At 59.7% G+C, this 56022-nt stretch carries 54 protein-coding genes, 2 tRNA genes and 1 pseudogene (1 of these 57 only partly in view); 23 read left to right on the top strand and 34 right to left on the bottom strand.

Translation table 11 applies throughout. The features are described from left to right. The 4 genes from acpA to H8F23_RS26975 form a co-directional block, all read right to left on the bottom strand. Nucleotides 1–685, bottom strand: the 5' end (the start) of a protein-coding gene (gene acpA, locus H8F23_RS26990; protein ID WP_194936392.1) for an acid phosphatase. It extends 1010 nt beyond the left edge of the window; only the first 685 of its 1695 coding nucleotides appear in the window; the start codon lies at nt 683–685; the stop codon falls past the left edge of the window. Between the two features lie 98 nt (nt 686–783). Beyond that, nucleotides 784–2511: a J domain-containing protein gene (locus H8F23_RS26985; protein ID WP_194936391.1), complete on the bottom strand. Its 1728-nt coding sequence runs from the start codon at nt 2509–2511 to the stop codon at nt 784–786. Between the two features lie 11 nt (nt 2512–2522). Beyond that, on the bottom strand, nt 2523–4220 hold the full coding sequence (locus H8F23_RS26980; RefSeq protein ID WP_194936390.1) for a molecular chaperone HscC: 1698 nt from the start codon (nt 4218–4220) through the stop codon (nt 2523–2525). A gap of 187 nt (nt 4221–4407) precedes the next feature. Then, nucleotides 4408–5826, bottom strand: a complete 1419-nt coding sequence (locus tag H8F23_RS26975; RefSeq protein WP_194936389.1) for a short-chain fatty acid transporter — start codon at nt 5824–5826, stop codon at nt 4408–4410. A 331-nt stretch (nt 5827–6157) separates the two neighbouring features. On the opposite strand from H8F23_RS26975, the gene H8F23_RS26970 reads away from it, so the two are divergent. From H8F23_RS26970 to H8F23_RS26960, 4 genes and pseudogenes are all read left to right on the top strand, one after another. Beyond that, entirely contained in the window at nt 6158–7471 is a 1314-nt protein-coding gene (locus H8F23_RS26970) for an MFS transporter (RefSeq protein WP_194936388.1), read from the top strand. Between the two features lie 69 nt (nt 7472–7540). After that, nucleotides 7541–8365, top strand: a pseudogene (locus H8F23_RS29425) (PAS domain-containing protein); the annotation flags it as partial. After that, the gene (locus tag H8F23_RS29420; RefSeq protein ID WP_371748318.1) at nt 8345–8905 is read left to right on the top strand and encodes a methyl-accepting chemotaxis protein; all 561 of its coding nucleotides are present in this window, start codon (nt 8345–8347) and stop codon (nt 8903–8905) included. The pseudogene H8F23_RS29425 and the gene H8F23_RS29420, both read left to right, overlap by 21 nt. 178 nt (nt 8906–9083) lie before the next feature. Continuing rightward, nucleotides 9084–9683 (top strand): flavin reductase family protein, encoded by a 600-nt coding sequence (locus H8F23_RS26960; RefSeq protein WP_194936386.1) that lies wholly within the window; start codon nt 9084–9086, stop codon nt 9681–9683. A 79-nt stretch (nt 9684–9762) separates the two neighbouring features. Here H8F23_RS26960 and ggt read toward each other — a convergent pair whose 3' ends face one another. Continuing rightward, nucleotides 9763–11595 carry a gamma-glutamyltransferase gene (gene ggt, locus H8F23_RS26955; protein ID WP_194936385.1) on the bottom strand — a complete coding sequence of 611 codons (1833 nt, stop codon included), beginning with the start codon at nt 11593–11595 and terminating at the stop codon, nt 9763–9765. Between the two features lie 260 nt (nt 11596–11855). Between ggt and H8F23_RS26950 the strand changes: the two genes are divergently transcribed. Further along, on the top strand, nt 11856–12956 hold the full coding sequence (locus H8F23_RS26950; RefSeq protein ID WP_194936384.1) for a DUF2817 domain-containing protein: 1101 nt from the start codon (nt 11856–11858) through the stop codon (nt 12954–12956). Between the two features lie 95 nt (nt 12957–13051). Here the strand turns inward: H8F23_RS26950 and H8F23_RS26945 are convergent. Together H8F23_RS26945 and H8F23_RS26940 are read right to left on the bottom strand one after the other, a co-directional pair. Next, nucleotides 13052–13128: transfer RNA gene (locus H8F23_RS26945), tRNA-Met, on the bottom strand. A gap of 115 nt (nt 13129–13243) precedes the next feature. Then, complete coding sequence (locus tag H8F23_RS26940) at nt 13244–15301, bottom strand: methyl-accepting chemotaxis protein (RefSeq protein ID WP_194936383.1); 2058 nt, start codon at nt 15299–15301, stop codon at nt 13244–13246. A 443-nt stretch (nt 15302–15744) separates the two neighbouring features. Between H8F23_RS26940 and H8F23_RS26935 the strand changes: the two genes are divergently transcribed. Continuing rightward, nucleotides 15745–16962, top strand: a complete 1218-nt coding sequence (locus H8F23_RS26935) for an MFS transporter (protein WP_095050601.1) — start codon at nt 15745–15747, stop codon at nt 16960–16962. A 185-nt stretch (nt 16963–17147) separates the two neighbouring features. Here the strand turns inward: H8F23_RS26935 and ychF are convergent, their stop codons facing one another. The 8 genes from ychF to H8F23_RS26895 form a co-directional block, all read right to left on the bottom strand. Further along, nucleotides 17148–18248, bottom strand: coding sequence for a redox-regulated ATPase YchF (gene ychF, locus H8F23_RS26930; protein WP_007912904.1), 1101 nt, complete (start codon nt 18246–18248; stop codon nt 17148–17150). A 22-nt stretch (nt 18249–18270) separates the two neighbouring features. Continuing rightward, nucleotides 18271–18855: an aminoacyl-tRNA hydrolase gene (gene pth, locus H8F23_RS26925; protein ID WP_008079560.1), complete on the bottom strand. Its 585-nt coding sequence runs from the start codon at nt 18853–18855 to the stop codon at nt 18271–18273. A 171-nt stretch (nt 18856–19026) separates the two neighbouring features. Continuing rightward, on the bottom strand, nt 19027–19629 hold the full coding sequence (locus H8F23_RS26920) for a 50S ribosomal protein L25/general stress protein Ctc (protein ID WP_093441442.1): 603 nt from the start codon (nt 19627–19629) through the stop codon (nt 19027–19029). Between the two features lie 141 nt (nt 19630–19770). Continuing rightward, nucleotides 19771–20712, bottom strand: a complete 942-nt coding sequence (locus H8F23_RS26915) for a ribose-phosphate pyrophosphokinase (RefSeq protein ID WP_003171603.1) — start codon at nt 20710–20712, stop codon at nt 19771–19773. A gap of 45 nt (nt 20713–20757) precedes the next feature. Beyond that, nucleotides 20758–20832: transfer RNA gene (locus H8F23_RS26910), tRNA-Gln, on the bottom strand. 36 nt (nt 20833–20868) lie between these two features. Continuing rightward, nucleotides 20869–21720, bottom strand: a complete 852-nt coding sequence (gene ispE, locus H8F23_RS26905) for a 4-(cytidine 5'-diphospho)-2-C-methyl-D-erythritol kinase (protein WP_116255185.1) — start codon at nt 21718–21720, stop codon at nt 20869–20871. 3 nt (nt 21721–21723) lie between these two features. After that, the gene (gene lolB / locus H8F23_RS26900) at nt 21724–22341 is read right to left on the bottom strand and encodes a lipoprotein insertase outer membrane protein LolB (protein WP_016987219.1); all 618 of its coding nucleotides are present in this window, start codon (nt 22339–22341) and stop codon (nt 21724–21726) included. 3 nt (nt 22342–22344) lie between these two features. Beyond that, nucleotides 22345–24069: a tetratricopeptide repeat protein gene (locus H8F23_RS26895; RefSeq protein WP_093441433.1), complete on the bottom strand. Its 1725-nt coding sequence runs from the start codon at nt 24067–24069 to the stop codon at nt 22345–22347. Nucleotides 24070–24251: 182 nt separating this feature from the next. Here H8F23_RS26895 and hemA point away from each other — a divergent pair, with 182 nt between their 5' ends. The 6 genes from hemA to H8F23_RS26865 all read left to right on the top strand — a co-directional run bounded on the left by hemA (nt 24252) and on the right by H8F23_RS26865 (nt 29612). Beyond that, nucleotides 24252–25538: a glutamyl-tRNA reductase gene (gene hemA / locus H8F23_RS26890; RefSeq protein WP_007951716.1), complete on the top strand. Its 1287-nt coding sequence runs from the start codon at nt 24252–24254 to the stop codon at nt 25536–25538. Then, entirely contained in the window at nt 25535–26617 is a 1083-nt protein-coding gene (gene prfA, locus H8F23_RS26885; protein WP_095050606.1) for a peptide chain release factor 1, read from the top strand. Before hemA ends, prfA begins: the two co-directional genes overlap by 4 nt. Then, nucleotides 26618–27448 carry a peptide chain release factor N(5)-glutamine methyltransferase gene (gene prmC / locus H8F23_RS26880; protein ID WP_093441428.1) on the top strand — a complete coding sequence of 277 codons (831 nt, stop codon included), beginning with the start codon at nt 26618–26620 and terminating at the stop codon, nt 27446–27448. Continuing rightward, nucleotides 27442–28197, top strand: coding sequence for a molybdopterin-synthase adenylyltransferase MoeB (locus H8F23_RS26875; RefSeq protein WP_194936382.1), 756 nt, complete (start codon nt 27442–27444; stop codon nt 28195–28197). The genes prmC and H8F23_RS26875 overlap by 7 nt, the downstream gene beginning before the upstream one ends. Next, on the top strand, nt 28190–28981 hold the full coding sequence (gene murI / locus H8F23_RS26870; protein ID WP_194936381.1) for a glutamate racemase: 792 nt from the start codon (nt 28190–28192) through the stop codon (nt 28979–28981). Before H8F23_RS26875 ends, murI begins: the two co-directional genes overlap by 8 nt. A gap of 112 nt (nt 28982–29093) precedes the next feature. Beyond that, entirely contained in the window at nt 29094–29612 is a 519-nt protein-coding gene (locus H8F23_RS26865) for an acyloxyacyl hydrolase (RefSeq protein ID WP_093441419.1), read from the top strand. A gap of 92 nt (nt 29613–29704) precedes the next feature. Here H8F23_RS26865 and H8F23_RS26860 read toward each other — a convergent pair whose 3' ends face one another. The 12 genes from H8F23_RS26860 to H8F23_RS26805 form a co-directional block, all read right to left on the bottom strand. Further along, the gene (locus H8F23_RS26860) at nt 29705–30010 is read right to left on the bottom strand and encodes a YkgJ family cysteine cluster protein (protein WP_077574517.1); all 306 of its coding nucleotides are present in this window, start codon (nt 30008–30010) and stop codon (nt 29705–29707) included. 52 nt (nt 30011–30062) lie between these two features. Then, nucleotides 30063–30554 (bottom strand): DUF2878 domain-containing protein, encoded by a 492-nt coding sequence (locus H8F23_RS26855; protein WP_194936380.1) that lies wholly within the window; start codon nt 30552–30554, stop codon nt 30063–30065. Continuing rightward, the gene (locus H8F23_RS26850; RefSeq protein WP_194936379.1) at nt 30547–31812 is read right to left on the bottom strand and encodes an SAM-dependent methyltransferase; all 1266 of its coding nucleotides are present in this window, start codon (nt 31810–31812) and stop codon (nt 30547–30549) included. Before H8F23_RS26850 ends, H8F23_RS26855 begins: the two co-directional genes overlap by 8 nt. Beyond that, nucleotides 31799–32614, bottom strand: coding sequence for a DUF1365 domain-containing protein (locus H8F23_RS26845; protein ID WP_194936378.1), 816 nt, complete (start codon nt 32612–32614; stop codon nt 31799–31801). Before H8F23_RS26845 ends, H8F23_RS26850 begins: the two co-directional genes overlap by 14 nt. Continuing rightward, the gene (locus H8F23_RS26840; protein ID WP_194936377.1) at nt 32611–33858 is read right to left on the bottom strand and encodes an NAD(P)/FAD-dependent oxidoreductase; all 1248 of its coding nucleotides are present in this window, start codon (nt 33856–33858) and stop codon (nt 32611–32613) included. Before H8F23_RS26840 ends, H8F23_RS26845 begins: the two co-directional genes overlap by 4 nt. Then, a complete protein-coding gene (locus H8F23_RS26835; RefSeq protein WP_194936376.1) occupies nt 33855–34637 on the bottom strand; it encodes an SDR family NAD(P)-dependent oxidoreductase in 783 nt (260 codons plus the stop codon). The genes H8F23_RS26840 and H8F23_RS26835 overlap by 4 nt, the downstream gene beginning before the upstream one ends. Continuing rightward, nucleotides 34634–35056, bottom strand: coding sequence for a nuclear transport factor 2 family protein (locus tag H8F23_RS26830; protein ID WP_093441392.1), 423 nt, complete (start codon nt 35054–35056; stop codon nt 34634–34636). Before H8F23_RS26830 ends, H8F23_RS26835 begins: the two co-directional genes overlap by 4 nt. Beyond that, a complete protein-coding gene (phrB, locus tag H8F23_RS26825; RefSeq protein WP_194936375.1) occupies nt 35049–36494 on the bottom strand; it encodes a deoxyribodipyrimidine photo-lyase in 1446 nt (481 codons plus the stop codon). Before phrB ends, H8F23_RS26830 begins: the two co-directional genes overlap by 8 nt. 20 nt (nt 36495–36514) lie before the next feature. Next, nucleotides 36515–37456 carry a MerR family transcriptional regulator gene (locus H8F23_RS26820; protein ID WP_093441383.1) on the bottom strand — a complete coding sequence of 314 codons (942 nt, stop codon included), beginning with the start codon at nt 37454–37456 and terminating at the stop codon, nt 36515–36517. Continuing rightward, nucleotides 37456–38418, bottom strand: coding sequence for a YbgA family protein (locus H8F23_RS26815; protein ID WP_093441378.1), 963 nt, complete (start codon nt 38416–38418; stop codon nt 37456–37458). Before H8F23_RS26815 ends, H8F23_RS26820 begins: the two co-directional genes overlap by 1 nt. 180 nt (nt 38419–38598) lie before the next feature. After that, nucleotides 38599–38817, bottom strand: a complete 219-nt coding sequence (locus H8F23_RS26810) for a TIGR02450 family Trp-rich protein (protein ID WP_194936374.1) — start codon at nt 38815–38817, stop codon at nt 38599–38601. Next, nucleotides 38814–39800 (bottom strand): NAD(P)/FAD-dependent oxidoreductase, encoded by a 987-nt coding sequence (locus H8F23_RS26805; RefSeq protein WP_099757164.1) that lies wholly within the window; start codon nt 39798–39800, stop codon nt 38814–38816. The genes H8F23_RS26810 and H8F23_RS26805 overlap by 4 nt, the downstream gene beginning before the upstream one ends. Before the next feature lie 197 nt (nt 39801–39997). Between H8F23_RS26805 and H8F23_RS26800 the strand changes: the two genes are divergently transcribed. Then, the gene (locus H8F23_RS26800; RefSeq protein WP_194936373.1) at nt 39998–40900 is read left to right on the top strand and encodes a TIGR01777 family oxidoreductase; all 903 of its coding nucleotides are present in this window, start codon (nt 39998–40000) and stop codon (nt 40898–40900) included. A gap of 13 nt (nt 40901–40913) precedes the next feature. Continuing rightward, a complete protein-coding gene (gene hemH / locus H8F23_RS26795; protein ID WP_194936372.1) occupies nt 40914–41939 on the top strand; it encodes a ferrochelatase in 1026 nt (341 codons plus the stop codon). 102 nt (nt 41940–42041) lie between these two features. Here hemH and H8F23_RS26790 read toward each other — a convergent pair whose 3' ends face one another. Both H8F23_RS26790 and upp read right to left on the bottom strand, forming a co-directional pair. After that, complete coding sequence (locus H8F23_RS26790) at nt 42042–43316, bottom strand: uracil-xanthine permease family protein (protein ID WP_077574503.1); 1275 nt, start codon at nt 43314–43316, stop codon at nt 42042–42044. A 2-nt stretch (nt 43317–43318) separates the two neighbouring features. Next, entirely contained in the window at nt 43319–43957 is a 639-nt protein-coding gene (gene upp, locus H8F23_RS26785; RefSeq protein ID WP_007912842.1) for a uracil phosphoribosyltransferase, read from the bottom strand. Between the two features lie 179 nt (nt 43958–44136). On the opposite strand from upp, the gene H8F23_RS26780 reads away from it, so the two are divergent. The 3 genes from H8F23_RS26780 to H8F23_RS26770 all read left to right on the top strand — a co-directional run bounded on the left by H8F23_RS26780 (nt 44137) and on the right by H8F23_RS26770 (nt 45705). After that, nucleotides 44137–44694: a hypoxanthine-guanine phosphoribosyltransferase gene (locus tag H8F23_RS26780; protein WP_008086142.1), complete on the top strand. Its 558-nt coding sequence runs from the start codon at nt 44137–44139 to the stop codon at nt 44692–44694. A gap of 180 nt (nt 44695–44874) precedes the next feature. Beyond that, complete coding sequence (locus tag H8F23_RS26775) at nt 44875–45354, top strand: hypothetical protein (RefSeq protein ID WP_194936371.1); 480 nt, start codon at nt 44875–44877, stop codon at nt 45352–45354. A 63-nt stretch (nt 45355–45417) separates the two neighbouring features. Beyond that, nucleotides 45418–45705 carry a PA4642 family protein gene (locus H8F23_RS26770; protein WP_150652030.1) on the top strand — a complete coding sequence of 96 codons (288 nt, stop codon included), beginning with the start codon at nt 45418–45420 and terminating at the stop codon, nt 45703–45705. A gap of 163 nt (nt 45706–45868) precedes the next feature. Here the strand turns inward: H8F23_RS26770 and mqo are convergent, their stop codons facing one another. Beyond that, nucleotides 45869–47377, bottom strand: coding sequence for a malate dehydrogenase (quinone) (mqo, locus tag H8F23_RS26765; RefSeq protein ID WP_194936370.1), 1509 nt, complete (start codon nt 47375–47377; stop codon nt 45869–45871). 710 nt (nt 47378–48087) lie between these two features. After that, complete coding sequence (locus H8F23_RS26760; RefSeq protein WP_007912834.1) at nt 48088–48321, bottom strand: hypothetical protein; 234 nt, start codon at nt 48319–48321, stop codon at nt 48088–48090. A gap of 204 nt (nt 48322–48525) precedes the next feature. On the opposite strand from H8F23_RS26760, the gene H8F23_RS26755 reads away from it, so the two are divergent. Continuing rightward, nucleotides 48526–49110 (top strand): YajG family lipoprotein, encoded by a 585-nt coding sequence (locus H8F23_RS26755; protein WP_007912832.1) that lies wholly within the window; start codon nt 48526–48528, stop codon nt 49108–49110. A 258-nt stretch (nt 49111–49368) separates the two neighbouring features. On the opposite strand, the gene H8F23_RS26750 is transcribed toward H8F23_RS26755, so the two are convergent. Further along, a complete protein-coding gene (locus H8F23_RS26750; protein ID WP_008083982.1) occupies nt 49369–49575 on the bottom strand; it encodes a hypothetical protein in 207 nt (68 codons plus the stop codon). Nucleotides 49576–49768: 193 nt separating this feature from the next. On the opposite strand from H8F23_RS26750, the gene H8F23_RS26745 reads away from it, so the two are divergent. Beyond that, nucleotides 49769–50047, top strand: a complete 279-nt coding sequence (locus tag H8F23_RS26745; RefSeq protein ID WP_093441332.1) for a hypothetical protein — start codon at nt 49769–49771, stop codon at nt 50045–50047. An 88-nt stretch (nt 50048–50135) separates the two neighbouring features. Here H8F23_RS26745 and H8F23_RS26740 read toward each other — a convergent pair whose 3' ends face one another. Then, a complete protein-coding gene (locus tag H8F23_RS26740; protein WP_171057286.1) occupies nt 50136–51299 on the bottom strand; it encodes a 1-acyl-sn-glycerol-3-phosphate acyltransferase in 1164 nt (387 codons plus the stop codon). A 142-nt stretch (nt 51300–51441) separates the two neighbouring features. Between H8F23_RS26740 and H8F23_RS26735 the strand changes: the two genes are divergently transcribed. Genes H8F23_RS26735 through H8F23_RS26725 form a run of 3 tightly spaced genes read left to right on the top strand, consistent with a single transcriptional unit; the run spans nt 51442 to nt 52554 of the window. Next, the gene (locus H8F23_RS26735) at nt 51442–51624 is read left to right on the top strand and encodes a CPXCG motif-containing cysteine-rich protein (RefSeq protein ID WP_194936369.1); all 183 of its coding nucleotides are present in this window, start codon (nt 51442–51444) and stop codon (nt 51622–51624) included. Nucleotides 51625–51633: 9 nt separating this feature from the next. Further along, nucleotides 51634–51894: a putative signal transducing protein gene (locus tag H8F23_RS26730; protein ID WP_007912819.1), complete on the top strand. Its 261-nt coding sequence runs from the start codon at nt 51634–51636 to the stop codon at nt 51892–51894. A 36-nt stretch (nt 51895–51930) separates the two neighbouring features. After that, complete coding sequence (locus H8F23_RS26725) at nt 51931–52554, top strand: SOS response-associated peptidase (protein ID WP_194936368.1); 624 nt, start codon at nt 51931–51933, stop codon at nt 52552–52554. Nucleotides 52555–52666: 112 nt separating this feature from the next. Here the strand turns inward: H8F23_RS26725 and H8F23_RS26720 are convergent, their stop codons facing one another. Then, nucleotides 52667–54808 (bottom strand): methyl-accepting chemotaxis protein, encoded by a 2142-nt coding sequence (locus tag H8F23_RS26720; protein WP_194936367.1) that lies wholly within the window; start codon nt 54806–54808, stop codon nt 52667–52669. A 262-nt stretch (nt 54809–55070) separates the two neighbouring features. Here H8F23_RS26720 and H8F23_RS26715 point away from each other — a divergent pair, with 262 nt between their 5' ends. Next, nucleotides 55071–55889: a M48 family metallopeptidase gene (locus tag H8F23_RS26715; protein WP_007912815.1), complete on the top strand. Its 819-nt coding sequence runs from the start codon at nt 55071–55073 to the stop codon at nt 55887–55889. The last annotated feature ends 133 nt before the right edge of the window (nt 55890–56022 follow it).

Below are 56022 nucleotides of genomic sequence, written 5' to 3'. Positions count from 1 at the left end.
CGCCCTGGAAGAAGTTGTCGCACAGCACGAATTCCTGCGCGACATCCCACAGGCGCAGGGAATAACGGCTCTGCGCGTAGTGGCCCATGGTCAAGCCGCCGGAGTCGGCCCAGGCGACGAAGCCATCGTTCTTGCCGCCATTGATCTGCATCTGGTTCTGATAGAACACGTGCCACAAGTCGCGGGTCACCAGACCGAACGGCAAGTCCTCGCCGTTCGGACCTTTGAGGGCGAACGGTGCGTTGGGCAGGTTTTCCTGAAACTGCGTGGCGCTGGGATAGGTCACGCCATCGAGGGTTTGCGGACCGATCTGCAGGACGCCGCCCCAGACGGGCGGCAGGGTTTGCAGCAGCGAGCCGTCGCGATCACGTTGTTGATAGTCGCCGGGTTTGAGCGCGGCCAGCGGCTTTTCGACACCGGGGAAATCACCGAACAGGTTGTTGAAGCTGCGGTTCTCGGCGTAGATCACCACCACGGTTTTCACTTGGTCGCGCAGGGCTTTGTCCAGCTCGGCGGGCGTCAGCGGGCGTTCGGTCGGTTTGCCCGGTTGATCGCTGGCGCTGCCACACCCGGCCAGCGTGGCACCGACACCGAGCACCGCGACACCGCCGAGGAAGCGGCGGCGACTGGTGTCGGAAGGTTGATTGGATTCAGGTGCGTCGGTGCCGTCTGTGTCGTCTTTCATCGTTCAGCCCGTTTTGCTTAATTGTTTCAGTATGTTTCGGGCGGACGCTAGCAAGGCAGTGTGACGGTTGGGTGACAGAGCGTTTTGTCGTTGCGCTCCTAGCCGGGCATGAGCTGGGTGAGCGAATAGCCGAGCCTGCTCGCCGCTGTTACGGCGGTCATGACCACCAGAAACAGCAATTGCAGCGGACTGAAGTGCGCCCAATGCAATGCGGTCAGCCAAGGGTGGCGGCTGCTCAGTTCCGGATCGAGCGAACCGATACGGCGTTTGTGCACCAGCCCGATCAGGAGCGTGCCGATATAAGTGAGCGCCCCCAGCGGCCCAAGCATCAGCGAAAACAGCAGCACCATCACCCCTTGCGGTACGCCGTGGCGTATCACCAGCCAGCGCGTGTCAGGGTTCCATTTGCGCGGAATCAGTCCCTCGGTGAGCCACAGATCCGGCACGATCACGTGGGCCGTGAGCACCACCCACCAACTCAATGCAAAGCGAAAAAACCATACCGGTACGCAGGCAAAGATCATCGGAATGAAGATGAGATTGGCGGCATCTCTTTTCTCAACGCCCAGATAGAACAGGCACAGCGCCAAGGCAATGGCCGCCCATACCCGCACCCAGGTCTCGGCGGCGATGGGCCGCGGAAAGAACCGCCGCCAGTAAAAAACGTCGGCATAGGGCAAACGTGCGAGCAGCTCCGGGAAGCGCCATTTGAGGTTTTCCGACAGGTCGTGGCAGGCCTGCCATTCGTTTTGACCAAAACCGTCGATGATCTTCTTTTGCTGCATGGGCTTGAGCGGATTGATCAACAGATGCGCGGCCTGAACGTCGGCCGCCCACGTCCGGTCGCTTTCAGCCTTGGCCCGCAGGTTGTCGTAGAAGCTTTCCTGATTGCAGCGTTCGATCAACGTTTCCCAGAGCCAGTCCGGCTGCGGGTGCAGGCCTTTGTTGTGATCCCAGCCGAACAATTGGCCGATGCGGTCGAACAGCGGCACGCTCCACTCGCTGTCATTGAGCAAGTGCAGGAGGGTTTGCTGCCATTGTTCGCGGCGATCGAATACCTGCAGCCACGGTTGGGCGCTGTAGCGTGTGAGCAAGTTGAGGAATTCGCGTTCGCTGTGGCTTTCGAGTAGCGCTTGCAGGGCGTTTTGATAATCGGCCATCAGGCTTTCGGCGAGCAGGTCGCGCTGGTGATCACTCATCAGCAATTCTTGCCAAGGGCCCAGCCATCCCAGTTGCTCGACGGCCCAGTGCAGCACCGGGCCACGCAGTTGTTGCTGTTCAACACATAGTTGCAGCAACAGCCTTTCGAACACTTTGGCGCAGCCTTGCTGTTGCGCCTGATCCCAACGCTCGTCGAGATTTTCGGGCGACAGCCCCTCAAGCAGTTGCCGTGCGGCCTGCGCTTCAAGCGCATACGCCTCTGTGTCCGGGGCCGGCGTCAGTGGCTCGACAGGCAAAACATCATCCTTCGCCGGCGGCGCAAAAGGCTCGGGGGCTGCCGGGTTGACGGGCGGAATGTCGAGATCGGCAAAATCCCACGCGGTGTTTTGCGGGTGGCTGTGATTGTTTGCCAGCGCAGCATCGAGAGCCAGCGCGGCAAAAGTGCTGGAGGCCGTGGCCACGGCGACGTCTTCTTCGTCCGCAGGCTCAGCGTTTTCAAGGCGCCACCGGGCAACCGCCAGCGCCTGTTCGTAGGCTTCGCGCAAGCGCTGGAAACCTTCGGCATCCTCATCGGGGCGGAAGGTTTTCAGCAGACGCGCATAGGCGCGTTTAATGTCGCGGGCTTCAGCGTCATCGTGCAGGTGCAGCACCGACCAGCAATCCATGGCCAGGCTCCTTATTGCCACGGAGTGCGGTCAAGTTCGCTCAGGCGTCGGCTCAAGTCGGTGCGCACTTCACGGATCTGGCGCTCATCCTGAGAGTCGAGCGCGATCTGGAATTGCTTGGCCCAATCGCCCATCAGATCACGCAGATCGCCCAGGCTTTCCTGATAGAGGCGCTCCAGACGTGCACTCAACAGCGTGTTGACCTGTTGCTCGCGCGGATGAATCTTCAGCTGTGCCAGGTTCTGCAGGCGTTGCTGGATCTCCTCGGGCGAGAGCACGCCAGGGTTGTTCTCGATGACCAGCGAATGCTGCTGCCCGGTCAGGGGAATCTTTACCTGGGCTTCGAGCAGACCGTTGTTGTCGTAGGTGAAACGCACATCGAGAGCGACTTCGCCGGCTTTGCGTTTCGGCACCTTGATGTCCAGTTCGCCGAGTGCCACGTTGTCTTTGACCAGGCGGCTTTCGCCCTGAAAGATCCGTACGATCACTTGCTCCTGATTGTCGTGCAGCGTGTACACGGTTTTCACCCGACTGACCGGGACGATGCTGTTGCGCTCGATGATCGGCAGGTAGTGGCCGCTCTCATAGTTACGGCCGACCTGTGTGGAGGTCTCGATGCCCAGGGTGTAGGAGCAGACATCGGTCAGCACCACTTCTTCCAGCGCTGCGGCGCGAGCCTTGAGTGCCGCTTGAATCGCCGCGCCCTGTGCCACGACCTGATCCGGGTCGAGGGTGATCGACGGGAAGCGGCCGAACAGCCCGGCAGCGAGTTTGCGCACCAGCGGCATGCGCGTGGTGCCGCCGACCAACAGAATTTCGTCCAGATCGCTGACGCGGATGCGCGCATCGCGCAGCGCCCGCTCAATCGGCGCACGCAGGCGTTCGAGCAGCGGCATGTACAGCGTTGCCAACTGTTGTTGGGTGATGGTGTGCGTCCACTGCCGCTCACCGAGTTGCAAGCGGAATTCAGCGCTGTCGTCCTGGCCCAGCGCCTTGCGCACGCGTTCGGCCTCGCGACGCAGCGGCTGGATGACGCTACTGCGTTCAGGGAAGTCGGCGGTCGAACGGTGCTGGCTGATGAAGTGCTCCAGCAGCACCGTGTCGAAGTCTTCGCCACCGAGGAAGTTGTCACCAGCGCTGGCGCGCACTTCCATGACCCCTTCGAACAACTCCAGAATCGACACGTCGAACGTGCCGCCACCGAGGTCGAAGACCAGAAATGAAGTTTCCTTGTCCCGTTGATGCAGTCCATAGGCGAGGGCGGCGGCGGTCGGTTCGTTGATCAGCTTCTCGACTTTCAGCCCGGCCAGTTCGCCGGCGATGCGCGTGGCTTTGCGTTGCGCGTCGCTGAAGTAGGCCGGGACGCTGATCACGGCTTCGGTGACGGTTTCGCCAAACGCGCGTTCGACGTCTTCTTTCAGGCTTTTGAGCACCAAGGCGGAGAGTTCTTCCGGGCGAAACGCCTTGTCGGCCAAGTACGTTTGCGTGGCGCTGCCCATGTGGCGCTTGAACAGCGACGCGGTCAGGCGCGGATGCGTGTGCAGACGCTCGCGCGCTGCCTGACCCACCAGAATCCGGCCCTGATCATCCAGGCCGACAACGCTCGGTGTCAGGAACTGACCCAGGGCATTGGGCACCAACTCGGTGGCATCGCCACGCCAGACGGCGACCAGGCTGTTGGTGGTTCCCAGGTCAATCCCTACGATCATTGCGACGAACTCCCTTTGCGCTTGGTAAAAAATGGAAACATTTATGGGCGCGCAGAATATTACCGAGAGAGCGATGCGGTAAAGCAGGATGATGGCTCTGAGCCATTATTTGCGACAGGCAGCCCGACACAGGGCTGTTTCAGGAGAAAAATGTGGGGCGCGGCCAGCATGCCCGCGCCCCGCTTTGTTACGGCATCACTGGCGGCGTATACGCCAGTGTCGTTCCCAGCGCCCACAACAACAGCAGCACCAGCGGCGTGTGCACCAGCAGTTGCACAAAGGAGAATCCGATCAGGTCCCGCGCTTTCAGCCCGAGTACACCGAGCAGCGGCAGCATGTAGAACGGGTTGATCAGGTTCGGCAGCGCTTCGGCCGCGTTGTAGATCTGCACCGCCCAGCCGAGGTGGTATTGCAGATCATTGGCGACCTGCATCACGTACGGCGCTTCGATAATCCACTTGCCGCCGCCCGACGGAATGAAGAAGCCCAGTATTGCCGAGTACACGCCCATCAGCAGCGCATAGGTGTCGTGGGAAGCGATGCTGACGAAGAACGTCGAGATGTGGTGCGCCAGGGTTTGCGCGTCCGTACCTTTAACCGTGGTCATCAGCGCGGCGATCGAGCCGTACAGCGGGAACTGGATCAACACGCCGGTGGTGGTCGGCACGGCGCGGGCGACGGCATCGAGGAAACTGCGCGGCCGCCAGTGCAGCAAGGCGCCGAGCATGATGAACAGGAAGTTATAGGTGTTCAGCCCGGAAATCGCGGTGATCGCCGGTTTGGTTGAAAACTCATGGAACAGCCATCCCGCTGCCAACAGCACCAGCACGATGATCAGCAGCGGACTGTGTTCCAGCCATTCACCCGGACGCGTACGCGGTTGCAGCGGTGGCAGGTTGAAGGCAGGGTCGATGCCACAGGCCTTGGCGTCGCGCGCCGAATTCGGCCCGGGGGCGGTGGCGTAGGCGATGGTGATCGAGATCACGATCAGCGCCAGCAACATCACGCCGGACTGCCAGAGGAAAATCGTTTCAGTGAATGGAATCACCCCGGTGATCGACAGGATCGACGGCGGCAGGCTGGCGGGGTTGGCCTGCAACTGTGCAGCCGACGACGACAAGCCCAACGCCCACACCGCGCCAAGGCCCAGATAAGCCGCAGCACCGGCGGCGCGGTAATCCATTTTCAGATCAGTGCGGCGGGCGAGCGCGCGCACCAGCAAACCGCCGAACACCAGCGACAGGCCCCAGTTGAGCAGGGATGCGACCATCGAGATCAATGCCACCCAGGCCACGGCGGAACGGCCGTTTTTCGGGATCCGCGCCAGGCGATCAATCAGTTTCACGGCCGGTGGCGAGCTGGCGACCACGTAGCCGCCGATCACCACGAAGGCCATTTGCATGGTGAACGGGATCAGGCTCCAGAACCCGTCGCCGAACGCCATCGCGGCATCGGTGGGTTTCGCGCCCATGGCCAGTGTGGCCAGGGCGACGATGATCACGGCCAGCGCGGCGAACACCCAGGAATCGGGGAACCAGCGTTCGGCAAAACTTGAACAGCGCAAGGCAAAGCGCGCAGAGCGGCTATCTTCGATATCAACGGCCACAGGAGTACCTCGGATTTTTTATGGTTATTTTTGATCCAGCAGGCGAAACGCAGATCCACTGTAGGAGTGAGCCTGCTCGCGATAGCGTCGTCACTTTCAAAAGGGAGGTGACAGACACACCGCAATCGCGAGCAGGCTCACTCCTACAAGGATCTCGGCATGACTTGCCGATGGTGGTTCGCCTGGCAGGACAGGCATTAACAGTAATTCAACTGCCAATGCTTTGTGAGCAGCTTTTGCAAAACCGGGACTATGGTCTAACGGGTTGTCCATCCGCCCATTTGCGTAGACCATGGGCGCCTTGGTTTTTTGCCTGCCAGAGTTCTTTGCCATGACTGCCCAAACCACGGCCAACCCCTTGCCGTTCAGCCGCTCCGACTACAAGACCCTCGGCCTTGCGGCTCTTGGCGGGGCGCTGGAGATCTACGATTTCATCATCTTCGTGTTCTTCGCCCTGACCCTCAGCCAGTTGTTCTTCCCACCGGAAATGCCCGAGTGGTTGCGTCTGCTGCAAAGCTTCGGGATCTTCGTCACCGGCTACCTGGCGCGGCCGCTGGGCGGAATTCTGATGGCGCATTTCGCTGACAAACTCGGGCGCAAGAAAGTCTTCAGCCTGAGCATCCTGATGATGGCGCTGCCGTGCCTGCTGATCGGGATCATGCCGACCTATGCACAGATCGGTTATTTCGCGCCGCTGCTGTTGCTGGCGCTGCGCATCCTGCAGGGCGCGGCGGTCGGCGGGGAGGTGCCGAGTGCCTGGGTGTTTGTCGCCGAGCACGCACCGGCCGGCCATCGTGGTTACGCGTTGGGCTTTTTGCAGGCCGGGCTGACCTTCGGTTATCTGATCGGCGCGCTGACCGCGACGTTTCTCGCACAAGTCTTCACCCCGGCGGAAATCCTCGATTACGCCTGGCGTTATCCGTTCCTGCTCGGTGGTGTGTTCGGCGTGATCGGCGTTTACCTGCGCCGCTGGTTGAGCGAAACCCCGGTGTTCATGGCTATGGAAGCGCAGCGTGAGGCGCGGGTCGAGCTGCCGCTGCGCACGGTGTTGCGCGAGCATCGACTGGCCATGCTGCCGGCGATGTTGCTGACTTGCGTGCTGACTTCGGCGGTGGTGGTATTCGTCGTCATCACCCCGACCATGATGCAGAAAACCTTCGGCATGACCGCCAGCCACACCTTCGCGCTCAGTGCATTGGGCATCGTGTTTCTCAATATCGGTTGCGTGATTGCCGGGTTGCTGGTCGATCGCCTCGGTGCGTGGCGCACGGTCATGCTCTACAGTCTGCTGCTGCCATTGGGTATCGGTGTGCTTTATGGCTGCCTGATCATCGGCGGTCGCTGGGTAGGCCTGGCTTACGCGGTGGCCGGTCTGGCTTGCGGTGTTGTCGGCGCGGTGCCGTCGGTGATGGTCGGGTTGTTCCCGGCACGTATTCGCGTGTCAGGCATTTCCTTTACCTACAACATTGCCTACGCCATTTGGGCCAGTATCACACCGCTGTTGCTGATCGGTCTGATGCCGTGGAGTCCATGGATCTGCGTGATGTTCTGCGCGGTGATGGGGGTGGTGGGTCTGCTGACGGCGGCGTATTTCGGTGCGCGGATGCCGCGTTCGGGACAGTGTCAGGTGGCCGGAGCTGCGTGACGTTACCCGTTCAGAACTATTTTTGACTGACGAGTCGCCTGCGCTCTTCAGAAAAGATTTTCAAGGCCGATGGTTAGGCTGCATCCCGCTTCCTATCCTGCCCATCGGTACTTTCCTATGTTCAACAAACGCCTGAAGCAAGAGCTGGCCACTCTTCGTGAAGAACTCTCCAGCCTCGTGCAGGTGAAGGAAAGCCTGGAAAGCGAGATGCTGGTATTGAACCTTGAGCCCGACGGGCGCATTCAATCGGTCAACCAGAACTTCCTTACCGAGATGCTCTACAAGAGTCAGGACCTGATCGGTCGGGCGATTGAAGATATCGTCCCGGCGCATGTGAAGACTGATGAATTCCACCTCCGTTTCAAAAACGCCATGACCCGCGGCGAGCATTTCGCCGGCGCCGTGCGCCTGTTGCGCGGCAACGGTGAGGAAGCGTGGCTGCGTTCGATCGTGCAACCGGTGCGTTCTTCGGATGGGCGGATCAAGCACATTTCGCTGTTCGCCAGTGACCTGACCCGCACCATTGAAGCCTCCCGTGAACACGAAAACCTGATCGGTGCGTTGGTGCGTTCGACCGCCGTGATCGAGTTCGACCTCAACGGCAATGTGCTCAACGCCAATGATCGCTTTCTCAGCGGCATGGGTTACAGCCTGGCGCAGATCAAGGGCAAACATCACCGCATGTTCTGCACGCCGGAGGAGTACAACAGCGCCGAGTACCAGAACTTCTGGCGTCGTCTGAACAATGGTGAGTTCGTGGCCGAGCGCTTCAAGCGTGTCGACAGCCATGGTCGTACGGTCTGGCTGGAGGCGTCCTACAACCCGGTGGTCGATGCCAACAACAAACTGTACAAAGTGGTGAAGTTCGCCACCGTGATCACTGATCAGGTCAACCGCGAACAAGCCGTCGCCGACGCGGCGAGCATTGCCTACAGCACCTCGCAGCAAACCGACAGCACCGCCCAGCGCGGTACCACGGTGGTGACTGAAGCGGTCAACGTAATGCGAGATCTGTCGCGACACATGCAAGCCGCCGGTGAGGGTATCGAGGCACTGAACGAGCAGTCGCAGGTGATCGGTACCATCGTCAAAACCATCAGCGGCATTGCCGAACAGACCAACCTGCTGGCGCTCAACGCTGCCATTGAGGCGGCGCGCGCCGGTGAGCAGGGCCGTGGTTTTGCCGTGGTGGCCGACGAAGTGCGACAACTGGCGTCGCGCACCAGTCAGGCGACCGAAGAGATCGTCACGGTGGTGCGGCAGAACCAGGAAATGGCGCGCAACGCCGTGGCCCTGATGACCGACGGCAAGCTTCAGGCTGAACAAGGCCTGGCGCTGGCGGCAGAGGCGGGTACGGTGATTGTCGAGATTCAGGATGGTGCGCAGAAAGTCGTGAATGCGGTAGGCCAGTTCGCCAATCAACTCTCCCACTGACCTGCACTGGTCCCATGTGGGAGCGAGCCTGCTCGCGAAATCGGTGTGTCATTCAACATTGATGTGACTGACCTATCGCCTTCGTCGGAACGCCGCCCGGAGCAAGCTCGCTCCCACAGGTTCTGTGTTTCTTCAGTGGCAGCGCTACAATCTGCTCTTTTCCCCCGGAGCAGATCCCATGAGCGATTTCCACCGCCGCCCGGTGCCCCTGAACAAAGCCTACCGTTTGCTCAACCACGGGCCGACCGTGCTGGTCAGCGCCGCTCACGACGGTCAGCGCAACATCATGGCCGCCGCCTGGGCGATGCCGCTGGATTTCGAACCGCCGAAAGTCGCCGTCGTCCTCGATAAATCCACCTGGACCCGCCAGTTGCTCGAAGCGTCCGGCACCTTCGTGCTCAACGTCCCGTGTGTCGATCAAGCCGACATTGTGCAGACCGTCGGTAATACGTCGGGCCTGGAAATCAGCCAAACCCAAGGACAAGACAAGTTTCAGGCTTACAGCTTGCAGACGTTTGCCGGCGAGCAAGTCGAAGCACCGCTGCTCGAAGGCTGTGTGGCTTGGCTCGAATGCCGTTTGCTGCCAGAGCCGCGCAACCACGAGCAATACGATCTGTTCCTCGCCGAAGTCATCGCCGCCCACGCCGATGAGCGCGTGTTCAGTGACGGACGCTGGCATTTCGAAGGGCATGACGGTTTGCGCACCTTGCATCACGTGGCGGGTGGGCATTTCCTGAAGATTGGTGATGCGGTGGATGGCAAGACGCTCGCTGTCTGAATGGCGGCTGATTGAAATGCGCAGTGTGCCAAACAAAAGGCCTACCTCACGGTAAGCCTTTTCTCTTTGCGTCCTAGCCTCAATCCCCCAGCGCTTCCCCCTCACGCCGTGGATCCGCGCCACCCTCCAACGACGCTTTCCCCTGCGCATCCTTGACCCGCACGATGGCCTGGGTGCCGCTGGTCATGTCGATTTCATTCACGGCATGCCCTTTGTCTTTCAGCGCTTGAATCAGCGGCGAGCTGAATTGGCCTTGTTCCAGTTCGGTCGGGCCATTGCGGCTGCCGAAGTTGGGCAGGCTGATAGCGCTTTGCGGGTCGAGGTTCCAGTCGAGCAGGCCGACGGTGGTTTTCGCCACGTATTCGATGATTTGCGAACCTCCGGGCGAGCCGACTGTGGCGACGAATTCGCCGCTGTGGCGATCGAAGATCAGCGTTGGCGCCATCGACGAGCGTGGACGTTTGCCGGGTTCGACACGGTTGGCGACTTTCTGCCCGTTCTCTTCAGGGATGAACGAAAAGTCGGTCATCTGGTTGTTCAGCAAGAAGCCCTGAACCATCAGGTGCGAGCCGAACGCGGCTTCGATGGTGGTGGTCATCGACACAGCGCCGCCGAGGTCATCCATCGCGACCACTTGCGAAGTAGAGATGCGCAGCGGCGAACGGTCCGGGGCGTAGGCGACCTGCACGCCCGGCGGTGTGCCCGGTTTGGCGCTGCCCATGCTGCGTTCGCCTATCAGGCTGGCACGGCTTGCCAGATAACCCGGGTCGACGAGGCCTTTGACCGGCACCGGCACGAAGTCGGTGTCGGCGACGTATTGCGCGCGGTCGGCGTAGGCCAGGCGTTCGGCTTCGGCGATCAGATGCACGGCTTGCGGATCCGGTTCAATGCCGGCCGGTTTGTCGGTCTTCAGCGGTTTCAGCGGTGTCAGCGAAAGACGTGGATCGCGGGTTTCCAGCGCCTGTAACGTGCCGAGAATCTGCGCCACGGCGATCCCGCCCGACGACGGCGGCGGCATGCCGCAGACGTGCCAACGCTTGTAATCGGTGCACAGCGGCGCACGTTCCTTGGCCTGATAGCGCTGCAGATCGTTCAGCGAGAGGCTGCCGGGGTTGGCGTGGCCCTGCACCTTGGCAACGATTTCTTCGGCGATCGGGCCTTTGTACAGTGCGTCCGGGCCTTCGTTGGCGATGCGTTTGAGCACGGCGGCCAATGCCGGGTTTTGCAGACGCGTGCCGACGGCTTTGACGCTGCCATCGGCGTTGAGGAAATACTTGACCATATCCGGCGACTGGCGGATGACTGGATCTGATTCCAGCAGCGAGTGCAAACGCGGAGAAATCGCAAAGCCTTGCTCGGCCAGTTTGATCGCTGGTTCAAACAGCTTCGCCCACGGCAGGCGACCGTGTTGTTTGTGTGCCATCTCCAGTGCGCGCAACACGCCCGGTGTGCCGACCGAACGACCGCCGATCTGCGCCTGCGGGAACGACATCGGCTGACCATCGGCACGCAAGAACAGCTTCTCGGTCGCGCCGGCCGGTGCGGTTTCGCGACCGTCATACGTGCGCACCTGTTTGCCGTCCCACAACACGATCATCGCGCCGCCGCCGATCCCGGATGATTGCGGCTCAACCAGCGTCAACACCGCTTGCATCGCAATCGCCGCATCAATCGCCGAACCGCCCTCACGCAGCATCTCGCGACCGGCCTCGGCGGCCAGTGGATTGGCAGCAGCGGCCATGTGTTTACTGGCGTGGCGGGTTTGCAGGTCGGTGCGGTAACCGGAAGCGGCTTCCGGGGCCAGCGGCAAGGTCGAAGAGGGCGGGGCGTTGCACGCGGTGAGGGTCAGGGCGCTGATGATCAGCGTCAGGGCTGGCAGGCGAAAGCGTCTCAAGGGCAAGGCTGAAAACACGCGGGCTCTCCGTCCGTGGATTAAAAGTCTGAGGGACTTTATCGACCGCTTGGTCGCGACGCAAACCGGTGGGCATTTTTGTCTTTCTTTTCGGGGTGGATGTTCGCTAGGGTCAACCGCAATCGATCGACCGCACACGTCCCCTTTTAGGAGCGAGCCTGCTCGCGATAGCGTCATCACATTCAACATCATTGCTGACTGAACCACCGCTATCGCGAGCAGGCGAAGGCCCACAATTACAAGATCAACAAGAGACCGATATGCACAGCGAGTTCCCCACCGAATCCAGCTACCGCGCTCAACGCGACCAGTTTCTCGCCGCCGCCAATGCCGCTGGCGCCACGCTCACCTCATACGCACATCCACGCTGCGGGCCATTCGGCGAACCGCTGAGCACCGACGTCGCCGTGCTCGGCAATCCACAGGCCAAACGCCGACTGGTGGCGCTCAGCGGTACGCACGGCGTCGAGGGCTATTACGGCTCGGATTGTCAGATCGATTGGTTGAAGGCATTCGTACCCGGTTCGCTGGCCAAGGATGTCGCGGTGGTGATGGTGCACCTGATCAACCCATGGGGCACCGCATGGCTGCGTCGGGTCAACGAAGACAACATCGACCTCAACCGCAATCACCTCGACTTCACCGGGCCGCTACCGGATAACCGCGCGTACGCCGCACTGCATGAAATCTACGCCTGCACCGATTTGCACGGCCCCGAGCGCCAGCGCGCCGATGCCATGCTCGATGCGCAGATCGACGAACACGGCTGGCCGGCAGTGATGTCGATTGTCGAGGGCGGTCAGCACAGCCATCCCGACGGCCTGTTTTACGGCGGCCGCGCGCCGAGCTGGTCGAATCGCACCTTGCATCAAATCATCGAAACGCATCTGGCGGGCGCTGAAACCGTGATGTGTTTCGATCTGCATACCGGCGCTGGCGAATACGGCCATCCGATGTTGCTGACCATTACCCAGGCGCCTTATCCGGCTCTGGCAAAAGCCCAATCGATTTACGGCCCATGGCTTTACACGCTACACACCGGCGCCGATACCTTGAGCGAAACCGGGGTGGCAGCGACCGCAACCGGCTACACCTCGCAAGCGTTGCTCAATGCTTTACCGCAGGTGCAATTGATGCCGTTCGTGATCGAGTGCGGAACGTATCCGGGGCCGGATGTGCATCGTTATTTGCGCGATGACCATTGGCTGCATCTGCATGGCGATCCGCTGGATGCGACGGGGCGGGGGATCAAGTTGAATCTGCTGGAGCAGTTTTATCCGGCTGATCCGGATTGGCGCGCAATGGTCGGTTTGCGTACGCGGCAGATCTGGGCGAAAGGATTGTCGGCGCTGACAGGCTGAAAACCAGATGAGGGGAGAAATCCCCCATCACGAAATCGCACTTTTCTCGAGGCATAAAAAAACGGCCTACCTTTCGGTAAGCCGTTTTTAGTACTTGGTGGCTACACAGGGACTTGAACCCCGGACCCCAGCATTATGAATGCTATGCTCTAACCAACTGAGCTATGTAGCCAAGTGGCGCGCATTATTCCCCTGAAATGGAAAAGCGTCAAGCGTAAATTTAAAATATTTCTTCTTATTTTCAACCGCTTATCCTCCAGCCCGGAAAATCCGGGCCGGGCAGGGCATCAACGCAGCTGAAATCTTGCAGTATTGGCGCTCAAGGCGTGACTGCCCTGACTCAGGGTATCCGCCGCGAGATTCACCGCCCGCGCGCCTTCAAGCAAGCGCACGGCCGCCTGATCGACCTGCTGGATATTGCCGCTGACTTCGTCGGCGGTACTCGCTTGCTCCTCAACCGCCGTGGCGATCTGCGCCAACGTGTCGGTAACGCTTTGCACAGCGCTGGCGATTTCGCCCAAACGTTCACCGAGACCGGTGACCGATTCGGCATCGGTTTGCGCCTGGCCGCAGGCAGCTTCCATCAAACTCACGGCTTCGTTGACCGTTGCGCGCAAGCTGTCGACGGTGCCGGCGATCTGCGCGGTGGACGACTGTGTACGTTGCGACAGACTGCGCACTTCATCGGCCACCACAGCGAAACCGCGTCCTTGTTCACCGGCGCGTGCCGCTTCGATGGCCGCGTTGAGCGCGAGCAAATTGGTCTGTTCGGCAACACCACGAATGGTGTCGACGACCAATTGAATCTGCTGGCCTTGCTCGCTGACTCGACCGAGTGCCGCTGCGGTGTCGTTCAAGCGCTGATTGAGCTGCTGAATACTCGCCGTGGTGCGCTGGCTGTCACGGCTGCTGTCGGCCGCAATGCGCCGGGTGTGCTGAGCGCTGCCGGAGGCCTGTTCGCAACTCTGCGCCACGCCTTGCGAGGTGGCGGCCAACTGCGTGGCGGCTGCGGCGATCTGGCTGATCTGCAATTGCTGCGCTTCGACTTCACTGAGGGCGCCGCTGGAATGCTCGTTGAGGCTGCGCACCGCGTTGCTCAGTTGCTCGGTCTCGTGATCGACACCGAGCATGCTGCTGCGCAACTGCACCACGGCAACGTTGAGCGCAGTGCTGATCGCGGCCAGCTCATCGCGGCCCACCACCGGCACTTGCAAACTCAGATTGCCATCGCGCAGGGCTTCGGCGAGCAGGGTGATGCCGCTGGCGCTGCGGCGGATCGAGGCTTGCAGGCAGACAAACAGGTACAACGCCGCGAGCAGCAGGCAGCCGAAAATCGCAGCGACCATGATGAACTGGCGGATCGCTGAGCTGTGGTAGGCATCCAGTCGTTGGTCCAGCGACACCAGCGATTGCTGGCGCAGTGCGGCTAGGTCGGTCAGCAGCGCATCGAGGCTGCGTTCGAACTCTTCGGGTTTGAGATTGATAGAGCCGCCGAACACGCCGTCGTCCAACACCTTCAGACCGCTGTCGAGGTTTTTGAGGCTGTCGTGGTATTGGCTGGCCCAGCTCTGCTGATCTTGCGGCAGACGTGCTTCGAGCAGCGTGGCGGTTTTGACCAGTTGCTCGCGGGCATCGCCGATGCGGCTGCGCAAGTCGCGCAATTGCAAGCGGCTTTGCAGGGTGAATTGGCCGGAGACTACCGAGGCCTGGCCGACCGCTGCCAGACGTCCGACGCGCTCGATCAGATCCGGCGCGTGCTGCGTGGAGATCTGGGTCAGCAGATAGGTTTCCAGCCACGGCGCGAGGGTCAGGCGATTGTCCATGACGATCTGCTCGCGCAACGCTTGCAGAGCGCTGAGGGCGTTGGTGAAACGGTCGTAACCGTCCGGCCACCAACCGACACCGCTGAGGCTTTTCGAGTCCAGGCCGTTGAGCGCGGTTTGCAGCGCTTGATAGCGAGTGAGTGTTTCCCCCTCGGCGCCTTCATTTTTCAGCGCAGCGCCTAAATCGGTGGTGGCTTGCAGAACCGCCGGTTGCACCGCGTCGAATGCGCCCATGGCGGCGAGGGTGGCCGGCGTCGGCTGACGATTGGTTTCGGTGGCGCGCCAACGGGCGGCGCGGTCACGTTGCGCGGCGAGCAGGTTGTCCAGCGCATCGAGTGCGAGCAACTGCCGTACGCCGGCACGTTCGCCGGAAATCAGATTGAGTTTGTCGCGATAGTCCTGGCCAATCATCAACAGGCTGCCGGCCAACGGCAGAATGAACAGCAGAAACAACAACTGGAATTTACCTGCGAAGCCAAACCGCCCCAGCAATTTGATCCCCGGTGAAAGGAAAGCCTGCATGCCTCATGACTCCTCTGGACACCACGCACCATTGGCGTGCATCGCGGTCGTTCGACCTGGATGTTGTGCCCTGCTAAAAGGCCTCGAAAGTTCACTCTCGCCCGCTCTGTAGGCCGGCTCTGTAGCGAAACTTCCCATTGTTGGCGCCCTTTGTAAGGGCGCCGCGTTCAAGGGAAGTAGCAAGGCAAGATTCAGACCATGGCGTTGCGCTATCACCTTGCAGAACACATGACCCGTGTAGGAGCTGCCGCAGGCTGCGATCTTTTGATCTTCGTTTTTTAAGATCAATATCAAAAGATCGCAGCCTTCGGCAGCTCCTACATGATCGTGTGATTCAAGCCAGGGTGGTTAGTTAGCTGGCTAAGGGGATGGCGCTGACGCACCGAAAAATGGCACATTGACGCACCTGCCTGCGTGCACCCATCTGCTGTCCGGAAACTTTCATGGCTATCAGCAACGTTCAGACCGCCGCTGCCTCGGCGCCCGCTGCTCCGCAAAGCAGCCCATTGGTGATGCGTATCATCGGCGCGGTGGCGCTTGCGCATTTGATCAACGACCTGATCCAGTCGGTGCTGCCGTCGATCTACCCGATGCTCAAGGCCAATTACGGCCTGACCTTTACTCAGGTCGGGCTAATTACTCTGACCTTTCAACTGACCGCATCTTTGTTGCAGCCGTGGGTCGGTTATCACACCGATCGGCATCCGAAACCCTGGCTGTTGCCGGCGGGGTCGATTTGCACGTTGATTGGCATCGTGATGATGTCGATGGTCGGCAGTTTCCCGTTGATTCTGCTGGCGGCGGCGCTCATCGGTATCGGTTCCTCGACGTTCCACCCCGAAGCCTCGCGGATTGCGCGGCTGGCGTCCGGTGGACGCTTTGGTCTGGCGCAATCGACCTTCCAGGTCGGTGGTAACGCGGGTTCGGCGTTTGGTCCGTTGCTGGCGGCGGCGATCATCATTCCGTTCGGTCAGGCCAACGTGGCGTGGTTCGGCCTGTTCGCGGTGTTTGCGCTGTTCGTGCTGTACCGCATCAGTCGCTGGTACGCCCATCACCTCAATCTGTTCAAGCTCAAGGCCGGTCAGGCAGCGACTCACGGGCTGTCGAAGGGCAGGGTGACCAGTGCGTTGGTGGTGCTGGGGCTGTTGGTGTTCTCCAAGTATTTCTACATGGCCAGCCTCACGAGCTATTTCACGTTCTACCTGATCGAGAAGTTCGACCTGTCGGTGGCCAGTTCGCAGTTGCACCTGTTCCTGTTCTTGGGCGCGGTGGCGGCGGGGACGTTCTTCGGCGGGCCGATTGGCGACAAGATCGGGCGTAAGGCGGTGATCTGGTTTTCGATCCTTGGTGTGGCGCCGTTCACGTTGCTGATGCCTCACGTCGATCTGTTCTGGACCACTGTTCTCAGCGTGGTGATCGGCTTCATTCTGGCTTCAGCGTTCTCGGCGATTGTGGTGTACGCGCAGGAACTGGTGCCGGGCAATGTCGGGATGATTGCCGGGGTGTTCTTCGGTTTGATGTTCGGGTTTGGCGGGATCGGCGCGGCGTTGCTCGGGCATCTGGCGGATATTCACGGGATTGAGTACGTGTATTTCCTGTGCTCGTTCCTGCCGTTGTTTGGCGTGTTGGCAATCTTCTTGCCGCGTACCAAAAAGGCCTGATTCACACATTTCCCATTGTAGGAGTGAGTCTGCTCGCGATAGCGGTGTGTCAGTCAGCACATCTGTAGCTGATAGAACGCTATCGCGAGCAGGCTCACTCCTACAGGGGATTGGTGGTGCGGCGGAAAATATTTCAGGCACAAAAAAGCCGCGTATCAAACGCGGCTTTTTCTTGGGCGTAACGCTTACACGTTGAAGCGGAAGTGCATCACGTCGCCGTCCTTGACGATGTAATCCTTGCCTTCCAGACGCCATTTACCGGCTTCTTTGGTACCGGCTTCGCCCTTGTACTGGATGAAGTCGTTGTAGGCGATCACTTCGGCGCGAATAAAGCCTTTCTCGAAGTCGGTGTGGATCACGCCGGCAGCCTGAGGTGCGGTGGCACCGACTTTGACGGTCCAGGCGCGGACTTCTTCAACACCGGCGGTGAAGTAGGTCTGCAGGTGCAGCATTTCGTAACCGGCGCGGATCACGCGGTTCAGGCCAGGCTCTTCCAGGCCCAGGGCCTCGAGGAACATGTCCTTCTCTTCGCCGTCATCGAGCTCGGCGATTTCCGCTTCGATCTTGTTGCAGACCGGAACGACCATGGCGCCTTCTTCTTCGGCAATGGCACGAACCACGTCCAGGTGCGGGTTGTTCTCGAAACCGTCTTCAGCGACGTTGGCGATGTACATGACCGGTTTGGTGGTCAGCAGGTGGAAGCCTTTGATCACGGCTTTTTCGTCCGCGCTCATGTTCTTCATCAGGCTGCGCGCTGGCTTGGCTTCGGTGAAGTGGGCGATCAGTTGCTCCAGCAGAGCCTTCTGAACCACGGCGTCCTTGTCACCACCCTTGGCGTTGCGCGCGACTTTCTGCAGTTGCTTCTCGCAGCTGTCGAGGTCGGCGAAGATCAGTTCCAGGTCGATGATTTCGATGTCGCGCTTCGGGTCGACGCTGTTGGACACGTGGATCACGTTTTCGTCTTCGAAGCAGCGCACGACGTGAGCGATCGCGTCGGTTTCACGGATGTTGGCCAGGAACTTGTTGCCCAGGCCTTCACCTTTCGAGGCGCCGGCCACCAGGCCTGCGATGTCGACGAATTCCATGGTGGTCGGCAGGATGCGCTTCGGATTGACGATGGCCGCCAGGGCTTCCAGGCGCGGATCCGGCATCGGCACGATGCCGCTGTTCGGCTCGATGGTGCAGAAGGGGAAGTTTTCGGCCGCGATACCGGATTTGGTCAGGGCGTTGAACAGGGTGGACTTGCCGACGTTAGGCAAGCCGACGATGCCGCAATTGAATCCCATGGTGTTTCCCCTCGGAGTAGAGTCAGGCCTTCTGGCTGTGCAGGTTTTTCATCGCGCGGTTCCATTCACCGGCGAGGATATCCGGCAGCACGCCGAGGGCAAAGTCGATGCTGGCATCGAGTTTTTCCTGTTCGGCGCGTGGCGCACGACCCAGGACGAAATTTGAAACCATACTGGCGACGCCCGGGTGGCCAATGCCAAGCCGCAGGCGGTAGAACGTATTCTGATTGCCCAGTTGCGCAATGATGTCGCGCAACCCGTTGTGACCGCCATGGCCGCCGCCCTGTTTGAGCTTGGCAACGCCCGGAGGCAAGTCGAGTTCGTCATGCGCCACCAGAATTTCTTCAGGCTTGATGCGGAAGAAACCGGCGAGTGCCGCCACGGCCTGGCCGCTGCGGTTCATGTAGGTGGTGGGAATCAGCAGACGAACATCCTGACCCTGATGCGAATAGCGCCCGGTCAGGCCGAAATATTTGCGATCGGCCACAAGATTCACATTCTGTGCGTGGGCGATGCGCTCAACAAAAAGGGCCCCTGCGTTATGCCGGGTCTGGTCGTATTCGGCGCCTGGATTTCCCAGGCCAACGATCAGTTTGATGGCAGTCACGATAGGGGCCCTTCCTTTGAGTGGTGAGTAACATCGCCGTGATCAGGCAAAGCGGCGAAAGTGGACGAAAAATGCTCATTTACCATGGATGTAAACTCCGCGTTCTCGCCCGCTTTCTCGCTACGTTCCAGTCCGCGATGTTACTTGCTCACTCAGGCTAAACAGAGTGAATTACTCTGCTGCGCCTTCTTCGGTAGCTTCTGGAGCAACGCGTGGAGCGTGTACGTTTGCAACAGCTTTGTCGTCACCGTGAGCCAGTGCAACGAACTCAACGCCTTTAGGGGCTTTGATGTCGGACAGGTGGACGATTGCGCCGATTTCCAGAGCCGACAGGTCGACTTCGATGAACTCAGGCAGATCTTTCGGCAGGCAAGTTACTTCGATTTCGTTCAGGACGTGCGAGATCTCGCCGCCTTTCTTGATCGGAGCTTCTTCACCAACAAAGTGCACAGGCACGATAGCGGTCAGTTTCTGACCGGCTACGACGCGTACGAAGTCAGCGTGCAGAACGTGACCCTTGGACGGGTGACGTTGCAGAGCTTTGATGATGACGTTCTGCTTTTTGCCGCCAACGTTCAGTTCGATAACGTGGCTGTAGGCAGCTTCGTTTTCGAGCAGTTTGGCAACTTCTTTGGCCAGCATGCTGATGGATTCAGGGGCTTTTTCGCCACCGTAAACAACAGCTGGAACCAGAGCGGCGAGACGACGCAGGCGGCGGCTCGCACCTTTCCCCAGGTCGGAACGCACTTCAGCATTCAGAGTAAAATCGTTCATTTTGTATCTCCAAAATAGCCATGACCGAGTGGCGTTTGCGACCAGCGCCGAACACGGTATGGGCAAAAAAGCCCCGCCCCGGCAGGAATGCCGGGGCGGGGCGCTTTTCGTCAACGAGACATTTCGAGAAGGGCAGGGCCCTTAACGGAACATCGCGCTGATCGATTCTTCATTGCTGATGCGGCGAACCGCTTCGGCAACAACCGGTGCGATATCCAGTTGACGGATACGTGCACAGGCTTGTGCTGCAGCGGACAGCGGGATGGTGTTAGTCACCACCAGCTCGTCCAGCACGGAATTTTCGATATTCTCGATGGCCCGACCCGACAGCACAGGGTGTGTGCAGTAGGCAAAGACCTTGGCTGCGCCATGCTCTTTCAGGGCCTTGGCCGCGTGGCACAGAGTGCCGGCGGTATCGACCATGTCATCGACCAGAATGCAGGTACGCCCTTCGACATCACCGATGATATGCATCACTTCAGAGTGATTGGCTTTCTCACGGCGTTTGTCGATGATCCCGAGGTCCACGCCCAGGGATTTGGCAACAGCACGTGCACGCACGACGCCACCAATGTCCGGGGACACGATCATCAGGTTTTCGAAGCGCTGATCTTCAATGTCATCCACCAGAACCGGGGAGCCGTAGATGTTATCTACCGGAATATCGAAGAAACCCTGAATCTGGTCAGCATGCAGATCAACCGTGAGAACACGGTCGATGCCGACTACGGTGAGCATGTCAGCAACGACTTTCGCGCTGATAGCCACACGTGCGGAACGCGGACGGCGATCCTGACGGGCATAACCAAAATAAGGAATAACAGCAGTGATACGAGTAGCCGAGGAGCGGCGGAAGGCATCAGCCATCACTACCAGTTCCATCAGGTTATCGTTGGTCGGAGCGCAAGTCGGCTGAATAATGAAAACGTCTTTACCGCGAACGTTTTCATTGATCTCGGCTGTAATTTCGCCGTCGGAAAACTTACCGACAGAGATGTCACCGAGAGGGATATGCAGCTGACGTACAACACGCCGAGCCAGATCGGGGTTAGCGTTCCCCGTAAAGACCATCATCTTGGACACGCGCAGTACCTAGAGGCTGAGGGTAACCTGGATGAGTATAGAAAATGGCAGGGGCGGCTGGATTCGAACCAACGCATGGCAGGATCAAAACCTGCTGCCTTACCGCTTGGCGACGCCCCTGTATCTGTTGCATCAAGTGCCGAGCACTTGGTTCCTTTAGAGCAGACTTTGCAGCTTTCGGTGCAACATCGAAACGTTGCTTCCTTTCGCTACAAACCCTGTAAGGGTCTCTGTCAGAAGGGCCGAGACTTTATCAGCTTCAGCTTTGCTTGGGAAGCCCCCAAACACACAACTTCCAGTTCCGGTGAGTTTTGCTTCGGTAAATTTACCTAACAAATCCAATGCGTTACGTACTTCTGGATAACGCCTTGCAACCACCGGCAAGCAGTCATTTCGACTGTTTCCCTCGGGAACGGGGCGCACTTTAATGGGCGGCGTGTTACGTGTCAACAAAGGATCGGAAAAAATTTCTGCCGTACTTACAGAGACTTGCGGCACGAGCACCAGATACCACGGTTCTTCGGGATCCACCGGGGTGAGTTTCTCGCCCACGCCCTCGGCAAACGCCGCATGGCCACGGACGAAAACCGGTACGTCGGCCCCCAGCGAAAGGCCCAGTGCAGCCAGGCGATCTTCATCCCAACCCAACTGCCACAAATGATTCAGGCCGAGCAAAGTTGTCGCCGCATTCGAACTGCCGCCACCAATACCGCCGCCCATGGGCAGGACTTTATCAATCCAGATATCGATACCGAGCGAGCAACCGGACTGTTGCTGGAGCATTTTCGCTGCACGCACGATCAGGTTGCTGTCATGCGGCACGCCAGCGAACTCGGTGTGCAACTGAATCACGCCGTCATCGCGCACGGCAAAAGTGATTTCATCGCCGTAATCGACAAACTGAAACAGCGTCTGCAATTCGTGATAACCGTCTTCACGGCGACCGAGAATGTGCAGCATCAGGTTGAGTTTGGCCGGCGACGGCAGGGTCAGGCGTGCAGCGGTCATGGGTTACTGCCCCAACTTGCGCGGTTGCCAGGTCTTGATCACCAGCGTCACGTCGAGGTCAGTGCCGTGCAGTTTGATGCGCTCGGGCAACCAGTAACCGTTTTGTTCGGTGTAGGCGGTGTATTCGACTTTCCAGCCATCCTGTTCCAGGTTGGCCAGACGGCTGTCGGCGTCCAGGTTCAGGCGACTTTTGCTGTCTGGAGCGGGCAGGCCACGCACCCACCAGGCCAGATTCGACACCGGCAGTTTCCAGCCGAGCTGTTCTTCGAGCAGGGCTTCCGGGGACTGCGATTCGTAGCGCCCCTGATTGGCGACTTCCAGCGACACTTTGCCCGGACGCCCGGTCAGGCGTGCGGCGCCACGACCCAGCGGGCCGGACAAACGAATGTCGTAGTAATCCTGACGTTGCAGCCAGAACAGCGTGCCGCTACCGGAATCTTTCGGTGCGCGGATGCCAATCTTGCCGTCGATCTGCCAGCCATCAAGGCCGGTCAGCTGTTGTTTGTTAGCGGCCCATTGAGCCGGACTGCCGTGGCCCTCGACCGATTCGCGGGTACCAAAACCCGAGCAGCCGGCGAGCAGGGCGATGAAGCTGAAAACAATAACGTGGCGCAAAAACATGGGTTAAAGAGTCTCGGATCCGGTCAGGCGCTTGATGGTGCTGCGCAGAATGGTGCTGTCGGGCTGATCCTTGAGGAATTTGCCCCAGATTTGTTTGGCTTCACGCTGGTTGCCCTTGGTCCACAAGACTTCACCGAGGTGCGCGGCGACTTCGTGATCAGGGAAACGCTCCAGCGCCTGACGCAGATACTTCTCGGCGTCGTCCAGATTGCCCATGCGGTAATTCACCCAGCCGAGGCTGTCGAGTACGGCCGGGTCTTCCGGGTTGATCTGGTGCGCCTGCTCGATCAGCGCTTTCGCTTCAGCGTAGCGAGTGGTGCGGTCGGACAGGGTGTAGCCCAAAGCGTTGAGCGCCATGGCGTTGTCCGGATCGCGCTTGATGATCAGGCGCAGGTCTTTTTCCATCTGCGCCAGGTCATTGCGTTTTTCCGCGAGCATCGCCCGGGTGTAGAGCAGATTCAGGTCGTCTGGGTATTGCTGCAAGGCGTGTTGCAAGACTTTCCAGGCCTTGTCGTCCTGTTTGTTGGCCGACAGGGTTTCCGATTCGATCAGATAGAGCTGAATCGCGTAATCCGGTTGCTCGTCGCGCTGGGCGGCGAGTTTGCTTTGCGCTTCAGCGGTCTTGCCGTTGTTCATCAGGATATCGGCCTGACGCAATTGCGCCGGCAGATAATCATTGCCCGGGCCAACCTGGGCGTATTCGATAAGGGCGCCTTGCGGGTCGTTGCGCTCTTCAGCGATGCGACCGAGGTTCAGGTGCGCCGAATCGACGTGACTTTCGCGGGCGATCAAATCTTCCAGATAACCCTTGGCCTCGTCCCAAGCCTTGGCTTCCAGGCAGACCAGAGCCAGCGAGTAACGCAGTTCGTCGTCTTCCGGGTATTGCTGAACCAGGCTGGAGAACTCGGCCTTGGCGTCGTCCATGCGGTCCTGCTCAACCAGCATGCGCGCGTAAGTCAGGCGCAGGCGCTTGTCGTCCGGGTACTTCTTGATGCTTTTTTGCAGCAGGGGCAGCGCTTCGTCGCCACGGTTCAGCAATTGCAGCAGGCGCGCGCGCAGCAGAATCGGCGCGATCTCGCCTTCTTCCGGCGGGTGGTCTTCGAGCAATGCCAAAGCGGCTTTGTTGTCACCGTCCTGTTGCAGGAGCAGGGCCTTGCCGAAAATCAGCTGGCTGTTGTTCGGATGGCGCTGCAACAAACGGTCGAAACTTTTCATCAGGCCGTTACGGGTTTCCTGATCGGTATCGGCGGCCGACAGCGCGAGGAAATCGAAATGGGTATCGCCCTTGCCCTGCAGGACTTTCTCCATATAGACCATCGAGTCGTCATAACGCCCGGCGCGCGCCAGTTGCACGGCGGCGGCGCGTTGCGCTTCGAGGTCGTCCGGGGCGTTTTTCGCCCAGATCAGCGCGGTATCGAGGGCCGGTTGATCGGCGCCCAGATATTCGGCGATACGGAACGCACGCTCGGAGACACCCGGATCCTGGGTGTTGATGGCCTGGGTCACGTAGTTATCCAGGGCAATATCGAAACGATTGCGCTGGCCGGCGAGTTCGGCGCTCAACAGGCTGAAAACGGTTTCCTCGCTGAACGAGCTGTAAACCTTGGGCTTTTCAGGCGCGGGCGTGGTGTCTTCGACCGACGGCGTACCGTCCGGCGAAACGGGCGCCAAGGCCTGGCAGCCGCTGAGGAAGACAAAAGCGAGGAGCAACGCGGAAGATCTATTCATATAGGAAGAGGACGACTAACCTGCGGTCGGATCATCATGACACAAGCCTTCGGCCAAACATAACCGAGTCTCAATTGTGCCCATTATAGGGGCTGACGATTGGGACAATAGTCAGCGGTAGTTGTTCTGAATCTTTCGAAGGTGGACAATTGCCGGCTTCACGTCACCATCAGCGACCTTGAATGGCCTTCCTTGCACTCGGTATCAACCACAAGACTGCTTCAGTAGACGTCCGCGAGCGCGTGGCCTTTACGCCTGAGCAGCTTGTTGAGGCCTTGCAGCAGCTCTGCCGACTCACCGACAGCCGCGAAGCTGCGATCCTCTCGACCTGCAATCGCAGTGAGCTTTATATAGAACAGGATCAGCTTTCTGCCGATATCGTGCTGCGCTGGCTGGCCGACTATCACCATTTAAGCCTCGATGAGCTGCGCGCGAGTGCTTATGTGCATGAAGATGATGCGGCAGTTCGTCACATGATGCGCGTCGCCTCCGGGCTCGACTCGCTGGTGCTGGGCGAGCCGCAGATTCTTGGCCAGATGAAATCGGCCTACGCCGTGGCCCGCGAGGCCGGCACCATCGGGCCGTTGCTGGGGCGACTGTTTCAGGCAACCTTCAATGCCGCCAAACAGGTGCGCACCGACACCGCCATCGGTGAAAACCCGGTATCGGTGGCGTTTGCCGCCGTCAGCCTGGCCAAGCAGATTTTCAGTGATTTGCAGCGCAGTCAGGCTCTGTTGATCGGCGCCGGCGAGACCATCACTTTGGTCGCCCGCCATTTGCACGAGCTGGGGGTCAAGCGCATCGTCGTCGCTAACCGCACACTGGAACGTGCCAGCCTGCTGGCCGAGCAGTTCGGTGCTCACGCGGTGTTGCTCTCGGACATCCCGGCCGAACTGGTGCGCAGCGATATCGTCATCAGTTCAACCGCCAGTCAGTTGCCGATTCTTGGCAAGGGCGCGGTGGAAAGCGCATTGAAACTGCGCAAGCACAAACCGATCTTTATGGTCGACATCGCCGTTCCCCGGGATATCGAGCCGGAAGTCGGCGAGTTGGACGACGTTTACCTCTACAGCGTTGACGATCTCCACGAAGTGGTCGCCGAAAACCTCAAGAGCCGCCAAGGCGCAGCACAAGCCGCCGAAGAGATGGTCTCGGTCGGCGCTGACGATTTCATGGTGCGCCTGCGTGAGCTGGCGGCGGTCGATGTGCTCAAGGCCTATCGTCAACAGAGCGAACGCCTGCGCGACGAGGAGCTGCAAAAAGCCCTGCGCCTGCTGGCCAATGGCGGCAACGCCGAAGACGTGCTCGGGCAACTGGCCCGTGGCCTGACCAATAAACTGTTGCATGCGCCCAGTGTGCAACTGAAAAAGCTTTCTGCCGAAGGCCGCCTCGATGCGCTGGCCATGGCCCAGGAACTCTTTGCCCTCGAGGGCTCACCGGATAGCTTTTCGGATAAAAAACCGCAATGAAAGCGTCACTGCTCAATAAGCTGGACATCCTCCAGGACCGTTTCGAGGAACTGACCGCGCTGCTCGGCGACGGCGAAGTCATTGCCGATCAGGCCAAATTCCGCGCTTATTCCAAGGAATACGCTGAACTCGAGCCGGTGGTTCAAGGCTATAAAAAGCTGCTCAGCGTACAAAGCGATCTTGAAGGCGCGCAGGCGCTGCTCAAGGACAGCGACCCGGACATGCGTGAAATGGCCGTGGAAGAAGTCCGCGAAGCCAAGGAATTGCTGATAACCCTGGAAGCCGACCTGCAACGCATGTTGCTGCCCAAGGATCCCAATGACGGCCGTAACGTCTTTCTCGAAATCCGTGCCGGCACCGGTGGCGACGAGGCGGCGATCTTCTCCGGCGACCTGTTCCGCATGTACTCGCGTTACGCCGAGCGTCGCGGCTGGCGTGTCGAGATCCTGTCGGAAAACGAAGGCGAACACGGTGGCTATAAAGAAGTCATCGCCCGCATCGAAGGCGACAACGTTTACGGCAAGCTGAAATTCGAATCCGGTGCGCACCGCGTACAGCGCGTGCCTGCTACCGAATCCCAGGGCCGTATCCACACCTCGGCCTGCACCGTGGCGGTATTGCCCGAGCCGGACGAGCGCGAAGCCATCGAGATCAACCCGGCGGATTTGCGCGTCGACACGTTCCGTTCCTCCGGGGCCGGTGGTCAGCACGTCAACACCACCGACTCGGCGATCCGCATCACGCACATACCGACCGGCACCGTCGTCGAGTGTCAGGAAGAACGTTCCCAGCACAAGAACCGCGCTCGGGCGATGGCCTGGCTGTCGGCCAAACTCAACGATCAGCAAACCGCAGCGGCGGCCAACGCGATCGCCAGCGAGCGTAAATTGCTGGTTGGTTCGGGCGACCGTTCCGAGCGAATTCGCACCTACAACTTTGCTCAGGGCCGGGTCACCGACCATCGCGTCAACCTGACCCTGTACTCCCTTGACGAGATTCTTGCCGGTGGCGTTGAAGCGGTGATCGAGCCATTGCTGGCCGAATACCAGGCTGACCAACTCGCAGCGATAGGTGAATAAATGACCATCATTGCCAGCCTGTTGCGTGCCGCTGAATTGCCGGATTCACCGACTGCGCGTCTGGATGCCGAGTTGCTCCTTGCCGCTGCACTGGGCAAATCGCGCAGTTTTCTGCACACCTGGCCCGAGCGCATCGTGCCGAGTGAAGCAGCACTGACTTTTGCCGAATACTTGCAACGCCGCCGTAGCGGTGAGCCGGTGGCTTATATTCTCGGGCAGCAAGGCTTCTGGAAACTCGATCTTGAAGTCGCGCCGCACACGCTGATCCCGCGTCCTGACACTGAATTGCTGGTGGAAGCGGCGCTGGAGTTGCTCCCCGCGACGCCGGCCAAAGTGCTCGACCTCGGCACTGGCAGTGGCGCAATTGCGTTGGCCTTGGCCAGCGAACGCCCAGCGTGGAAAGTCACTGCCGTGGATCGTGTGCTGGAAGCTGTCGCACTTGCCGAACGCAATCGTCAGCGTCTGCATTTGAACAACGCCACCGTGTTGAGCAGCCACTGGTTCAGTGCGCTGGAGGGCCAGCGTTTTCAATTGATCATCAGTAACCCGCCATACATTGCCGCGGCCGATCCGCATCTGGTCGAAGGCGATGTGCGCTTCGAGCCGACCAGTGCATTGGTCGCCGGTGAGGATGGACTCGATGATCTGCGTTTGATCGTTGCGCAGGCCCCGGAACATCTGGAGGCCGCTGGCTGGCTGATGCTTGAACACGGCTATGATCAAGCCGAAGCCGTGCGCGATCTGCTGCTCACGCGCGGTTTTGAAGAAGTCCACAGCCGCACCGATCTGGGCGGTCATCAACGCATCAGTCTGGGGCGCCTGCCGTGCTGAATGATCAGGAATTGCTGCGCTATAGCCGGCAGATTCTGCTGCAACACATCGACATCGACGGGCAATTGAAGCTCAAGGACAGTCGCGTACTGATCGTCGGCCTCGGCGGTCTCGGCGCTCCGGTGGCGTTGTATCTGGCGGCGGCGGGTGTCGGTGAATTGCATCTGGCGGATTTCGATACGGTCGACCTGACCAACCTGCAACGCCAGATCATTCATGACACCGACAGCGTCGGCATGAGCAAGGTCGACTCGGCGCTCAAGCGTCTGGGCGCGATCAATCCCGAGATTCAATTGATCGCTCATCGTCAGGCGCTGGACGAGGATTCTCTCGCGGCTGCCATGGCGGCGGTGGATCTGGTGCTCGACTGTTCCGATAATTTTTCCACCCGCGAAGCGGTCAATGCTGCGTGTGTGGCGGCGTGCAAACCTTTGGTCAGCGGCGCGGCGATTCGGCTGGAAGGGCAGTTGTCGGTGTTCGACCCTCGTCGTGCCGAGAGTCCGTGTTACCACTGTTTATACGGGCACGGCAGCGAAGCCGAACTGACTTGCAGCGAAGCCGGTGTGGTCGGGCCGCTGGTCGGTCTGGTCGGCAGCTTGCAAGCACTGGAAGCCTTGAAGGTCTTGGTCGGTTTCGGTGAGCCGCTGGTGGGCCGTTTGCTGTTGATCGATGCCCTCGGTTCGCGTTTCCGTGAGTTGCGGGTCAAGCGTGATCCAGGCTGCAGCGTCTGTGGTCCGCGCCATGCGTGAAGCGCCGATCGGCGTGTTCGACTCCGGTGTCGGCGGCTTGTCGGTGCTGGCGGAAATCCAGCGTTTGCTGCCCAATGAAACGTTGCTCTATGTCGCCGATTGCGGGCACATTCCCTACGGTGAGAAAACTCCGGAATTCATCCGTCAGCGCTGCAGCGTGATGGCCGGTTTTTTCCGTGAGCAGGGTGCCAAGGCGTTGGTCATCGCGTGCAACACCGCGACGGTCGCGGGTGTCGCCGATCTACGCCGTGATTTCCCTGACTGGCCGCTTGTTGGCATGGAGCCTGCGGTCAAACCTGCCGCTGCCGCGACCCGCAGCGGAGTGGTCGGCGTGCTCGCCACCACCGGCACATTGCAGAGCGCCAAGTTCGCCGCACTGCTTGATCGCTTTGCCACCGACGTGCGCGTGATTACTCAGCCATGTCCCGGTCTGGTCGAGCTGATTGAAAGCGGCGATTTGCACAGCGCCGAGTTGCGCCAGTTGCTGCAAGGCTATGTCGACCCGCTGTTGGCCAGTGGTTGCGACACGATCATTTTGGGCTGCACCCACTATCCCTTTCTCAAGCCGATGCTCAAGTCGATGATCCCCGCGGACATCAGCCTGATCGATACTGGCGCAGCCGTAGCGCGGCAACTTCAGCGGCTTTTGGCGGAGCGCGATTTGCTCGCGGCCGGTCCGAACCAGGCGGTCAGATTCTGGACCAGCGCCGATCCTGCGTACTTGAAAAAAATCCTGCCGCTATTGGGCCAGAGTGCCGACGAAGTGCAAAACTTCAGCTTGTAAAAAAATTGTGAAATAACTAAAACTTCAGCTGAACTTCTGAGCAGGCGCTAGCTTCTATAGCGATGAGTTATCTAGAAAACCAAACGATCGTTCCGGAAAAGGAAGTTTCAACGTGAAGCGACTATTCTGCTTGGCCGCGATTGCGGCCGCACTGATGGGGCAAAGTTTTACTGCACAAGCGGCCGGTGTTGAGTTTGCGGTGGGGGCTACCAGCGACTCGACCATGACGTACCGCCTGGGCATGAATTTCGACTGGGACAAGAGCTGGCTGCAAAGTGACGTCGGTCGTCTGACCGGTTACTGGAGCGGGGCTTACACCTACTGGGAAGGCGACAAGACCTCCAGTAATAACAGTCTGTCGTTCTCGCCGGTATTTGTTTACGAGTTTGCCGGTCAATCGGTCAAACCGTATGTGGAGGCGGGGATTGGTGTCGCGGCGTTCTCCAATACCAAGTACGAATCCAACAATCTCGGCGGCTCTTTCCAGTTCGAAGACCGCTTCGGTTTTGGTCTGCGTTTCAATGGCGGACATGAAGTCGGGATTCGTGCGACGCACTATTCCAACGCCGGTCTGGCCAGTGACAACGACGGGGTAGAAAGTTACTCGCTGCATTACACAATGCCGCTCTAAAAAAGATCAAAAGATCGCAGCCTTCGGCAGCTCCTACATGGGAATGATTTCTCCTGTAGGAGCTGCCGAAGGCTGCGATCTTTTGCTTTAAATCAGCGGTAGGCAGTCGTGATGCCTTTGCGCTCTTCAATGCACTCGGGCGCGCCCATCTCGAACTCGCGGCAGATCAGCGGGCGTTTCTCATAGATCGTGCACATCATCGTGTCGCGATCCAGCGCCGCGCACCAGCCGTCGTCCAGACGCAGCATCACTTCACCACCCCACTCATCGGTATCGATAAAGCGATCTGGCACGCCGGTGTCGGTGATCAACATCACTTCGAGCTGGCAGCAGCACGCCGCGCAGGTCGAACAAGTGACCGCCGGTTCCGTGATTTGTTGGTGGGGAATGGTCTTCATGGCGGCAGTGTAAGGCAGTCGCTGCTGTGCGTGTGAAAGGTCTGACAGACGCTCAGTGAGCCAGCCGCCGAGCCATCCCATGCAGCAACGGAAACAACAACGCCCAGAGCAGGCCGATGCCGATCAGTGTCGGCAGTTCGCCATAGGGAAATTGCACCCCGGCCAGGCGCCCGCCAGCGTAATACGACAGCGCGCCGCCGACAGCGCCGAGTAAGCTCGCCAGCCACCAGGGCCGCGCGCTCCAAGCCAGGCAATGGCGCAAGGTGGTCGCCAACAATGCCCAGAGCAACATCAGCCATAACGGAATTAGCGGCGACTGGTCCTGAAACGCGAACACCCCGGCACCACGCAACACACTGTCGACAGCGGTGCCGACAATCACCACGCTGAGCATCAAACGACCCTCAGCCGCCCAACTGCTGATCCAGCGCAGATGGATCACCAGCACCGCCAGCGCGACCAGCAACCACAAACTGTTGCCGCCGAGCACGCAGGTCAGCCAGCCGATCTGGAACAGTACGGCATTGGCGACACGCTCAAGCATCGAAGCGTCCGAGCAGCGGCGCAGTCATTGCGGCGGGTTTGGCCAATAGCAACTGCGCGGTGCCGATGGTGCGCTCGAGGAAACCGCCCTCGCAGTAACACAGGTAAAACTCCCACAGCCGCAGGAAATAATCGTCATAGCCCAGTTCGCTCAAGCGGCCATGGGCGCGGCGGAAGTTCTCGTGCCACAGGCGCAGGGTACGGGCGTAGTGCAGGCCGAAATCTTCCATGTGCAGCAGGTTCATGTCGGTGTCGCGGCCGACCACTTCGAGCATTTTCTGCACGCAGGGCAGGGCGCCGCCGGGGAAGATGTAGCGCTGGATGAAATCGACGCCGCGCTTGGCCTGTTCGTAACGCTGCTCGCGGATGGTGATCGCCTGGATCAACATCAGGCCGTTGCTCTTGAGTAACTGCGCGCACTGTTTGAAGTAGGTCGGCAGGAAGCGGTGGCCGACGGCTTCGATCATCTCGATCGACACCAGTTTGTCGTATTCGCCGGTCAGGTCGCGGTAGTCCTTGAGCAACAGCGTGACGCGATCCTGCAAACCCAGTTGTTCGATGCGTTGCGCGGTAAACGCGTACTGCTCTTTCGACAGGGTCGTGGTGGTTACGCGGCAGCCGTAATGTTGCGCGGCATACAGCGCCATGCTGCCCCAGCCGGTGCCGATCTCCAGCAAATGGTCGCTGGGTTGTAGCGCGAGCTTCTGACAGATCCGCTCCAGTTTGTTCAGTTGTGCCTGTTCGAGGCTGTCTTCCGGGGTCAGGAATTGCGCTGCGGAATACATCATGGTCGGGTCGAGAAACTGCTCGAACAGGTCGTTGCCAAGGTCGTAGTGTGCGGCGATGTTCTTCTGCGAACCCTTGCGCGTGTTGCGATTCAGCCAGTGCAGACCTTGCACCAACGGCCGGCTGAGGCGGGCCAGACCGCCCTCCATGGCATCGAGCACGTCGAGGTTGCTGACGAACACGCGGACCACGGCCGTCAGATCCGGCGAATTCCAATAGCCGTGGATAAAGGCCTCGCCAGCACCAATCGAACCGTTCCCGGCAACCATGCCCCAGACGGCCGGATCGAGCACATGGATTTCCCCGAGCAAAGCACTGCCCGGGGTACCGAACATCAGGCGTTCGCCGTCCTCGACCACCAGCAGTTGGCCGTTTTTCAACTGAGCCAATTGGCGCAGCACGCCACGGCGCAGCAGCGACCCGGTCAAACCGTTGGTGCTGAGCCGACTGACCGACAGACTAGAGGATTTCATGGCGGTGCTCCTTGGGAGGCACAGTGGCGGTTTGAAAACTGCCGTCGGCAGTCTGATGAGCAAAAATCGGTGCGCGTTTGAGCAGCAGTCGCAGCGCTTGCCAGTAAATGGCCAGGGCGGTCTTCGCGGTCATCCACGGAAAGCGCCGCAGGTAACGATGCAGGCTGCGCCGGTCGAGGCTTTCGCGTTGCAGATTGAGCGTCGCGTCGAACAGTTTGTGCTCGCCCTGCCAGTCAGCCATGTGCACGCCGAGTTTTTGCGCGGCGGGGCTGAAGCTCATGCGGTATTCGAGATCGCGCGGCAGGAACGGCGAAACGTGAAAGGCTTTGGCCACGGCAAAATGCTGATGGAAGTCCTGCAGATTGACCGGCGGGCGCGCCGGCAACACATAGTGATAGCGCTCGCCCCACGGCGTGTTGGTGACTTCACAGACGATCGCCGCCAGTTGCCCGTCCGCCTCATGGCAGTAAAAGAAACTCACCGGGTTGAACGACAGCCCCCAACTGCGCGCCTGAGTCAGCAAGCAAATCGAGCCTTGCGGTTCGTGGCCGATGGCGATGCCGACCTGCTGACGCACGGCATCGATCAGGCGCATGCCACGGCTGGTAAACGTCTTGAGGTAGTCCGTCTCGCGAAATGAAAACGGCGCAAAACGGCTGCGCCCGGCCAGCGGCGACAGTGCAAGTACCGCGTCCTGTTCGCTGAGATCGAGGTAGAGCAAGCCGATCCGGTAACGGAATTCATGGCGGCGCGGCGAAAAACGCCGATGGCCGATCCAGCCGCTATACAGGGCGCTGTTCATAAGCTTTCCCCGAACGCGGCGGCCACGCGCAAGGCACTGACGACACCGTCCTCATGAAACCCGTTGGCCCAGTAAGCGCCGCAATAATGCGTGTGCTGCGCGCCATCCAGTTCGCCCCAGCGCTGCTGCGCCGCCACGGCTGCGAGGCTGAACTGCGGGTGGGCGTAGGTGTAGCGGGCGAGCACTTTGTCGGAGCTGATGCCGGCACTCTGATTGAGGCTGACGCAGAACGTGGTGTCGCTCTGAATGCCCTGCAGAATGTTCATGTCATAGGTGACAGCGGCGTGGGTGTGGCCGGCGCCGCTGAGCCGATAGTTCCAACTGGCCCAGGCCAGTTTGCGCGTCGGCAGCAAACGGGTATCGGTGTGCAGCACCACTTCGTTGTCGGCATAGGGCAGCGCACCGAGGATCGCGCGTTCGGCAACGCTGGGCACCGCCAGCAGTTTCAGCGCCTGGTCGCTGTGACAGGCGAACACCACCCGATCGAAATGCTCAAGGCCTGCCGGGCTGTGGATAACTACGCCATGCACATCGCGATCGACCCGGGTGACCGGACAATTGAGCCGAATCCTGTCCTTGAACGCGGCCGTCAGTGGCGCGATGTAAGCACTCGAGCCGCCTTCGATGACTTGCCATTGCGGCCGATCACTGACTGACAACAGCCCGTGATTCTTGAAGAACCGCACAAAAAACTGCAGGGGGAAGTTGAGCATTTCCGCCATCGGCATCGACCAGATTGCCGAGCCCATCGGCACGATGTAATGCAGGATGAAACGTTCGCCGTAGCCGCCAGCCTTGAGGTATTCGTCGAGGGTGGTGTCGGCGGCAATGCGCAGTTCGACGAGGTCGCGCTGGGCTTCTTTGTTGAAGCGCAGGATGTCGCGCAACATGCCCCAGAACCCCGGCGACAACAGATTGCTGCGCTGGGCGAAGAGGCTGTTGAGGTTATTGCCGTTGTATTCCAGGCCGGTGTCCGGGTCGGTCACCGAGAAACTCATTTCCGTCGGCTTGAACGCCACGCCAAGCTGGTCGAGCAGGCGGATAAAGTTCGGATAGGTCCAGTCGTTGAAGACGATGAAACCGGTGTCCACGGCATATTGACGGCCATCGACGGTCACCGGCACGGTGTGCGTGTGGCCACCGACCCAGTCGCCCGCCTCGAATACCGTGACTTCATGGCGGCGATTGAGCAGGTAGGCGCAGGTAAGCCCGGCGATGCCGCTGCCGACGATGGCAATTTTCATGTCGGATCCGTCAGCGGAGGCGACTTGCGCACCATGCGCTTGCCGATGGCCAGTTGCACGCGTGCCGGCAGTTTCGACAGCGGCCAGAGCGCGGCCATGAACAGCGCCGGAAAAGCGATCTCCAGCGGCCGCTCCTTGAGCTTGGCGAAGATATGCCGCGCGGCTTTGTCCACAGGCCAGCTCAAAGGCATGGGGAAATCGTTTTTGGCGGTCAGCGGGGTTTCCACAAAACCGGGGCTGATGACTGTGACTTCAATGCCTTCGTCGGCGAGATCGATGCGCAGCGATTCGAACAGGTAACGCAAACCGGCCTTCGAGGCGCCGTAGGCTTCGGCCCGTGGCAACGGCAGATAGGTCACCGAACTGGCCATGCCGACCAAGTGCGGCGCGGTGCCTTTGCGCAACAGCGGCAGGGCGGCCTCGATGCAGTAGCTGCTGGCGAGCAGGTTGGTGCGCACCACATGCTCGATGATCGAGGCGTCGAACTGCTTGGCATCGACGTACTCGCAGGTGCCGGCGTTGAGAATCACCGAATCCAGCGAACCCCAGTCCGTGGCGATCTGCTCGCCGATTTCGCGAACCGTCTGGCTGTTGGTCAGGTCCCCCGGCACCACCAGAACTTGTCCCGGATAGCGTTGCGACAAGACCTTGAGCGGGGCGATCTGACGGGAACTGACCGCCAGGTGCGCACCGGTTTTCAGGATCTCTTCAGCCAGCGCGGCGCCGATGCCACTGCTGGCCCCGGTCAACCAATAGCGCCGTGGAGGTGTACGACTCATCCCATTCTCCTTTTCAGCCAGGCAATGACCCGGCCCAATACTGGTAAATGCTCATACAGCAGCGCCCCGGCATCGAAATAATCCCGATGGCGATAAACCTTGTCGTGCCACAGCAGATGCGAGCAGCCGCTGACACGAATCACACGGCCACCCGCCAGGCGCGGATGGCGATAACTCATGACCCAGCGCAGGTAGCCTTCGCAGTCGCCGATCTGGTCAAAACCATGAAAATCGAAACGCAGTTCGCTGACGTTGGCGTACAACTCGCCAAAGTAGTCGCGCAATTGCGCCAACCCTTGCACCTCGTGCAGCGGGTCGGTGAAATGAATGTCATCGCTGTACAGCTCGCCGAGGTTTTGCAGGTTGTCTTTGTTCAACGCTGAAAATTGCCGGGCGAAGCGGCGCAGGAATTCACTCATCATCGCCTCCGGTAGACGTACGCGAAGGCAGGTTCTTGAAGGCGGCCAATGCGCGCTGGCGCGAAGTGCTGAGGTTGACGATCGGCGACGGGTAGTCAGCCGCGCCGAACAAACCACCGACGTCGGCCGGGTTGTGCACTTCTTTCTTGTTGAGAGCCGCCAGTTCCGGTAGCCAGTGCTTAATGAACAGGCCTTCGCTGTCGAACTTTTCCGACTGGCTCAAAGGATTGAAGATACGAAAGTACGGCGCCGAATCGGTGCCCGTCGACGAGCTCCATTGCCAGCCGCCGTTGTTCGCCGCCAAGTCGCCATCAATCAGGTGACGCATGAAAAAACGCTCGCCTTCGCGCCAGTCGATCAGCAGGTTTTTGGTCAGGAACATCGCCACGATCATGCGCAGGCGATTGTGCATCCAGCCGGTTTCGAGCAATTGGCGCATGGCCGCGTCGATGATCGGCAGACCGGTGCGCGCCTCTTGCCACGCGGCGAGATCGTCCGGTGCATCACGCCACGCCAGCGCTTCGGTTTCCGGGCGAAACGCGCGGTGCCGCGAGACCCGTGGATAGCCGACCAGAATGTGTTTGTAGAACTCGCGCCACAGCAGCTCATTGATCCAGGTAACCGCACCGACCTTGCCGCTTTCGAATTCGCCCTGATTGCTTTGCAGGGCGGCGTGCAGGCATTGGCGCGGGGAAATCACCCCGGCGGCGAGATACGCCGAGAGTTGGCTGGTGCCGGGCTTGGCCGGGAAGTCGCGTTCGCTTTGGTAATAGTCGATCTGCGCGTCGGTGAAGGTATCGAGACGGCGCCGGGCTTCCTGTTCACCGGCCGGCCACAGATCGCGCAGGGATTGGCTCGGTGTGGCGAAGCCTTTGACGGAGTCGGGAATCGGGTCGCTGTCGATGGCAAGTTTTGCCTGTTTGCCTGGGGCCTTGACCAACGCAGGCATCGAGCGGTGCAAGCGTTCATAACAGACTTTGCGGAACTGGCTGAACACCTTGAAGTAACTCTCGGTCTTGGTCAGCACGCTGCCCGGTTTGAACAGCAACTGATCGAGGTAGCTGTGAAACGTGATGCCCTCGGCCTGCAGCGTGTCCGCCACCGCTGCATCGCGACGGCTTTCATGGACGCCATATTCTTCGTTGACGTGGACGGCTTCGATCTTCAGTTGCCGACAGAGCTTGAGCAGTTCCGCTGGGGCTTGATCCCAATGCGCGGCAGTACGGATCAGCAACGGAATATTCAACGCGGCGAGGCTTTTGCTCAGCTCATCGAGGTTGCGCAACCAGAAGTCGACCTTGCACGGCGCATCGTCATGTTCCAGCCACTGCTGCGGACTCAACAGGTACACGGCGACTGTCGGGCCGCGCGCTGCGGCGGCCGCGAGGGCGGTGTTGTCATGTTGGCGCAAGTCGCTGCGCAGCCAGATCAATTGCATGTCGGCACTCACGGCGTCCATTAAATCAGCCCACGCTGAACGAGTTCCTGGTGCGCAAGAAGCGCGTCTTCCGCCAGGAACACATCAGCCATCTCGGAGGTTTTTACGGACAACTCGGCGTGGTGGATGCATACCGTTGGTCCGACCAGCATTTTTGGGCAACTGACTCCGTTCAGCAGCTTGGGCAACTGCGCAAGGTTCATGGCTTTGCTGGAATAGAGCAGTACGCCACGGGCCTGCAGGTGTTCGACCGCCAGCGCCAGTTCGGTGGCCGGCAGCGGCCAGTCAAACACTTGCACCGGACAATCGGCGCTGCTGATCAGCCATGCGCACAGCCACAGATGAGGTTCCAGTGGCAGGTCGGAATGATTGATCAACAACAGCGGGGCGCCATGCAGCTGACGATTGTTATGGTAGATGCGTGTGCCGAATTTGCTGCGTAGCCACGAATAAAAGAACACCCGCTCCATCTGCGCGCCGAACTGGCCTTGCCAGCGCTGCTCCAGTTCCGCCAGCAGCGGCATCAGCAATTGCTCGCACAGCGTGCGTGGCGGGTAGAGCGCCATGGCCTGATTGACGCTGTCGTCGAGGCTGCGTTCATTGAGCTGCGTGACGGCCGCCAGCAATGTCTGGCGCAAACGCTGCCAGTCGTTTTCCACCGATTCGCTGAACGCTTGTGGTGCGTCGAGCAGCGGTTTGACCTGACTGACGGCAACACCACGGTTGAGCCAGGTGAGGATGGTCAGAATCTGCTGCACGTGTTCGGCCGAATACAGTCGGTGGCCCTTGGGCGTGCGTTGCGGCACGACCAGCCCGTAGCGGCGCTCCCACGCGCGCAGGGTGATCGCGTTGACGCCGGTCTGCCGCGCGACTTCGCGAATCGGCAGCCAGCCCTCGTCGAGGGCTTTCTTAAAATCCGCGCCAAGGTCTTCCTGGGCGCTGGTATCCATTTTGTCGTTCATTAGATTGCGTTTCGCAGGCTGAGGTTTTCCGGGTGCGGTTGCAGGTAAACCTGTTGCGCGATGTACGAATCCGGATGGAGGCGAAAGTGATGCTTGAGCAGCGTCAACGGCACCACCAGCGGCACGATGCCCTGGCGGTATTGGCCGATGACGTGTTGCATTTCCTGTTTGTCTTCGGCGCTGATCGCCTGCTTCAGATAACCGCTGATGTGCAGCAGGACATTGCTGTGAGTGCCGCGCGTGGCACATTTCTTCAGGGCGGCCATCAGTTCGCTGAAATAGCGCGGGCCGAGTTCGGCGGGATCGGTGTCGGCCATATTGCCCAACAACTTGCCCAGCGTTTTGTATTGCAGTGGGTTGTGCGCCATCAGCAAGTATTTATAGCGCGAATGGAATTCGGTGAGGGCGCGACGGCTCAGGCCATTGGCGAGGACCTGTTGCCATTCGCTGTAAGCGAACACACGGGTGATGAAGTTCTCACGCAGTACCGGATCGTTGAGGCGACCGGCTTCTTCTACGGGCAGATCCGGGTGCTGTGCGCAGAACGCCTGGGCGTAAATCCCGCGCCCACCGCCGTTCACCGGGGCGCCGTTGGTGTGGTAGACCTTGACCCGCTCGAGGCCGCAGGACGGCGACTGCTGCATGAAGATGTAGCCGCAGATGTCATTCAGCTCGGCGGCCATTTTTGTGCCGTACTCGGCCAATGGCTGAGTGACGTTGATCGACGGGTTTACCGTGCCGACCGCTTGCGGATGCTCGGCCTCGCCGACAAGGCGGATCGGCTCGCGCGGGATGCCCATACCGATCGCGACTTCCGGACACACCGGAACGAAATCGAAATGCTCGGTGAGGGTGCGGCTGCACAGGCGGGATTCCTTGTGTCCACCGTTGTAGCGCACCTCGGCGCCCAGCAGGCAGGCGCTGATGGCGATTTTGGGTTTGGCTGCGCAAGAGTCAGACATGGGCACCTCGAATCTATACCTATACAGAGATCAATCTCTGTACAACATTGGCTTAGCATAGATTCAAAGGTGTACAAGTCAAATCATTTGTACAACTTTCTGTAGGAGCTGCCGAAGGCTGCGATCTTTTGATGTTGTGGTTGTAAAGCAAAATCAAAAGATCGCAGCCTTCGGCAGCTCCTACATGAGCCAACCGATTTTCCAGTGAGTGCTGTTTTGTAGCGCTTGCCAATCAAGTCGTTCAGCACGCTTGGTCAACACCGCCTGCAATTCGACTTCCAGCACCGTACCTTCCTCATCTCGGAACAGTTCGGTCACCAGAAAGTGTTTTTCACGATTCTGCGGGTGGGCTGCTGTCCATTTCGACAGCAGCAATTTACGCGGATTGATGCGGTTCATTGCAGGTGTTCGTGCAAGCGTCGCGCTGCTTCCTGGCCACTGAGCCAAGCGCCTTCGACGCGGCCCGACAGGCACCAGTCGCCGCAGGCATACAAACCCAGATCGGCATCGGCCAGGGTGCCCCATTCGTGGCCCGTCGCCGGACGTGCGTAGAGCCAGCGGTGGGCGAGGCTGAAGGTTGGCGCGGGCATGGCGCTGTGCAGCAATTCGGCAAAAGCTCCGTGCAGTTGCTCGATCACAGCTTCCTTGGACAGGTCGATGTGCTGCCGGCTCCACGCGCTGCTCGCATGCAGCACCCAGGTGTCGAGTGTGTTGTCACGTCCGGGTTTGCTGCGGTTGCGTGCCAGCCAGTCGAGCGGACTGTCCTGCACGAAGCAGCCTTCAAGGGGCGTATCCAGCGGTGTATCGAAGGCGAGGGCGACAGCCCAGGTCGGGTCCATTTTTACCCCGGCGGCGGCCCCGGCAAGTTTCGGGGCAGCGGCCAGCAAGGCTGTCGCTTGAGGGGCCGGCGTGGCGATCACCACGTGACTGAACGGGCCATGGGTGAAGCCTTCGGCGTCCTGCAAGTGCCAGTGCTCTTCACCGCGAAAGACCTCGGTGATGCGGCAGGCAAAGTGCACTTCCAGGCCATCGAGCAGTCCACGAGTGATGGCGCTCATGCGCGGTGTACCGACCCAGCGCGTCTGCTCGTCCGGCGACAGATTCAGTTGCCCGCCCTGATACGTGTAGAGCTGCGGTGTCCACTCGGCGACCCAGCCCAGGCTTTGCCAACGCTGCACTTCGGTGACGAAGCGCCGATCACGCGCGGTGAAATATTGCGCGCCCATGTCCAGCGAACCGGCGTCACTGCGTTTGCTCGACATGCGCCCGCCGCTGCCGCGACTTTTATCGAACAATTGCACGGTATGCCCGGTCTCTGTCAGAGCCTGGGCGGCGGAAAGTCCGGCGATGCCGGTGCCAATGATTGCGATAGGTACAGTCATAGGGGCCTCGTTTACCTTTCTGTACAGACTACGCCGTGGATGAAACCTGTACAATTTTGTTTTTTGGTATAACTTCTAGCGTTCTCGATCTGACAGCTTGGCCTATGGTTAAACAATAGAGCCTGCCCGATAGAAAAGATCCCTGCTTATAAAAATAGACTAGTGATCCGGGTTAAACGCCACGCGAGGAAGATGTCATGCACATATTGCTGACCGGCGGTACTGGTTTGATCGGACGTGCGCTCTGCCGACACTGGTTGGAGCAGGGGCATCGCTTGACGGTGTGGAGCCGCAAACCGGAGAAAGTCGCGAAAATCTGTGGTGCGCAGGTGCGGGGTATTGCGCGTCTGCAAGACCTTGGCGATGAGCCTGTGGACGCGATCATCAATCTGGCCGGTGCGCCGATTGCCGATCGGCCGTGGACCCATCGACGCAAAGCGTTGCTGTGGAGCAGCCGTATCACGCTCACGGAAACCCTGTTGACCTGGCTCGACACGCGCGCACAGAAGCCGCCGTTGTTGATCTCCGGATCAGCCATTGGCTGGTATGGCGATGGCGGTGAGCGCGAATTGACTGAGGATTCGCCGCCAGTGATCGACGATTTCGCCAGCCAGTTGTGCATCGCCTGGGAAGAAACCGCGCAACGTGCCGAGGCGCAAGGCATCCGTGTGGTGCTGGTGCGAACCGGTCTGGTGCTGTCGGCCGAGGGCGGCTTTTTGTCGCGGCTGTTGCTGCCATTCAAACTCGGGCTCGGCGGGCCTTTGGGCAATGGCCGACAGTGGATGCCGTGGATTCATATCAACGATCAAATCGCCCTGATTGATTTTCTTCTGCATCGTGATCAGGCCCGTGGTCCTTATAATGCGTGCGCGCCGAAACCTGTGCGCAATCGCGAATTTGCCAAAACGCTGGGCAGCGTGTTGCACCGCCCGGCGTTCATGCCGATGCCGACACTGGCACTGAAAGTCGGCCTCGGTGAGATGTCTTTGTTGTTGCTCGGCGGCCAGAAGGCGGTGCCGGCACGCTTGCTGGAAGCGGGTTTCACTTTCCAGTTCACGGATTTACGCGCGGCTCTGGATGATCTCTCCAGCCGCCTCTGAAATAGGACGTTGCATGACCGATCACGCCTTGCTTCTGGTCAACCTGGGTTCCCCGGCCTCAACCTCAGTGGCCGATGTGCGCCGCTACCTCAATCAATTCCTGATGGACCCGTACGTGATCGACCTGCCGTGGCCGGTGCGGCGCTTGCTGGTGTCGCTGATCCTGATCAAGCGCCCGGAGCAATCGGCCCACGCCTATGCGTCGATCTGGTGGGACGAAGGTTCGCCGCTGGTGGTGCTCAGCCAGCGTCTGCAACAGCAGATGAAGGCGCAATGGAAGCAGGGGCCAGTGGAACTGGCGATGCGTTATGGTGAGCCGTCGATTGAAACCTGCCTGCTGAAACTGGTGGCGGCGGGGCACAAGCGCATCACGCTGGCACCGCTGTATCCACAGTTCGCCGACAGCACCACGACCACAGTGATCGAAGAAGCCAAGCGGGTGATCCGCGAAAAGAAACTCGACGTGCAACTGTCGGTGCTGCAGCCGTTCTACGATCAGCCGGAATATCTGGATGCGCTGGTCGAAAGCGCCCGGCCGCATCTGCAGCAGGATTACGATCACTTGCTGCTGAGCTTCCACGGTCTGCCTGAGCGGCACCTGACCAAACTCGATCCGACCGGCAATCATTGCTTCAAGAATGAAGACTGCTGCAAGAACGCCTCGCCTGCGGTATTGGCGACCTGTTATCGCGCGCAATGCCTGCGTACTGCGGCGTTGTTCGCTGAGCGCATGGGTCTGCCGGATGGCAAATGGTCGGTGTCGTTTCAGTCGCGTCTGGGGCGGGCGAAGTGGATCGAACCGTACACCGAAGCGCGCCTGGATGAATTGGCGAAAAGCGGCGTGAAGAAGATTCTGGTGATGTGCCCGGCGTTTGTCGCCGATTGCATCGAGACGCTGGAAGAGATTGGCGATCGCGGCAAAGAACAGTTCCGCGAAGCAGGGGGCGAGGAATTGGTGCTGGTGCCATGCCTGAATGATGACCCGCAATGGGCTAAGGCCTTGGCGACCCTCTGCGAACGAGCGCCGCTGGCCCTCTAAAAGCAAATCGCGAGCAGGCTCACTCCTACAGGTATTGTGTTGACCTTGTAGGAGTGAGCCTGCTCGCGATAGCTATCTGTCAGGCGATGAAGATCTAAAGATTTAGATCAGCGGCTCATCCGCCTTCTTGTTCTTCCAGCCATCATTGCCCGGCAGAATCAGGTTCAGCGCAATCGCCACCACCGCGCACAGCGCGATGCCTTTGAGGCCGAAGTCGTCCGGACCGGTACCGGTGCCGACCAGCACACCGCCAATGCCGAAGACCAGCGTCACCGAAACGATCACCAGATTGCGCGCTTCGCCCAGATCGATCTTGTGACGGATCAGGGTGTTCATCCCCACCGCCGCGATCGAGCCGAACAGCAAGCACAGAATCCCGCCCATCACCGGCACCGGAATGCTTTGCAGCAGCGCGCCGAACTTGCCAATGAACGCCAGGCTGATAGCGAAGATCGCCGCCCAGGTCATGATTTTCGGGTTGTAGTTCTTGGTCAGCATCACTGCGCCAGTCACTTCCGCGTAGGTGGTGTTTGGCGGGCCGCCGAACAGACCGGCGGCGGTGGTGGCAATGCCGTCGCCGAGCAGGGTGCGATGCAGGCCCGGCTTCTTCAGGTAATCGCGACCGGTCACGCTACCCACCGCAATCACGCCGCCGATGTGTTCAATGGCCGGAGCCAATGCCACTGGAACGATGAACAGAATCGCCTGCCAGTTGAATTCCGGCGCGGTAAAGTGCGGAATCGCAAACCATGGCGCTGCGGCAATCTTCGCGGTATCAACGACACCGAAATAGAACGCCATCGCAAAACCGACCAGCACGCCGGAAATGATCGGCACCAGGCGGAAGATGCCTTTACCGAACACCGCCACGATCAATGTGGTCAGCAATGCCGGCATCGAGATCAGCATCGCGGTCTGGTAATGGATCAGTTCAGAACCATCGCCAGCCTTGCCCATCGCCATGTTCGCGGCAATCGGCGCCATGGCCAGGCCGATGGAAATGATCACCGGACCAATCACCACCGGTGGCAGCAAGCGGTCGATAAATCCGGTGCCTTTGATCTTCACGGCCAGGCCGAGGAAGGTGTAGACGAAACCGGCCGCCATCACACCGCCCATGGTCGCAGCAAGGCCGAACTGGCCCTTGGCGAGAATGATCGGGGTGATGAAAGCGAAGCTCGACGCCAAAAACACCGGCACCTGACGCCCGGTGACGATCTGGAACAGGATCGTCCCCAGACCTGCGGTAAACAGTGCCACGTTCGGGTCCAGGCCCGTGATCAGCGGCATCAGCACCAGGGCGCCGAAAGCCACGAACAGCATCTGGGCGCCGGACAGCACCGTGCGCCAGAGCGGATCGTTGAACTCTTGCTGCATGGTTACGCGTCCTTCTGCTTGGTGCCGAAGATCTTGTCACCGGCGTCGCCAAGCCCTGGGATGATGTAACCGTGCTCGTTCAAGCGCTCATCGATGGACGCGGTGTAGATGGTCACGTCCGGGTGAGCCTTTTCTACGGCGGCAATACCTTCCGGCGCGGCAACCAGTACCATCGCGCGGATGTCTTTGCAGCCGGCTTTCTTCAACAGATCAATGGTCGCCACCATCGAGCTGCCGGTAGCGAGCATCGGGTCGATGATCATCGCCAACCGTTCGTCGATTTCCGGAACCAGTTTTTCCAGATAAGTGTGCGCTTGCAGGGTTTCTTCGTTGCGGGCAACGCCCACCGCGGAAACCTTGGCACCCGGGATCAGGCTCAGCACGCCTTCGAGCATGCCGATGCCGGCGCGCAGGATCGGCACGACGGTGATCTTCTTGCCGGCGATTTTCTCGACCGACACGGTGCCGCACCAGCCTGCAATATCGTAGGACTCCAGCGGCAAATCTTTGGTAGCTTCATAGGTCAACAGGGCGCCGACTTCCTGAGCAAGCTCACGGAAGTTCTTGGTGCTGATATCGGCGCGGCGCATCAGGCCGAGTTTATGACGGATCAGCGGATGGCGGATCTCGAGGATGGGCATGGAAAAACTCCGGCGGCGGGCAAAAAAACCGGCCTAGATTAATCTATCCGAGGGTGATGTCCTATAGGACATTCTGTACGTTAGTCCATAAAGGCTTGATTCGGCCTCTCGAGATGCGTACCTTTGCCCGCTTTTCGCAGCCATACCCCCCCCCCCACATTCCCCCCCTGGAGAGCGCCATGTCCGCTGATCTCGAGCATATCCGTCAAATCATGCGAGAGGCTGACTGCCTGTACACCGAAGCTGAAGTCGAGGCCGCCATCGCCCGCGTCGGTGCACAAATCAACGAACAACTGGCTGACAGCAATCCGGTAGTGTTCTGCGTGATGAACGGCGGGCTGATTTTCTCCGGCAAACTGCTGACGCATCTGCAGTTCCCGCTGGAAGCCTCCTACCTGCACGCGACCCGTTATCGCAACGAAACCAGCGGCGGCGACCTGTTCTGGAAAGCCAAGCCGGAAGTTTCGTTCATCGACCGCGACGTGCTGATCATCGACGACATCCTCGACGAAGGTCACACCCTCGGCGCGATCATCGACTTCTGCAAACACGCCGGTGCGCGCAAAGTGCACACCGCCGTGCTGATCGACAAGGATCACGACCGCAAGGCGCGTCCTGACCTGAAAGCCGATTTCGTCGGGCTGCCGTGCATCGACCGCTATATCTTCGGTTACGGCATGGACTACAAAGGCTACTGGCGCAACGCAAACGGGATCTTTGCCGTAAAAGGCATGTAATCCGCGCCTCGATCTAAATGTGGGAGCGAGCTTGCTCGCGAAAGCGGTGTATCAGTCGACATCTGTTTTGAATGTCAGTCCGCCTTCGCGAGCAAGCTCGCTCCCACAGTTGTTTTGTGTGTGCTGATCCATCCGCGATACCCATGCTAGAGTGCTCGGCCCCGCCCCCCGGAGCCTGTCATGCGCCTCTTGATCCGCAGCTTTGCCGCCTTGTTGCTGGCCCTCAGCCTGCCGCTGTCCGCCGCGCCGATGCACAGTCAATTCCTGCCGCCGGACGATCTGACCGTGCGCGATGCCGAGCCCGAGCAGCAGCAACTCATGCAGGTCACCGATTACTCCGTGGTGGTCGGCGCACAACGCCAATCCAATCAGCAGCCGATCCCGGTCACTTCACCGCTGCTGATCCGCCTCAAGGGCAAATCCCTGAACAAGGGCGCGACCATTACTCAGGTGCTGGTGAATTTCGACGGTGAAAGCAAAAGCCTGAAAAAGCCGGTTTATGACGACAAGAGCAAAACCCTCACACTGTTTTATCCACAGGCCCAATACCGCGTGATCATCGATCTTCTGCGCAACGACACCGTGTACGTGCAGTTCCTCAGTTACGCCAACGGCCATATTTGGGCTGATTTGCACACCGGGGCGGTGCGATCGCGTTGAGCCGGGCGGGCGGGCAGGGGTAAACTGCCCGCCCCGTGTCATGTCTGCGAGCTGGAGTCGGCAATGCGTAAAGATAAGAAACAAGTGATTGGTGACGAGATCGGCGATGAGCAGATCAAGCTGTTCCTCGATTTTGAGCCGGTCGACGCCACTTCGCCGTCGCTGCACAAACTGATCAAGGCTTACCGTGGTCTGCGCATCGACGACTTCGAGCGCTTTCTGGGCTTCTTCGTCGCGGCGGGTTATGACGTTGATGGCAAGGATGAGCAGGGCAAGACCTTCGTTGATCTGATCGCCGATCAGCGCAACGCCCCGGAATACATCGAGCTGATCGAAAAGTCCCGCGGTTAAGGGCAAAAGACAAGATCAAAAGATCGCAGCCTTCGGCAGCTCCTACATGGGATTTATGTTGGCCCTGTAGGAGCTGCCGAAGGCTCGGGCCGCGATCGGACGATCTTTTGATTCTGGCGTCCATAAAAAACGCCCCGATTGGGGCGTTTTTTCTGCGGCGTGATCAAGCGTAGCTTGGGGTCTCGCTGCTTTCTTCAACCAGTTCCAGCGCGATGTTGTTCTGCGTGTTGATCTTGCGATACAGCGCAGCATCGGTTTCCAGAACCTTTTCACGGGCCGGGAAGATCTCGGCCAGTTTGCCAGCCCACTCACCCTTGGCCTTGGCCGGGAAGCACTTCTCGATCAGTTCCAGCATGATCGAAACGGTCACCGACGCACCTGGCGAGGCGCCGAGCAGGGCGGCGAGGGAGCCGTCCTTGGCCGACACCAGTTCGGTACCGAACTGCAGGATGCCGCCCTTTTTCGGGTCTTTCTTGATGATCTGTACCCGTTGGCCGGCCACTTCCAGGCGCCAGTCTTCGGCTTTCGCCTCCGGGTAGAAGCGGCGCAGGGAATCCAGACGCTGCTCCATCGATTGCATCACTTCGCTGACCAGGTACTTGGTCAGGTCCATGTTGTTTTTCGCCACGGCCAGCATCGGCCCGATGTTGCCGGCGCGAACGGACAGCGGCAGGTCCATGAAGGAGCCGTGCTTGAGGAACTTGGTGGTGAAACCGGCGTATGGCCCGAACAGCAGGGACTTCTTGCCGTCGACTACGCGGGTGTCCAGGTGCGGCACCGACATCGGTGGCGAACCCACCGCGGCCTGGCTGTACACTTTGGCCTGGTGATGCTTGACCACTTCCGGGTTGTCGCAACGCAGCCACTGGCCGCTGATCGGGAAGCCGCCGAAGCCTTTGCTTTCCTCGATGCCCGAAGCCTGCAGCAATGGCAGGGCGGCACCGCCGGCGCCGAGGAAGACGAACTTGGCGTCGACTTCACGGGTGTTGCCGTTGTTGACGTCCTTGATGCTCACGGTCCAGCCAGCGCCGTTACGCTTGAGGCCGGTGACGCGCTTGCAGTATTTGACTTGGGTGTCGGGTGCGCTGGTCAGGTGCTTGAGCAACTGATTGGTCAGGGCGCCAAAGTTGACGTCGGTGCCGTTCATCACGCGAGTGGCGGCGAGGACTTCGTCCGGCGAGCGGCCCGGCATCATCAGCGGCATCCACTCGGCCATTTTGGCCTTGTCCTCGGTGTACTCCATGTCGGCGAAGGCGTGATGCTTGCTCAGCACGTCGAAGCGCGATTTGAGGAAAGACACGCCGCTGTCGCCCTGAACGAAACTCAGGTGCGGCACCGGGCTGATGAATGATTTGCACGAGCCGAACGTGCCTTTCTTGGTCAGGTACGACCAGAACTGCTTCGACACCTCGAACTGGGTGTTGATGTGCACGGCTTTCTTGATGTCGACGGTGCCATCGGCGGATTGCGGCGTGTAGTTCAGCTCGCACAGACCGGCGTGGCCGGTACCGGCGTTGTTCCATGGGTTGGAACTCTCGGCAGCACCGGAATCCATCAGCTCGACGACTTCCAGCTTGATCGCGGGGTCGAGCTCTTTGAGCAGCACGGCCAGGGTGGCACTCATGATGCCCGCCCCAACCAGAACTACGTCGACTGCTTCGTTATGCGCCATTTAACGCGTCTCCAAAATCTGCAGCACCAAATTGTCGGCATGGCTGCCAGGCGTTCCGGGACAGGTCAGTGATGTCCAGGCTATCCATGGTCAGGTTCGCCATGTCCGAATCTTCGCAATTTTTCGCAACTTCGACGGATGTATGCGGCTTGGCTTTCAAGAGCTCCATGAACTCATTTCAGCACGCAGCTGGCAATTCGACTTATGGTCGAGACATCCGTTTTTGTGCAACCAAATCCGTAGCGGACAGGCTTCAGGCTCCGATATTCGAGGTATACCCGGTCCTGTGTCGTTGGGCTGTTTCAGACGCTAATGGTGCATGTTCAGACGCAAAACTTTTCATTTGCTCGCCACACTCTTGTGAAGTTGTGAAAACCCGTTTTTTTCACGCTCTTTTGAAGACGTGAACCTCAAAAAAGGGCTGTCCAGGCCTGGCACCTTGCCCGCAAAGGCAAAACAACGCGGTGGCCGAGCGTCATGACAGCTCTGCAGATTCGCGAAAAGCGGGGTTTTTGCCGGAAGAACAGGCAAGCGCGCCAACTTCACTCGATCTGTGTGGGCGGCTCTCTGTGGGCGATTTTGGGTGTCGATGCGTGCGCATTGACGCTGTTGCGGGGCCCGATCAGGAGACGTCCTTATAATCGGGGGGAGATTGTATCGAAGAAATGCGGGCAGTTGCTCGTGTTTAATGACTTTTATTAGGCATCCGGTCAGATGCTCAACATCGCTTGCACCCGTGCACGGGGCTGCGACGCTATGACGCGGGCGCTGGCGGGCAGTGGCTGGTGCAACCAGTTGAGGCGGATTTCTTCGATTTCCACCCAACCGTCGCCCATCGGCTGCAGGCTGCACTGCTTGAATGCCTGGCAATGGCCATTGCGGTCGAGCAGGGCGAAGCTGCGGTGCAGCGGACGTGGGGCGAACAACGAGATCAGATAACGCATGATTGAGTACCTTGTGGGGGACTGATTGCAAGGTTGCCAATGCGCCGTGACGTGAACGTGTATGCCGGGTGAATAATCTGTGACAGGAACCGCTTTCACACGGGTTTGTCAGACATTTCAGTATTCGCTGCCGGGCGCTGGTTACCCGCACTGGCCCACCGCTATACTGCCGGCCTGTTTGTGCCTGATTCTGGAGAGAAGAGCATGTTGCAACGCCTGTTGTTCGGTTTGATCACTGTGGCCGGTTTGACCCTGGCCGGCTGCGCCCACAGCCCGCAACAACTGAGCCCGGAGCCGAAGCTGACCACCCAGCTGCCAGCGGTCGGCCGTGGCCAGCCAGTCGTCGTGCGTGTGGTTGACGGTCGTCCGTCGCCAACCTTGGGCACCCGTGGCGGCCTGTACCCGGAAACCAGCGCCATCACCGTGCAGCGCGAGCAGATCCTGCCGAAGTTGCAGGCTCAGGCTGAAGCCGCCGTGCGTCTGCTCGGCTTCACCCCGACCAACAACGCACCGAACGCTCCGCAATTGACCGTGACTTTGGCCGAGCTGAAGTATCAGTCGCCGAAAGAAGGCATGTACGTGACCGAAGCGACCATTGGCGCAACCTTCCGCTCCGATGTGCAGAACGCCAACCGCCGTTATAGCGGCCGTTACGGTGCCTCGCTGGACCAGCGTTTCGGCATGGCGCCAAACCAGGAAACCAACACCAAACTGGTCAGCGATGTCTTGAGCGATGCGCTGACGCGTCTGTTCAAGGACCCGACGGTGGGTCAGGTTCTGGCCGAGTAGGTTTTCAGCGGATGTGAAAAAGCCCGGGCCAGTGATGGTTTCGGGCTTTTTTGTGGGGCCTGAAATCCTACCCCCCCTCACCCCAGCCCTCTCCCCCAGGGGGGCGAGGGGGAAGGGAGCCGATCGGGGGCTTTTCAGAACCGGAGTTCAACTCGAGTTTTTCAGGTCGATGTATCTCGAATAAACAACTCGGTCAGTTCCCTCTCCCTACGGGCGGTCCGACGTTTCGGGAGGGCTAGGGTGAGGGTGCTTTTGCTTTTAGGCAGCCTGGGAATAGAAGTCGAGGACACTCACGCCGGTCAACAAATCCGTCTCGGGCAAATCCGCATGCTGATGCCCGCCCAGCGCGCAATACACCAGCCAGTGGCGATCCTGAACATTGAAGGCGAGGCTACCGACGAGACTTTGCTGTTCGTCATAAGGCGTGATGAGGTACAGACGATCCTGGTTTTCAGCGTGAAGCATGTCGCGTTCCATGTGCGTTTCGAGGCGCGCATCTTGGTGTATCCACATGACGAAGCCGTGACACAGGACAGCCATCGGTCGATTGTCAGGTTATTTGTCGCAAAGGCTGGGGTTGAACGGGCAGGTTTGGTTAGAATCCGCGCCGCAGTCGTCGATCTGGCGTCTGCCACACCGGTTCAGATAGAGGTCTGTGATGTCGCTGCACTTGATGACGCTGTTTACCGCCCATCCCGCCAAGTTGATCAACTTGCTGGCGTTGTTGTTGGCGTTTCCGGGGAGTTGGCTGCTGCACGCCACTCGTCGCCGTGAACAACGTGCGATGGCCAGCATCGCCGCTCAGCGTCAGGCGCAGCCGAATGCCGAGCCGATCCTGGACTGGGCGACCTTGCGCATGAACCGGTTTTTCTATCGTTTTGGTTTTGCCTGCCTCGGGCTGGCCCTGATCGTCTCCTGGATCAGCACGCGCTATTAAAAGCAAAAGATCGCAGCCTGCGGCAGCTCCTACACGAATCCCCTGTAGGAGCTGCCGCAGGCTGCGATCTTTTGATCTTGCCGTTGTTTTACAGCGGCAACCCAGCCTTGACCCGGTATTGATTACGCACCGGCGTCGCATATTGCAGCACCAGATACGGACGATGCTCCTCAGGGCACGCATCCAACCGTTCCTGCCACTCTTCCTGCGCTTTGGCCAGCTCATCCGCCGGGAACACCTCGGCAGCTTTCGGCACATTCAACTGCGGATCGGCATCGGCCCACTGCGCGTACGCCAGGTAATGCACCGGAAATAACCGGTAACCGCCGAGAATTTGCTTGTCCATCTCGACCGCCAATTGCTTGGTGTCCTCGAACAGCTCGGTGATCGGCGCGGCAAAGTTCACGTGCACCCGGCCCTTGTAGCCAGTGATGCCTTTGGCGATGCTCACGTCATCTTCGCCCGGCGCTTTCGCGTAAGTGCCGGTGGTGGCGCGGATGTACAGCTCGCGAGCCTTGGCCTGGTCGCACGGGTCGTATTCGTAGCTGATCGACACCGGGGTGACGTTCAGCGAGCGGATGACTTCGCCGAACGGCTCGTCCTTGCGGCTCATGTGGAACATCTTGAGGATCGCCGACTCGGTGCGGTCGTCGCCGTCCTTCGCCCGACCTTCTGCCTGAGCGATCCAGATCGAGGCGCAATCGTTGCGGATCGAGTGGTTGATGTACGCCGACAGCAACTGATAAGCAGCCATTTTCTCGCGACGGCCGGTGATCGAACGATGAACGATGAAGCTCTTGTTCAGGCGCATCAGGTCGCTGACAAACGGCTTCTGCAGCAGGTTGTCGCCAATCGCAATGCGCGGCGTCGGCAGGCCGGCGTGGTACACGGCATAGTTGACGAAGGCCGGGTCCATGACGATATCGCGGTGGTTGGCGATGAACAGGTAAGCGCTGCCGGACTTGAATTGCTCGACACCGGTATAGGTCACGCCATCGGTGGCGCGCTCGATGGTGTGGTCGACGTAGGACTCGACCTTGTCCTGCAACGTCGCCACCGACGTCACGTCGGCGAACTCACGACGCAGCCGATGGGCTATAAGTGGTTTGAGCATCCAGCCGAAGGCACCGGCAAAACGCGGGAAGCGGAAGTGGGTGAGGATATCTAGAAACGCCTTGTCGCCGAGCAGTCTTGCCAGTACCACAGGTACTTCGCTGTCGTCGTAAGGTCGGATGGCATCGAATTCGCCCATCATGCTCTCTTGTTGGAAACGGCTAGGGTAAGTAAAGGTTTTGATCGAAAACCAGCGGGGCACGGTCTGAAAAAGTAGCCAGACAAAAATAGCCCTGCAAATAGACCGGCGATTATACGCACAAGTCACTTGGGAGACCGCGATGCTGGAAGCCGCTGAATACGAATGTCCTTATTGTGGTGAAACGGTCGAGACGACAGTGGACCTGTCCGGCGGTGATCAGACCTATATCGAGGACTGTCAGGTGTGTTGCCGGCCAATCACGTTCGTCTTGCAGGTACACGAAGAGGATTGGTTTCTGGAAGTCTTCAGCGAAAACGAGTGAGGCGCGCCCATGCAGCGAATCTACGAGCCGGAAAACCTGATGGAAGGCGAAATGCTCAAGGGCATGCTCGCCAGTGAAGGCATCGAGGCGCATCTGATCGGCCGCGATTTGCTCGGTGGTACGGGCGAATTGCCGATTTTCGGTTTGCTGGGACTGTCCGTCGATAACGATCAGGCCGAATACGCCCGCGAGCTGATCACCGCGTACAATGCCGCGCTGCCGCTGCCGGGCGATGAACCGGAGAGCTTCCCCGGGACGCTGGTCTGTTAGGCTGGCCTTCGTTTTACTTCAGAGTCGTGTTGCCCCATGTGTGGACGTTATGCCCTGTTTCGCTGGAACCGCGATTTTGCGGCCCTGCCAGGTTTTCCCGCCGATCAGCAGGCGCAGTGGAACATTTCCCCCAATGATTCGGTGTTGATGCTGCGTGCCGGTGAAGATGGCGAGCGTACGTTGGCCCGTGCGCGTTGGGGGCTGACGCCGCCGTGGCTGACCGATCTGTCGAAGACCCCGGCGCATGCCCGCGCGGAAACCGTGGCCGAACAACCGATGTTTCGTGAGGCGCTGCGCCAGCGTCGCTGCCTGCTGCCGGCGAACGGCTTCTATGAATGGCGCGGGACCCAGCGCAAACGGCCGTTCTGGTTGACGCCGGGGGAGGGCTCGTCATTGTTTTTTGCGGCGATCTGGGAGGCTTATCCGGTGCAGGAACAGGTCTGGTTGAGTACGGCGGTGATTACTCAGCCGGCGTCGAGTCAGCGCCGGCCGTTGATTCTCGATGAGGCGGGGCAGGCGGCGTGGCTGGATCCGGAGACGCCGTTGCATGTGTTGCAGGGGTTGCTGGCTAGTGAACCGGCGGCGCTGCGTGAGCGGGTGTTGGCGAACCTGATCAATGATCCCAAACTCAATGGGCCGGAGTGCCTGACCCCGGGCTGATGCATTGCCTGCAAGGGCCTCATCGCGAGCAGGCTCACTCCTACAGTTGAAATGCGTTCCCCTGTAGGAGTGAGCCTGCTCGCGATAAGGTTCGAAGAACCTTCCGACGTCTTCAGACCTTGAACTGATTGATCAACCGCCGCTGCTGTTCCGCCAACTTGGTCAGATCGGCACTCGCCGAACTCGACTCATCCGCGCCCCCCGCCACTTCATTGGCCACTTGCCCGATGTTGATCACATTGCGGTTGATGTCATCGGCCACCGCACTCTGCTCTTCCGCCGCACTGGCAATCTGCGTGTTCATGTCGTTGATCACCGAAACCGCCTGGGTGATCGTTTCCAGCGCCTCAGCCGCTTTCGCCGCGTGCTGCACGCTTTCGTCGGTGCGGTTCTGACTGTCTTCCATGACCCGCACGACATCGCGTGTGCCCTGCTGCAGTTGCTGGATCATGCTCTGGATTTCTTCAGTGGCTTTCTGGGTTTTCTGCGCCAGATTGCGCACCTCGTCGGCCACCACGGCAAAGCCGCGACCTTGCTCCCCGGCGCGCGCTGCTTCGATCGCCGCGTTCAGGGCCAGCAGGTTGGTCTGCTCGGCGATGCCGCGAATGGCGGTGAGAATGGCATTGATGTTCTCGCTGTCCTTGGCCAGGGTCTGTACCACATCTACAGCCTTGCCGATTTCCAGCGCCAGCACGCCAATCGAATTGGACGTATCGCGGACAATCTGCATGCCCTGGCTGGCGGCCTGGTCGGCATGACTGGCCGCTTGTGCCGCCTGCGTCGCGTTCCGCGCGACATCCTGCGCGGTGGCGGTCATTTCCTGCACCGCTGTGGCAACCTGATCGATCTCGGCCATTTGTTTCTGGATGCCGATGTTGGTGCGAATCGCGATGTCAGCAGTGTGTTCAGAGGAGTCGCTGACGCTCTGCACCGACGTCACCACCTGGGTGATCATCGCCTGCAACTTGGCCAAAAACGTGTTGAAGCCTTTGGCGATCGAGCCCAGCTCATCACTGCGATCGCTGCTCAGGCGACGGGTCAGATCACCTTCACCTTGAGCGATGTCATTGAGCATCGCGACCATCTGCTTCAGTGGTCGGGCGATGCCGTGACCAACCAGCCAGATCACCAGCAAGCCGAGGCCGGCGATGAGCAGACCGACCATGGCCATGCCGAACGTGTCGGACTTGCGTTGCGCATCGAGGTCGGCCTGTAGTTTTTGCAGATCCGCCATTACCGCGTTCAAAGGCAATTGCAGCATCAGTGTCCAGCGCGCGTCGGTCTGGCCGATGCCGAACGGCAGGTACAACTCGATGCGGCCCTTGGCCTTGTTGACCGAGTAAGTCACTTCGCCGCGCTTGAGATTGGCCATGTTGGCAATCTGCTCGGCGTCGAGGATGTCGCTGACTTTTTCGCCGAATTTGCTGGCGTCTTTGGTGTAGGCAACGATGCGGCCATTGCCGCCGATCAGGGCCATTTGCCCGGCGCCGCTGTACAGCTTCTGGTTGGCGCCGAGGAGCATTTCCTGAATGAAGTTCACCGACAGGTCGGCGCCGACAATGCCCTGGAAGGTGCCATTGAGCATGATCGGTTCAATAAAGGAGGCGAGCATGACGATCTTGTCGCCGACCTTGTACGGCGCCGGATCGATCACGCAGGATTTTTTGCTCTCTTTCGAGCACAGGTAGTACTCGCTGGCACGCACGCCGGTGGACAGGGTTTTCTGGTCGTCGACATCGACCAGTTTGTCCAGGCCAAGGGTGCCGTCATCGTTGCGGAACCACCAAGGCAGGAAACGCCCGTTGGCCGCGTCGATGCCAACCACGCTGGTGCCGACGTAGGCCGCGTCGTTGTGATCGAGGGAGTTTTTCTCCCAGCCGATGTAGGTGCCGAGAATTTTCGGGTTCTTTTCGACGTTCTCTTTGATCAGGCTGATCAGTTGCTCGCGACTGACAGTGAGGCGCGGCTGACCATCTGCGCCCGGCGTACCGAGCAGGGCGTTGACCCGCACCAGGCCACCGGCAATCAGCAGTGGCGCTTCGAGCTCGCGCTGGATCTGGCTGACCTGGGTTTGCGCCAGCGAGGTCAGGCGCTGTTCGATGACTTGCTCGAACTGCGCCTGGGTGCGCTGTTGCACCATCTCTTGCGTGCGCGCGCCGGAGAACAGCGCATACAGCACCAGCGCGGCGACCACGCTGAGGACGATGGCGCCGGCCAGGGCGGCGACGGAAAACTGGATCGACTTGAACTTCATGGGAGCTCCGCACGCAAGAGGACGTCTGCGCTGATGTATCGGCAGCGGGCATTTGGCCATGAGTGCGAGCCGGTGCAATTGAAAGCCAATGTCGCAAATGGATCAGTGTGCGACGCAGTTGCACGGGACTTGGCAGTCGCTGTGAATTTTTTGCGACAGCTCTGGTGGGAAACGTCTGAAAGTCGCTGCAACACGTCCGTTGTATCTGGCGTCGATACAATTACCCGCCTAGGATACGCGCAGGTTTTCAGGGAGCTTTTGAATGAACAAGACATTGGTTGTAAGTGCACTGAGCGCAGCGCTGTTGCTGGCCGGTTGTCAGTCGGTCAACACCACCAGCGGCGGTGCCGTGGGTGTGGAGCGCAAGCAGTACATGTTCAGCATGCTGTCCTCGCAAGAGGTCGACCAGATGTATGCGCAGTCGTATCAGAAGACCGTCGGCGAGGCGTCCAGCAAAGGTGTGCTGGACAAGACCAGCCCCGAGGCCAAGCGGGTTCAGGCGATTGCCAATCGTCTGATCGCCCAGGCGCCGAACTTCCGTCCGGATGCGGCGCAATGGCAGTGGGAAGTCAACCTGATCAAAAGTGATGAACTCAACGCCAACTGCGGGCCTGGCGGCAAGATCATTTTCTACACCGGGCTGATCGACAGTCTGAAACTCACCGACGATGAAATCGCCGCGGTCATGGGCCATGAAATTGCCCACGCCTTGCGCGAGCACGGTCGTGAAGCGATGTCCAAGGCGTACGGGATTGAAATGGCCAAACAGGGCGCGGGTGCGTTGCTCGGTCTGGGGCAGGACAGTCTGGCGCTGGCTGATACCGTGGCCAACTACGGCATGACCCTGCCGAACAGCCGCGCCAACGAAAATGAAGCCGACCTGATTGGTCTGGAACTGGCCGCACGCGCCGGTTACAACCCGAACGCCGCGATCACCTTGTGGAACAAGATGAGCAAGGCGTCGGAAGGTTCGCCGCCAGAGTTCATGAGCACTCACCCGGCTTCGACCAGCCGGATTGCTTCGTTGCAGGCGGCGATTCCGAAGGTTATGCCACTGTACGAACAGGCTCCTAAATCCTGAGTCGGTGATCGTTCCCACGCTCTGCGTCACTAGTGTCCGGTAAAACCTGTTTCAAGCAGAAGGCAGCCTTGAGCTGCCTTCTGCTCCGTTCGCTTCTGCCTTCGGTGCTCAAGATGTTCAATGCTTGATGGAC

It is taken from the genome of Pseudomonas neuropathica, from assembly GCF_015461835.1.
GTDB classification, from domain to species: Bacteria; Pseudomonadota; Gammaproteobacteria; order Pseudomonadales; family Pseudomonadaceae; genus Aquipseudomonas; species Aquipseudomonas neuropathica.
Note: the sequence above shows the minus strand (reverse complement) of the source record. Positions and strands in the feature narration are given on the sequence as shown.

Excerpts from the sequence above, each read along its gene's own strand:
- H8F23_RS26835 (WP_194936376.1), bottom strand. The coding sequence starts at position 34,637 with ATGAGTCGTACACCTCCACGGCGCTATTGGTTGACCGGGGCCAGCAGT.
- H8F23_RS26730 (WP_007912819.1), top strand. The coding sequence starts at position 51,634 with ATGCAGCGAATCTACGAGCCGGAAAACCTGATGGAAGGCGAAATGCTC.
- H8F23_RS26790 (WP_077574503.1), bottom strand. The coding sequence starts at position 43,316 with ATGCAGCAAGAGTTCAACGATCCGCTCTGGCGCACGGTGCTGTCCGGC.
- H8F23_RS26940 (WP_194936383.1), bottom strand. The coding sequence starts at position 15,301 with ATGCAGGCTTTCCTTTCACCGGGGATCAAATTGCTGGGGCGGTTTGGC.
- H8F23_RS26780 (WP_008086142.1), top strand. The coding sequence starts at position 44,137 with ATGTCCGCTGATCTCGAGCATATCCGTCAAATCATGCGAGAGGCTGAC.
- H8F23_RS26960 (WP_194936386.1), top strand. The coding sequence starts at position 9,084 with ATGAGCGATTTCCACCGCCGCCCGGTGCCCCTGAACAAAGCCTACCGT.
- H8F23_RS26800 (WP_194936373.1), top strand. The coding sequence starts at position 39,998 with ATGCACATATTGCTGACCGGCGGTACTGGTTTGATCGGACGTGCGCTC.
- H8F23_RS26845 (WP_194936378.1), bottom strand. The coding sequence starts at position 32,614 with ATGAACAGCGCCCTGTATAGCGGCTGGATCGGCCATCGGCGTTTTTCG.
- H8F23_RS26735 (WP_194936369.1), top strand. The coding sequence starts at position 51,442 with ATGCTGGAAGCCGCTGAATACGAATGTCCTTATTGTGGTGAAACGGTC.
- H8F23_RS26760 (WP_007912834.1), bottom strand. The coding sequence starts at position 48,321 with ATGCGTTATCTGATCTCGTTGTTCGCCCCACGTCCGCTGCACCGCAGC.
- mqo (WP_194936370.1), bottom strand. The coding sequence starts at position 47,377 with ATGGCGCATAACGAAGCAGTCGACGTAGTTCTGGTTGGGGCGGGCATC.
- prfA (WP_095050606.1), top strand. The coding sequence starts at position 25,535 with ATGAAAGCGTCACTGCTCAATAAGCTGGACATCCTCCAGGACCGTTTC.
- H8F23_RS26715 (WP_007912815.1), top strand. The coding sequence starts at position 55,071 with ATGAACAAGACATTGGTTGTAAGTGCACTGAGCGCAGCGCTGTTGCTG.
- H8F23_RS26770 (WP_150652030.1), top strand. The coding sequence starts at position 45,418 with ATGCGTAAAGATAAGAAACAAGTGATTGGTGACGAGATCGGCGATGAG.
- ychF (WP_007912904.1), bottom strand. The coding sequence starts at position 18,248 with ATGGGATTCAATTGCGGCATCGTCGGCTTGCCTAACGTCGGCAAGTCC.
- H8F23_RS26820 (WP_093441383.1), bottom strand. The coding sequence starts at position 37,456 with ATGAACGACAAAATGGATACCAGCGCCCAGGAAGACCTTGGCGCGGAT.
- H8F23_RS26830 (WP_093441392.1), bottom strand. The coding sequence starts at position 35,056 with ATGAGTGAATTCCTGCGCCGCTTCGCCCGGCAATTTTCAGCGTTGAAC.
- murI (WP_194936381.1), top strand. The coding sequence starts at position 28,190 with ATGCGTGAAGCGCCGATCGGCGTGTTCGACTCCGGTGTCGGCGGCTTG.
- H8F23_RS26860 (WP_077574517.1), bottom strand. The coding sequence starts at position 30,010 with ATGAAGACCATTCCCCACCAACAAATCACGGAACCGGCGGTCACTTGT.
- H8F23_RS26980 (WP_194936390.1), bottom strand. The coding sequence starts at position 4,220 with ATGATCGTAGGGATTGACCTGGGAACCACCAACAGCCTGGTCGCCGTC.
- H8F23_RS26750 (WP_008083982.1), bottom strand. The coding sequence starts at position 49,575 with ATGCTTCACGCTGAAAACCAGGATCGTCTGTACCTCATCACGCCTTAT.
- H8F23_RS26895 (WP_093441433.1), bottom strand. The coding sequence starts at position 24,069 with ATGAATAGATCTTCCGCGTTGCTCCTCGCTTTTGTCTTCCTCAGCGGC.
- prmC (WP_093441428.1), top strand. The coding sequence starts at position 26,618 with ATGACCATCATTGCCAGCCTGTTGCGTGCCGCTGAATTGCCGGATTCA.
- H8F23_RS26805 (WP_099757164.1), bottom strand. The coding sequence starts at position 39,800 with ATGACTGTACCTATCGCAATCATTGGCACCGGCATCGCCGGACTTTCC.
- hemH (WP_194936372.1), top strand. The coding sequence starts at position 40,914 with ATGACCGATCACGCCTTGCTTCTGGTCAACCTGGGTTCCCCGGCCTCA.
- lolB (WP_016987219.1), bottom strand. The coding sequence starts at position 22,341 with ATGTTTTTGCGCCACGTTATTGTTTTCAGCTTCATCGCCCTGCTCGCC.
- H8F23_RS26920 (WP_093441442.1), bottom strand. The coding sequence starts at position 19,629 with ATGAACGATTTTACTCTGAATGCTGAAGTGCGTTCCGACCTGGGGAAA.
- H8F23_RS26720 (WP_194936367.1), bottom strand. The coding sequence starts at position 54,808 with ATGAAGTTCAAGTCGATCCAGTTTTCCGTCGCCGCCCTGGCCGGCGCC.
- ispE (WP_116255185.1), bottom strand. The coding sequence starts at position 21,720 with ATGACCGCTGCACGCCTGACCCTGCCGTCGCCGGCCAAACTCAACCTG.
- H8F23_RS26740 (WP_171057286.1), bottom strand. The coding sequence starts at position 51,299 with ATGGGCGAATTCGATGCCATCCGACCTTACGACGACAGCGAAGTACCT.
- hemA (WP_007951716.1), top strand. The coding sequence starts at position 24,252 with ATGGCCTTCCTTGCACTCGGTATCAACCACAAGACTGCTTCAGTAGAC.
- H8F23_RS26755 (WP_007912832.1), top strand. The coding sequence starts at position 48,526 with ATGTTGCAACGCCTGTTGTTCGGTTTGATCACTGTGGCCGGTTTGACC.
- H8F23_RS26970 (WP_194936388.1), top strand. The coding sequence starts at position 6,158 with ATGACTGCCCAAACCACGGCCAACCCCTTGCCGTTCAGCCGCTCCGAC.
- H8F23_RS26745 (WP_093441332.1), top strand. The coding sequence starts at position 49,769 with ATGTCGCTGCACTTGATGACGCTGTTTACCGCCCATCCCGCCAAGTTG.
- H8F23_RS26810 (WP_194936374.1), bottom strand. The coding sequence starts at position 38,817 with ATGAACCGCATCAATCCGCGTAAATTGCTGCTGTCGAAATGGACAGCA.
- upp (WP_007912842.1), bottom strand. The coding sequence starts at position 43,957 with ATGCCCATCCTCGAGATCCGCCATCCGCTGATCCGTCATAAACTCGGC.
- phrB (WP_194936375.1), bottom strand. The coding sequence starts at position 36,494 with ATGCAATTGATCTGGCTGCGCAGCGACTTGCGCCAACATGACAACACC.
- H8F23_RS26850 (WP_194936379.1), bottom strand. The coding sequence starts at position 31,812 with ATGAAATCCTCTAGTCTGTCGGTCAGTCGGCTCAGCACCAACGGTTTG.
- H8F23_RS26840 (WP_194936377.1), bottom strand. The coding sequence starts at position 33,858 with ATGAAAATTGCCATCGTCGGCAGCGGCATCGCCGGGCTTACCTGCGCC.
- H8F23_RS26815 (WP_093441378.1), bottom strand. The coding sequence starts at position 38,418 with ATGTCTGACTCTTGCGCAGCCAAACCCAAAATCGCCATCAGCGCCTGC.
- H8F23_RS26950 (WP_194936384.1), top strand. The coding sequence starts at position 11,856 with ATGCACAGCGAGTTCCCCACCGAATCCAGCTACCGCGCTCAACGCGAC.
- H8F23_RS26775 (WP_194936371.1), top strand. The coding sequence starts at position 44,875 with ATGCGCCTCTTGATCCGCAGCTTTGCCGCCTTGTTGCTGGCCCTCAGC.
- H8F23_RS26855 (WP_194936380.1), bottom strand. The coding sequence starts at position 30,554 with ATGCTTGAGCGTGTCGCCAATGCCGTACTGTTCCAGATCGGCTGGCTG.
- H8F23_RS26935 (WP_095050601.1), top strand. The coding sequence starts at position 15,745 with ATGGCTATCAGCAACGTTCAGACCGCCGCTGCCTCGGCGCCCGCTGCT.
- H8F23_RS26985 (WP_194936391.1), bottom strand. The coding sequence starts at position 2,511 with ATGGATTGCTGGTCGGTGCTGCACCTGCACGATGACGCTGAAGCCCGC.
- H8F23_RS26725 (WP_194936368.1), top strand. The coding sequence starts at position 51,931 with ATGTGTGGACGTTATGCCCTGTTTCGCTGGAACCGCGATTTTGCGGCC.